The following is a 57,671-nucleotide window of genomic DNA, read 5'->3' as shown; positions in this document are numbered from 1 at the left end:
TACGGGTATGAATACGGCGATGGGCAAGATTGCGGATCTCCTGCAGACTGCAGAAACAAAAGAAACACCGCTTCAGCGGAGGTTGGAGCAGTTAGGCAAAATTTTGATCGTCACGGCTTTAATATTAACTGTAATTGTAGTCCTGACTGGTGTCATTCAAGGGCATGACCTCTATACGATGTTTTTGGCCGGGGTATCATTGGCTGTTGCAGCGATTCCCGAAGGCTTGCCAGCCATTGTGACCGTAGCCTTGTCTTTAGGCGTTCAGCGTATGATCAAACAAAAAGCGATTGTCCGCAAGCTTCCTGCTGTAGAAACGCTAGGCTGCGCAACGGTGATTTGCTCAGATAAGACAGGAACACTGACCCAAAACAAAATGACGGTGACGAAGGTTTGGAGTGGAGGGAAAACTTGGGATGTCAGCGGTACTGGTTATAAACCTGTCGGAGAGTTTTCTTTAGAGGGAGTTTCAGTTGCCCCGAGAAACCATAATGCATTGCTGCAAATAATTACATTCGGCATGCTCTGTAACAAAGCTGAGTTAAAGGAGAATGGTAAACAATATATTTTAGACGGTGATCCGACAGAAGGGGCGATGTTGGTCGCGGCAATGAAAGCAGGGTTGACCAGGGAACACCTGTCTAAGGGGTTTACGATAGTGAAGGAGTTTCCATTTGACTCGAGCCGCAAAATGATGAGTGTTATAGTGAAGGATGATAAGGATAATCATTTTGTAATTGCAAAAGGGGCCCCTGACGTATTGATCGCCCAGTCCGATACGATTCTTTGGGAAGGCAGGTCGGAAATATTAAATCGGGAGAGTAAGGAAAGGGTACAGCAGGATATGAATGAGCTTGCCTCACAGGCACTTCGAATGATTGCCGTTGGATATAAACCCCTTCCGAAAGGAACGATTTTGCTTCATGAAACCGAAGCTGAGCGCAATTTGACCTTCATGGGGCTGCAGGGCATGATCGATCCCCCGCGTCCGGAGGTGAAGCAGGCTGTTAAGGAATGCAGGGATGCCGGGATCAAAACTGTCATGATTACTGGCGACCATGTAATAACCGCAAAGGCAATAGCTAAAGAACTTGGTATTTTAAAAGGAAAAGACCGTGTACTTGAAGGACGGCAATTGGCGGACATGGATGTCGGGGAACTTGAGGAAGTTGTTGAAAGTGTTTCGGTATTTGCCCGCGTTTCCCCGGAACATAAGTTGAAAATCGTAAAAGCCTTGCAAAATAAAGGACATGTCGTTGCAATGACAGGGGATGGAGTCAATGATGCCCCTGCAATAAAATCAGCGGATATTGGTATATCCATGGGCATCACGGGTACTGATGTCGCGAAGGAAGCTTCTTCCTTGATATTGGTTGATGATAATTTTGCCACAATTAAATCGGCCATCAAAGAAGGCAGGAATATTTATGAAAACATCAGGAAGTTCATCCGTTATCTGCTTGCTTCCAATGTGGGGGAGATCTTGGTCATGTTTTTTGCGATGCTATGTGCATTGCCTTTACCTTTGATACCAATCCAGATCTTATTCGTGAACCTTGTGACTGACGGACTGCCCGCGATGGCGTTGGGTCTGGATGCCGCCGAAGAAGATGTAATGAAAAGAAATCCAAGAAATGCCAATGAAGGTGTTTTTGGAAGAGGGCTTGGCTGGAAGATCATTTCACGCGGTTTTCTGATCGGGGTTTCTACATTGATCGCATTTTATGTTGTATATCGTGCAAATCCCGAAAACCTTGCATATGCACAAACGATTGCGTTCGCTACCTTGGTATTGGCTCAGCTTATACATGTATTCGATTGCCGAAGTGAACGTTCGATCTTCTCGAGAAATCCATTCGGTAACCTTTATCTAGTGGGGGCGGTATTATCCTCCCTATTATTGATGGTAGCCGTCATGTATGTGCAGCCTTTACAAACAATCTTTCATACGGTACCGATTTCGGGAAGGGATTGGCTATTAGTAATAGGAATGGCATCCATTCCAACTTTTTTACTGGCTGGAACCTTTTTAGCAAGAAAAGCACAATGATATATGATATAATCTTTAAGGTGGTAGAGTCTTGCTCTATTGCCTTTTTATTTTTGTAGTATTTTATTTGTGAGCTAAAGTTTTCGTGCTGTAGCTAATATATAATGAATATTAAAGGCTAAATTACTACATTATGTTTGATAGGATGTGGAACCATGGTTACCAGTATGACGGGCTATGGAAGAGAAGAAGCGGAAAACGAACAGGTCAAGGTTTTTGCTGAAATTAAGACCGTGAACCATCGTTTTTGTGAATATACGATTCGAATGCCGCGCCAGCTTTTGGTTTTGGAAGAAAAGGTGAAGAAGAAGGCGAACCAATACATAAGAAGGGGACGGGTGGAAATCTTCATTACAGTTGAAGGTGAGAGCCTGGTTTCCAAAAAGGTGAAGATCGATTGGGATCTTGCTGATCAGTATGTGGGGTTGATGGAAGAAGTCAAGGGAAAATACAATCTGGAAAGTTCCATTACATTACAGGATATGCTGCAACTTGAATCGATTTTCATAACGGAGGAAGTACCTGCGGTTCCTGCCGATTTGGAATCCCTGTTATTGAAGGCTGTCACGGGGGCATTGGAAAATCTGAAAACAATGCGGAATCTGGAAGGTCAGGAACTGGCCTTGGACATGAAACGCCAGCTTGAAAAGTTTGGTGAGATTGTAGCAGGGGTCAAAATGCATGCACCTTCAGTCGTCGAAAAATATAAAGCCCGCTTGGAAATCAAACTGGCAGAGTTGACTGAAGGATTGATCGAAGATAGCCGCATTGTGACAGAAGCGGCCATTTTTGCAGATAAATGTGATATAAATGAAGAACTGACCAGACTCGATAGCCATGTACAGCAATTTTCAAGGACGCTTACCCATAGTGAACCAATTGGAAGGAAACTTGACTTCCTTGTCCAGGAAATGAATAGGGAAGTCAATACGATTGGATCAAAGGCAAATGATTCGGCCATTACCAAAGAAGTGGTGGAAATGAAAAGTCTGCTTGAAAAATTAAAAGAACAGGTTCAAAATATCGAGTAGTCGGTTTATGATGAACCTAACAGGGTGACAATAGGTATGAATGGGGGACAAAAATGTCAATTAAGCTCATTAATATTGGTTTTGGGAATATCGTTTCCGCAAACCGGATCGTATCCATCGTGAGCCCTGAATCGGCTCCGATCAAAAGGATCATCCAAGATGCCCGAGACCGCGGATCCTTAATAGATGCTACATATGGTAGAAGGACTAGGGCCGTTATAATTACAGACAGCGACCATGTTATCTTATCTGCCGTTCAACCGGAAACGGTTGCCGCACGGCTTCAAGATAGAGATGACAGCGTAGAAGAGGGGTAACTGAAACAATATGAGAGAAAAAGGTTTATTAATCGTTTTGTCCGGTCCATCCGGTGTTGGTAAAGGAACTGTAAGAAAGGCGATTTTTTCTCAGCCAGGAACGGCATTCGAATATTCGATTTCGATGACCACACGGCTGCCTCGCCATGGTGAAGTGGACGGAGTGGATTATTTCTTCAAAAAACGCGAGGAATTCGAAGCACTGATCGAGGAAGGCAAATTGCTGGAATATGCTGAGTTCGTCGGTAATTATTATGGAACACCCGTGGATTATGTCCGTGAAACAATCGATTCCGGAAAAGATGTATTTCTGGAAATTGAAGTTCAAGGAGCTAAACAGGTCCGGGAGAAATTCCCTGAAGGACTTTTCATTTTCCTTGCTCCTCCGAGTTTGACCGAACTCGAAAGCCGCATCGTTACTCGCGGAACCGAGACGGAGGAAGCAATAAAAGGACGGATGAAAGTGGCCAAGGAAGAAATAGAACTTATGGATCTGTATGATTATGTTGTTGAAAATGATCATGTGGATGCCGCATGTGCTAGAATTAATGCAATTGTAATAGCCGAGCATTGCCGTCGGGAAAGAGTTGCTGTTTTATATAAAAAAATGCTGGAGGCGGAATAAATTATGTTATATCCATCAATTGATTCTCTATTACTTAAAATCGATTCAAAATACTCACTTGTATCAGTGGCAGCTAAGCGTGCCAGGGAAATGCAAATTAAAGATAATTGCCTCATAACGAAACCGGTTTCCCATAAATCAGTAGGTCGTGCCCTTGAAGAGATTCATTCCGGTAAATTGACTTACGATAATTCTTACGAGGAAAACTAAAAGAACACATAGCTTGACCTATCGGGCCTGACACCCTAAAGCAAACAGGAGCGTTACATTTGGAAAGTGCTTCCTTCCTGCGGCCAAGGTGTCAGGCCTGTTTGTTTTGGTTTTAATAAAGTCCGGAAGTCATTGATGTAGCAGGCAGAGGTATGGAATGTTTAGGAAGATCCATATGTTATTGCGCATTTCAAATGAAATTTCTTCGGTTTTCCGTCATAATTAGAAGAAAATAGAATGTATAGTTAGGGGAAATTTGCATGCTTATCGATAAAAAAGTACTTCTTTGTGTCACCGGCGGGATTGCTGTATATAAGGCTGCTGCCCTGACAAGTAAATTAACTCAGGAAGGTGCACATGTTAAAGTGATCATGAGTGAATCGGCACGTGAATTCGTGACGCCGCTCACCTTTCAAGCACTTTCAAGAAATGATGTGTATACAGATACTTTTGATGAGAAGGATTCATCAGTCATTGCCCACATCGACTTGGCTGATTGGGCAGATATCATCCTGTTGGCTCCAGCTACAGCCAATGTCATCGGAAAGGTAGCCAATGGAATCGCGGATGATATGATTACGACCACACTTCTGGCAACGGAAGCGCCTGTCTGGGTTGCGCCGGCAATGAACGTGCACATGTACGCCCACCCAGCGGTTCAGAAAAATATGGAGACACTTCGTTCGTTTGGATATCAATTCATTGAACCGGGTGAAGGGTATTTGGCCTGCGGGTATGTAGGGAAAGGGCGATTGGAGGAACCGGAAACAATCGTGGAACATCTTAATCGATATTTCGATGAACGTAAATCACACCAACAGCCTCTTAGAGGAAAGAAATATTTGATAACGGCAGGACCGACTCGCGAAGCAATCGATCCCGTGCGTTACGTAACGAATCATTCCAGCGGCAAAATGGGCTATGCCCTAGCCGAAAAGGCAATTGGAATGGGCGCTGAGGTGACATTGATCACTGGCCCAGTGAACTTGTCACCGCCCTCCAAGGCCAAAGTGATACCAGTGGTATCAGCAGCAGATATGTATGATGCGGTATTCGATCAGTTCGATTCCAGTGACGTCGTAATCATGACCGCTGCAGTGGCTGACTATAAACCGAAGATTTATCATGATCAAAAGATGAAAAAGCAGCCAGGGGAAAATGTGATGGAATTTGAACGGACAAAGGATATCCTCATGGAACTCGGTGAAAATAAAACTCATCAGTTCTTGGTAGGCTTTGCGGCTGAAACGAACAATGTTGAAGAATACGCAAGAGGGAAATTAGCCAAAAAGAATGCAGATATGATCGTTGCCAATAATGTTACCGCCCCAGGGGCAGGATTTGGAACGGATACGAACATCGTGACTATTTACAATAAAGATGGAAGTGCGACCGAACTTCCAAAAATGAGTAAAGCGGATATAGCTAAAAGCATCCTGGCAGAAGTATCTCGCATGCAAAAGGAATGATGTCATATGGATATAGCATCCGTCATCGTGGATGTACCTGCTAAACAAACGGATCGAGAATTCGACTATCGCATACCTGAAAAGTGGAGCCAAGTCATCAAACCCGGAATGCGGGTCATCGTCCCGTTCGGTCCAAGAATGGTTCAGGGATTCGTCACAGGCTTAAAAGCTAAAAGCGACTTTGCGAAATTACGCAATATAAAAGAACCAATGGATTTGGAGCCCATCCTTAATGATGAATTGCTTCAGCTGGGTGACTGGTTGACCAAAGAGGCGATGTGTTTTAAAATTTCAGCGCTACAGGCCATGCTTCCGGCAGCGATGAAAGCAAAGTATGAAAAAGTGATCAAAGTCGTTGAAGATAAAAAGAATCAGCTGCCTCCATTCATTCAAAACCTTTTCGGGAAAAATGATTCAATATCTTGGAAAGACGTGATTGAAGGGGAGAACGCTTCACTTTTCCAAAAGGAAATGCAAAATGGCAATCTTGAGCTCGTATATAATGTGAAAAACCGACTTAATAAGAAGACAGTCCGTGTCATAAAATCTTTACTTTCCCCTGAGGAACTGAAAGAAATGGCATCAGCCATGTCAAGCAATGCAAAAAAACAACAGGAACTCCTTCAATACTTTATTGAACATCAAGAACCCATTCCGTTAAAAGAATTGCTTGAATTGATGAACACATCAAGCGGTACCGTCAAATCCCTAGTGTCAAAAGGGGCCTTGGCGGAAATAGATCAAGAAATATACCGTGATCCTTATGAAAACCGTGTTTTCGAAAAATCCACTCCCTTTACACTTACAGCTGAACAAACAACTGCGTTGAAGCCTATCCAAGAGAAAATACACCATGATGAACATGATGTTTTCCTTTTATATGGTGTAACCGGAAGCGGGAAGACGGAAGTGTATCTACAGGCTATTGCATCTGTCATTGAAAAAGGGAAGGAAGCCATCATGCTTGTACCTGAAATCTCCTTAACTCCACAGACGGTGAAGAGGTTTAAGGAAAGGTTTGGGGAGCAGGTAGCTGTCATGCATAGCGGTTTATCCGTAGGTGAAAAATATGATGAATGGCGGAAAATTCACCGTAAAGAAGTAAAAGTGGTGGTGGGCGCGCGCTCCGCCGTGTTTGCTCCTTTTGAAAACCTGGGGCTGGTCATCATTGATGAAGAGCATGAATCCAGCTATAAGCAAGAAGAAACGCCAAGGTACCACGCCAGGGACGTAGCCATTGAAAGAGCAAAATCATATAGGTGTCCGGTTATTCTTGGCAGCGCGACACCTACACTTGAATCTTTTGCACGAGCCAAGAAAAATGTCTATAAATTATTGACACTTAGCCAGAGGATGAATAAAAGTGCGTTGCCAGCAGTGGATATTGTAGATATGCGAGAAGAACTAAGAACCGGAAATCGTTCCATGTTTTCGGAGCTGCTCTTTACCAAGCTGAAAGACCGGCTTGAGAAGGGGGAGCAAACAGTTCTGATGCTAAATAAAAGGGGACATTCTTCCTTTGTGATGTGCCGAAGCTGCGGATTGGTCATCAACTGCCCTAATTGTGACATTTCACTCACATATCATCGCTTTAATGATATAATGAAATGCCATTATTGCGGTTTTGAAGAGGGAATGCCTTCCGCATGCCCTGAATGTGAAAGTGAACATATAAGGTTCTTCGGTACAGGCACTCAAAAGGTTGAAGAAGAGCTTGCGAAAATCCTCCCTGAAGCACGGGTCATACGGATGGATGTCGACACGACGAGTAAGAAGGGTTCACATGAGCGGTTGCTGAATGCCTTTGGTGAAGGGAAGGCCGATATATTGTTAGGCACCCAAATGATTGCCAAGGGCCTTGATTTTCCTAATATCACCCTTGTTGGAGTCCTTTCAGCTGATACGATGCTGCATCTGCCGGATTTCCGTTCTTCGGAAAAGACATTCCAGCTGCTGACACAGGTCAGCGGAAGGGCAGGACGTCATCAGCTTCCGGGAGAAGTGGTCATCCAAACCTATACACCTGAGCACTACAGCATCGAGCTTTCTGCCTTTCAGGATTATGATGCTTTTTATGAACGGGAGATGCATCTAAGGAGGCAAAGTCATTACCCTCCGTATTATTATGTTGTCCTTATTACCGTTTCACATGAAGATTTAATGAAGACAGTGAGTGTCACTGAGAAGATCACGAATTATCTAGGCTCACGATTGAATCGGGATTCTATCGTACTAGGTCCGGTTGCTTCCCCCATTAGTCGAATCAACAATAGATATCGCTACCAATGTCTGATAAAATACAAACGAGAGCCGGACCTGAATCAGCATTTACGCACACTTTTGGAGCATTACCAAAAAGAAACCGCTCAGAATCAGCTGCAGATTTCAATAGATTTAAATCCACAGATCATGATGTAATTGTTTAAGAGATGGATGATTACCGCGAGCTGTCACAGCTTGCGTTTTTATATAATGAAGTGCTGTTTTTCATATCTAGGAGGTTACCATTAATTTTGGCTATTTTACCGATTGTCTTGTTTCCTGAAAAAATTTTACAACAAAAATGCGATAAAGTAACAAGTTTTGATAAAAAGTTGGCAAAGCTGTTAAATAACATGTATGAAACGATGGTGGAGGCGGATGGCGTTGGACTTGCAGCACCTCAGGTTGGCGTGAAAAAGCAAGTGGCCGTCGTTGAAATAGAGGAAGGATCAGGTGCAATCGAACTGATTAATCCGGAAGTGCTGGAAATGGAAGGCGAACAGACAGGTGTTGAAGGATGCTTGAGCTTCCCAAGTTTATATGGCGAAGTAACGCGTCCATACCGTGTCAAAGTCCGGGCACAAGACCGAAAAGGATCTTTTTTCGAGATAGAAGCGGAAGATTTCCTTGCAAGGGCCCTTCAACACGAAATCGACCATCTGCAAGGAGTTTTATTTACAAGTAAGGTTTCCCGGTATATTTCGGAAGAAGAGTTAGAAAGGTATGGAGAAGAATGACGAAAATAATATTTATGGGTACACCGGACTTTTCAGTGCCGGTATTGAAAAGAATCATTGATGAAGGGTATGATGTGATCGCTGTTGTCACACAGCCCGATCGTCCAGTAGGCCGCAAAAAAGTGCTGACGCCGCCTCCAGTTAAGGTCGAAGCCGAAAAGCATGGGATTCCCGTTTATCAACCCGAAAAAATCCGTGAAAAAGAAGAACTTGAAAAGATCATCTCCTTGAATGCTGACTTGGTGGTGACGGCGGCTTTCGGACAAATCCTTCCGAATGAATTGCTGGATGCCCCTAAGTACGGATGTATTAATGTACATGCCTCCCTGCTTCCAGAACTGCGTGGTGGGGCGCCCATTCATTATTCCATTTTACAGGGGAAAGAAAAGACTGGGATAACCATCATGTATATGGCGGAAAAATTGGATGCCGGTGATATATTGACTCAGGCGGAAGTTGCTATCGAAGAACAAGATAATGTCGGAACGCTGCATGATAAATTAAGCAAGATAGGGTCGGATTTACTTGCAGAGACACTTCCGAAACTTATTAATGAGGAGTTACAGCCGATCAAGCAGGATGAGTTTAGAGCGTCTTTTGCACCTAACATCAAGCGGTCAGAGGAAAGAATCGACTGGTCGAAATCAGGAGAAGACATCTATAACCATGTACGCGGCCTGAATCCTTGGCCTGTTGCTTATACAACTTTAGAAGGGTCCATTTTGAAGATTTGGCAGGTAAAGAAACTGGAAGATGGCAATCAGGCTGCGCCGGGCACGGTCATTGATGTACAAAATGATGGTTTCATCGTTTCGACAGGCAATGAGACGGCAATACTGGTTACAGAACTGCAGCCTTCAGGAAAGAAAAAAATGCCGGCGAAAGATTACTTGCGCGGAGCCGGATCGTTCATTAAAGCAGGCATGAAGTTAGGAGAACAGAATGAAGCAAACTAAAAAGGGAGTACGTGAAATCGCTCTCGATATTTTGGAATCTGTAGAGAAAAACCAATCCTACAGTAACCTATTATTGAACAACTTGATTAAAAAGCACCAGTTATCCGTCGTGGACAGCGGTTTGCTTACAGAAATAAGTTACGGTACCATACAGCGTAAGATGACTTTGGATTATTATTTGAGCCCATATATTAAACAGCCTAAAAAAACGCAAAGCTGGGTCATTAATTTACTTAGGCTTTCCGTTTATCAAATGGTCTATTTAGATAAAGTGCCTGATCATGCAATCATTTTCGAGGCTGTCGAAATTTCCAAAAAACGCGGACACAAGGGTACATCTTCAATGGTCAATGGCGTCCTCCGTAACATCCAAAGGAATGGTGTTCCTTCTTTAGATGAAATTAAAGATGATCTGGAACGGCTTTCCATAGAAGTAAGTCATCCAATTTGGCTTGTAAAGCGTTGGGTAGAGCAATTTGGCTATGAAAAAACCAAGGAAATGTGTGAAATCAATTTAACTGCGCCATTACAGACGGGTCGGGTTAATTTAAAAAAGATTTCACGCCGTGAACTGATCAGCATATTAACGGAAGAAGGATATGATGTTGAAGCAAGTGAAGTCATTCCCGAAGCAATTGTCAGCTACAAAGGGAATCTTGCTCATTCGGAAAGCTATAAATTGGGTTATTTATCGATTCAGGACGAGAGTTCAATGCTTGTTGCCCATGCATTGGGTGCGAATGAAAATGATGCTGTACTCGATTGCTGTGCCGCACCTGGAGGGAAAACGACCCATATCGCAGAAGGCTTGACCACTGGACAAGTATATGCTCTCGACCTTCATGAGCATAAGGTCAAGCTCATTAAAGAGCAGGCGGAGCGCCTAAAGCTCAGAAACAATATTAAGACAATGGCCCTTGATAGCAGAAAAGTGCAAGAACACTTCAATAAGGAAGGTTTTGACAGGGTCCTGATCGATGCACCATGTTCCGGGTTGGGAGTCATGCGCCGGAAGCCTGATGTAAAGTACACTAAAACAAAAGATGATATAATGAAACTCTCAAGTATACAAAAACAATTATTGGAATCGGCTGCCCCGCTTGTTAAGCAAGGCGGACGGTTAGTATATAGTACCTGTACGGTGGATAAAGAAGAAAATGACAAAGTCGCTGCAGCATTTTTGGAAAGCCACCCGGATTTTGAAAGCGATGCAACCTTGTCCGCAAGAATGCCTGAAAGCGTTCAGCCATTCATCGAGGGTCATACGCTGCAAGTTTTTCCGCAATATTTTAGCAGTGACGGATTCTTTATTGCGAGTTTTAGAAAGAAGGTGCTGTAATGGCAGAAATCACTAAATCATCTAGAGTAAGAAAAGATACGACACCAGAAAAACCATCGATTTACTCATTGGAGCTACACCAAATTAAAGATTGGCTTGTTCAAAATGGAGAAAAGGCATTCCGGGCCGAGCAAGTATATGACTGGCTTTATAAAAAACGTGTCTCCAGTTTTGAAGATATGTCCAACCTTTCGAAATCATTACGGGATAAGCTGGAAGCGCAATTCACCTTCACAACTTTGAAAACTTTGATTCAGCAAACGTCCAATGACGGAACGATGAAGTTTTTATTTGAACTCCAAGATGGTTATTCGATAGAAACGGTGCTGATGCGCCATGAATACGGAAACTCCATTTGCGTGACAACACAGGTAGGATGTAGAATTGGCTGTACATTCTGTGCGTCGACATTAGGCGGTTTAAAGCGGAATCTTGAATCAGGGGAAATAGTTGCCCAAGTCGTAAAAGTTCAGCAAGCACTTGACGAATCGGAAGAACGTGTTAGTTCTGTAGTAATCATGGGTATAGGTGAACCGTTTGATAACTACGATAATATGATGTCATTCTTGAAGAATATAAACCATGAAAAGGGCTTGAACATCGGGGCCCGTCATATTACCGTTTCCACAAGTGGGATCATTCCTAAGATCTATAAGTTTGCCGAAGAAAGCATGCAAATAAACTTTGCTGTTTCCCTTCATGCACCGAATACGGAATTGAGAAGTAAATTGATGCCGATCAATAAGGCCTACAAACTTCCAGACTTGATCGAAGCAATCAAGTACTATACAGAAAAAACAGGTCGCCGTGTAAGTTTTGAATATGGTCTATTCGGTGGCGAGAATGATACAGTGGAGCACGCTGAAGAATTAGCAGCTTTAATAAAAGGGATAAAATGCCATGTCAACTTAATACCGGTTAACTATGTGCCTGAACGCAACTATGTACGAACACCTCGGGACCAAATTTTTGAGTTTGAAAAAACATTGAAGAAGCGCGGCATTAATGTAACGATCCGAAGGGAACAAGGCAGTGATATTGACGCAGCCTGCGGCCAGCTTCGGGCCAAGGAGCGCAAAGAAGAGACGAGGTGACCCTATGAGGGCAATATTTAGGACAGACCGTGGAAAAGTCCGCCAGCATAATGAAGATAATGGCGGAATCTTTAAGAACTCGGAAGGCGTACGCCTTGCCATCGTTGCAGATGGCATGGGCGGCCACCGCGCCGGGGATGTAGCCAGTGCAATGACGATAGACCTTCTGAAAAAGGGCTGGGAAGCATCAACCGGAATCGAAACGGCAAATGAGGCCGAGGATTGGCTGAAGCAGCAAATCTTTTCGGTCAATCAGTTGCTTTTTGAACATGCAGAAGCGAATACGGAATGTAAGGGCATGGGTACCACCATTGTTGCAGCCATTTGCACCGACAAGTTTGCTACGATTGCCAACATCGGGGACAGCCGGTGTTATTTGTATAATGAGAGCGGTTTTAAGCAGGTCACGGAAGATCATTCACTCGTTAACGAATTGGTCCGTTCCGGTCAGATTTCGAAGGAAGATGCCGAAAACCATCCACGGAAAAATGTTTTATTACGAGCCTTGGGGACAGAAATGCAAGTGGAAATGGACATTATGACGGTCATCTTCGAAGAAAATGATTTACTGTTGCTTTGCTCGGATGGATTGACGAATAAAGTGAGTGAACAGGAACTGGAAGAAACGGTAACCAATGGACAGTCACTTGAAGAAAAGGCGAATTCATTAATAGATAAGGCCAATCACTATGGTGGGGAAGATAATATCACACTTGTGCTTGTTCAATTTACTGAAGAAAGTGAAAGCAGGTGAATTGAATGTTGATTGGTAGAAGAATCAACGGCCGTTATAAGCTGCTCGAGATGGTAGGCGGCGGCGGTATGGCGAATGTTTACCTAGCAAGGGATATGATCTTAGATAGGGATGTCGCATTGAAAATCCTTCGCATGGATTTTAATAATGACGAAGAGTTCATCAAGCGCTTCAATCGGGAAGCCCAATCGGCAACCAGTTTGGCCCATCCCAATATCGTAAGCATTTATGATGTTGGTGAAGAAGATTCCATCTATTATATTGTAATGGAATACGTTGACGGATTTACACTTAAGCAATACATACAAAAATATTATCCAATTCCAGTTGATGAGGCCTTGGATATCATGAGGCAAATTACGGCAGCGATTTCCCATGCCCATCATAATGGGATCATTCATCGTGATATCAAGCCACAGAACATTTTGATTGATAAAGAAGGAACCGTCAAGATTACGGACTTCGGCATAGCATTGGCACTAAGTGCAACAAACATAACGCAGACCAACGCAGTCTTGGGCTCGGTTCATTATTTATCTCCTGAACAGGCCAGAGGCGGTATGGCCAATAAGAAGTCGGACATTTATTCACTTGGCATCGTCATGTTTGAATTGTTGACGGGAAGATTGCCATTTTCGGGTGAATCAGCCGTGTCGATTGCTCTTAAACATTTACAATCGGAAACTCCGTCGCCAAAACGCTGGAACTCTGAAATACCCCAGAGTGTGGAAAATATTATCTTGAAAGCGACAGCCAAAGATTCATATTACCGCTATGAGAGCGTAGACTCGATGGAAGATGATATACGGACGTCGCTTAATCCTGAGCGTTCAAATGAACTGCCTTTTGCCATTCCCGAAGACCATGATGCAACAAAAGCCATCCCCGTCATAACGGACGATCAGCTTTCCAGCGTCGATGAGACAATCATAAGGGGTCCTGAAAAAAACACTTTAGTTTATGTGGATGATGTGGAAACTGATTCTGAAGCTGAGAGTAAATCGAAAAAGAAACAGAAGAAACAAAAGAAACAGAAAAAACAAAAAAACAAGTCGGATCATAAAGGTAAAAAACGAAGAAACATGCCTGCAATCCTGGTGACCACCTTTTTAGTTCTCGCCCTGCTTGCTGTTTTATCTGTCACTGTTGTACCCCCCCTCCTTGTCTCGAAGGAAGTGACGATCCCAGACCTTAAAGGGGAAGAATTGGATGATGCCATTACTGAATTGCTTGAATTGGATTTGAAAGTTGGAGATACGATCGAGATTGAAGATGAAGAGGTTGAAGCTGGTCTTGTGATCAAAACCAACCCTAAGGAAGGTAAGACGGTCAAGGAAGGTGCAGTCATCGATATTTATCAAAGCATTGGTAAAGAGACGATTTCATTGTCAAGCTATGAAGGTCGAGACTACTCTGATGTTAAATCCCTGCTTGAGAAAATGGGATTCAAAAACATAAGCGTGACCGAAAAATATGATGACAGTGCAGCCGGCACGATCATTGAACAAACACCCTCGGGTGCCACTGAGGTCGTACCATCCGAAACGGAGCTTGAGCTAACGGTCAGTAAAGGGGCAGATCTCCTGAGCTTGAAGAACTTAACTGGATTCAATAAAGCTGGCCTGGATGATTATTCCAGTGAAAGTGGTATAAAGATCGATGTCGAAGAAGAAATCTATGATGATTCCGTAGCGGAGGGGCTTGTCATTTCCCAGTCACCGGAACCTGCTACGAAGGTGGAAAAGGGCAGTACTGTGAAAGTGGTCATTTCAAAAGGGAAAGAAGAAATTCCTCCCAAGAGTGTAACGGAGGAAATCAAAATCGAGTATGATCCTGTTGAGCCAGGCAAAACACAAAAAATACAAATTTTCATCGAGGATATCGACAATAGCATGACGGAGCCACAAGAAACATTCTATATATTGCATGAAGCGAAGAGAACGATCGAATTAATGGTTACCCCAGATAAGAAAGCAGGATATAAAGTCATGCGGGACAATCAGGTCATCATTGACGAATCCGTCTCATATCCAGAATAATTTTATTAATTAGGAGTGTGGTTATGCCCGAAGGAAAAATTATCAAAGCATTAAGTGGATTTTATTATGTCCTTGATGGTGAAGAGGTCTATCAATGCCGTGGAAGAGGCCTGTTCAGGAAGAATAAGGTAACCCCGCTCGTGGGTGATTATGTTGTTTTTGAAGCGGAAAATAAAACGGACGGGACCGTGACCGAAATAAAACCGCGAAAGAATGAATTGATACGTCCGCAAATCTCGAATGTAGACCAGGCAATCCTTGTCTTTTCGGCAGTAGAACCTGATTTCAGTCCGGCATTGCTTGATCGATTCCTCGTACTGATTGAAGATAACGAAATTGAACCGATTATCGTGGTGACGAAACTGGACTTGGTTACAGCTGAAAACCAAAAGAAATTGTCTCAGTATATCAAGGACTATCAGAAACTTGGCTATACTGTCCTGGAAACATCTTCTGTTACCGCTGGAGGAATTGAAGAACTAGTGCCGTATTTAGAAGGAAAAACCAGTGTATTTGCCGGGCAGTCAGGTGTTGGGAAATCGTCTTTGCTGAATGCAATCAATCCTGAATTGGCTTTAAAGACGGATGATATTTCTTCACACTTGGGACGTGGGAAGCATACCACCCGCCACGTTGAATTGATTCATATCGGCTCTGGACTTGTCGCGGATACTCCAGGGTTCAGTTCACTTGAATTCATGGAAATGGAAGCTGAAAGATTATCCTATTGCTTCCCGGAAATGCATAAGCATGGGGAAGACTGTAAATTCAGGGCCTGCCTGCACGATAAAGAACCAAAGTGTGCAGTGAAGGAAGCGGTTGATGCCGGGGAAATTCCACGTTATCGATATGAACATTATATGCAATTCCTAGAAGAAATCAGAGATAGAAAGCCGAGGTATTAAAATGGTTAAAATCGCACCATCCATTTTATCAGCTGACTTTGCAAAATTGGGAGAAGAAATTCTTGATGTGGAAAGGGGCGGAGCGGATTTAATCCATGTAGATGTCATGGATGGGCATTTCGTGCCGAATATAACGATAGGCTCACTAATTGTCGATGCTATCCGTCCCATAACAAAGCTCCCGCTTGATGTTCATTTAATGATCGAACAACCAGATCGTTATATCGAGGCCTTTGCGAAAGCAGGAGCCGATTATATAACTGTTCATGTAGAGGCATGCACACACTTGCATCGGACGATCCAATTGATTAAATCTTTTGGTGTAAAGGCAGGCGTGGTGCTTAATCCAGCCACTCCAGCTTCATTGATCCAACCTATAATCGAAGATATTGACATGGTATTGTTGATGACGGTCAATCCTGGTTTTGGCGGACAAAAGTTCATTAAATCCGTTCTTCCCAAAATTGCCGAAGTGAAGGCGATGGCGGAAATGTATAATCAAAATCTGGAAATAGAGATTGATGGTGGAGTAAATGAAGAAACGGCTAAACTATGTATTGAACAAGGGGCGACAATCCTTGTGGCTGGCTCGGCAATATATAATCAAGAAGATCGAAACGCAGCGATTCAAAAGATTCGGGGAAAGTGATATAAGCCGACACTATCATATTCGTATGATGGTGATCGGCTTTTTTTATCAATCAAACATAGGGATCTTTGATATGAATATGTAAAGAAAAGGATGATTTCGATGATTATTAGTATTATGGCTGGAGGTCCGGAATGTTTTTGGCCGGATCTGACATGGTATAAGGAGAAGACTGACCTTTGGGTCGGGGTTGACAGGGGAGTATGGTCTTTGCTTGAAAAAGGTATCGAACCTAGATTCGGTTTTGGGGATTTTGATTCAGTTTCGGAAGGTGAATACAGGAAAATTGAGCAAAGGCTGGAACAAATCAATCTATATTCTTCGGAAAAGGATGAAACGGATTTAGAGATCGCATTTAAATGGGCAATAGGGCAAAAGCCAAGTGAAATTCACATTCTGGGCGCAACAGGGGGAAGAATGGACCATTTTCTTGGGAATATCCAGCTGCTCCAAAAAGAAAGTGTCCTCCCTCATCATGGCGATATGGATATATACATAGTCGATCGGCAAAATATATTCACGGTAAAGACAGCAGGTTCATATGAGGTCACTGTTTTAAAAGATAAGAAATACTTGTCATTGCTCCCCGTAACGGCTGAAGTCACCGGCATTACACTTTCGGGTTTCAAATACCCGCTGGATGATGCAAGCTTGGAAATAGGTTCGACGCTTTGCATCAGCAATGAACTAATTTCCGAATCTGGGAATGTTTCATTTGAGAAAGGCATATTAATGGTGATAAGAAGCAGTGATTAAAATTCATGCTTAGAGCAGATTCGGATATAATTACGATCATCCTATATCCGCTTAAAAGCTTATGTTGTAATAGAAAAATTCCACTTCATCTTTAATTGTGGGATGCAAAGAGGAGGGGCATGATGAAATTTTATACGATTAAATTGCCAAAAGTTCTGGGCAGTTTGGTAAGGGCTATGCTCGGAGCGTTTAAAAAAGGCTGATACTTATCTCCATGACACCTCTCAAATTAAGGGAGGTGTTATTTTTTCGGTAAAAAGGGGCGGCCATCCATTAATGGGTGAAGGCTCCCTCCTTAATGCAGGAAAGACCTGATCAACGAATTGAAACCATCCCCATTAAATACTGGCCATTACAAGTAAAAAGGCATCCTAAGAGGATGCCGTAACATTATACGCGTTCTACTTTGCCCGATTTAAGAGCTCTTGCAGAAACGTATACACGTTTAGGTTTACCGTCAACTAAAATACGTACTTTTTGAAGGTTAGCGCCCCATGTACGCTTGCTAGCGTTCATTGCGTGAGAGCGGCTGTTACCAGAACGAGTTCTTCTTCCAGTGATTACACATTTACGTGCCATGTCAAATTCCCTCCTAACTACAACAAGCTTAAGTTTTTCGCAGTCGTCTTAAGTCTTTGTAAAATACTTTAATAATTTATCATACCTACCGTTAGAATGCAATACTTCAGTTAATTACTTTCAAGAAAAAAACCTTGACATACATACTTCAAAATTGAATTATATATAGTACCGTAAGACATTTACTTTTAAAACCATAGACATTATAGTAAAATGTCTTTAGTTGATTTGATTTTTGGGAGGGAAAAGAAAATGTCTATCGAATTACAAACGAAGTATGGACAAATTGATATCTCTAATGAGGTTATCGCTACTGTAGCAGGCGGCGCAGCCGTGGATTGCTACGGAATTATAGGAATGTCTTCCAAAAAACAATTTAAAGACGGCATTGCCGAAATTTTAAGAAAAGAAAACTTTACTAAAGGTGTAATTGTCCGACAAGAAGAGGAAGAAGTTCATATCGATATGTATATTATCGTAAGTTATGGAACGAAAATCTCGGAAGTTGCACATAATGTGCAATCAAAGGTAAAGTACACCCTGGACAAAACTGTAGGATTAGCTGTTGATTCCGTCAACATTTTTGTACAGGGAGTTCGTGTGACGAACCCTTAAGTATAGGAGGAAAGTTTTGTGTCAATTACAAGTTTGAACGGAAAGCGCTTTGCAGAAATGATCATTCAAGGTGCCAACCATTTAGCGGCTAATGCCCAAATGGTTGATGCGTTGAATGTTTTCCCTGTTCCAGATGGGGATACAGGAACGAATATGAATTTATCGATGACTTCGGGTGCGAAGGAAGTGCAAAATAACGTCCAGGAACACATCGGGAAAGTGGGTGCCTCACTTTCAAGAGGATTGCTAATGGGAGCACGCGGCAATTCGGGAGTTATCCTTTCGCAACTGTTCCGCGGTTTTGCTAAAGCGATTGAACATAAATCGGAAATCAATAGTGAAGAATTTGCCCAAGCTTTTGAAGCGGGGGTTCAGACAGCTTATAAAGCCGTTATGAAACCTGTTGAAGGAACCATTTTAACGGTTGCAAAAGATGCAGCCAAGCAAGCGGTTTCATCAGCAGCAAAGCATATAGACCTTATTCAGGTGATGGAAGAAATCGTTACGGAGGCCAATGCCTCATTAAAACGTACACCAGATCTACTTCCAGTCTTAAAAGAAGTGGGAGTCGTTGATAGCGGCGGGCAAGGGTTGGTATTCGTTTATGAAGGTTTCCTTGCTGAGCTGAAAGGTGAGGCACTTCCAGTCCGACCTGCAAATGGCCCAAGCATGGATGACATGATCAATGCCGAACATCACATGAATGTTCAAGGGCATATGAACACGGAAGATATCGTGTATGGCTACTGCACGGAATTCATGGTCCGATTGGAAAATGAAAAACTTGTCAATAAATCATTTGATGAAGAAAAATTCAGAAATGATTTAAGTGAATACGGAGATTCTTTATTAGTCATCTCAGATGATGAAGTCGTCAAGGTACATATTCACTCTGAACAGCCTGGCACGTGCCTGAATTATGGACAGCAATATGGTAGCTTAATAAAAATGAAAATCGATAATATGCGTGAACAGCATACTGCGATTGTAGGTGAGACGAAAACACCGCTTCAAACTAAACCGTCCACCAAAGAGAAGTACGCTGTAGTGTCAGTGGCGATGGGTGCTGGCATCAGCGAATTATTCAAAAGCATCGGCGCTAAGTCCGTCATCGAAGGCGGACAAACGATGAATCCTAGCACGGAAGATATCGTTAAAGCTGTCGAAGAGGCATATGCAGATCATGTGATCATCTTGCCTAACAATAAAAATATCATCATGGCGGCCAATCAGGCTGCAGATGTACTTGGGGATCATGTGACTGTCATCCCAACGAAAACAGTACCACAGGGAATGGCTGCATTGCTGGCTTTCAACCCTTCACTTGATGCTGAAGAGAATAAAAAAGCGATGATCGAAGCCCTTTCGCATGTGAAAACGGGCCAGATTACTTATGCTGTCCGGGATACCAACATTGACGGTCTTGCAATCGAGACCGGGGACTTCATGGGAATTGCTGAAGGCACCATCAAAGTGAAGGATAAAGACATGACCCAAGCGGCAAAAGATCTTCTTTCCGATATGATTGACGAAGATTCAGAAATCCTTACCATTTTATATGGAGAAGATGCCACTGCTGAAAATGTCGAAAGTCTTGTTGCGTTTTGTAATGAGAATTTCGAAGACGTTGAAGTTGAAGTGCATAATGGGAAACAACCTTTATATTCTTTCATTTTTTCAATTGAATAAGTAGAGATCAATGAAGATGAGGGAGACTTAATCGTCACAATGTTTGAGGGTCCTGAAAAAAATAAAAGGCAATAAACTGCATATGTCATTAGGCTATGCAGTTTTATTTTTTATGAAAAGAAGGATTACGGACAGCTTAATTGTAATTACAATGTATCACGCTTTATTATTAAACTGACTCCCAGTGTATAGAAGGAGGAGCAAGTCATGAAATTTAGAAGTGTATTCGATATAATTGGTCCTGTTATGATCGGCCCCTCTAGTTCCCATACAGCAGGAGCTGCAAGGATTGGCAGGGTTGCCAGGAATTTATTCGACCGGGAACCAAAATGGGCCCACATTTCTTTTTACGGATCATTTGCCAAAACCTATAAAGGCCATGGAACGGATGTAGCCATTGTAGGAGGCTTACTTGATTTTGATACATTTGATGAGAGAATCAAAGAATCGCTGGAAATAGCCCGTAAAAAAAAGATGAAAATTACTTTTCGGGAAGAAGAAGCCGTACCGGAGCATCCCAATACAGCAAAAATAACGGTTGGTGATGATGATGGTGAACTGGAACTTGTCGGAATATCGATAGGCGGGGGAAAAATCGAAATCGTCGAACTGAACGGGTTTAAATTGAGGCTCTCCGGGCACAACCCTGCCATACTCGTCGTTCATGATGATCGGTTCGGTGCCATCGCAAATGTTTCAAACATATTAGCCAAGCATCAAATCAATATTGGCCAGATGGAAGTCTCCCGAAAAGAAAAAGGGAAGATGGCCTTGATGACGATTGAAGTGGACCAAAACTTGGAGGATCACGTCATCGCTGAAATTACAGCACTCCCCGACATCACTCAAGTAGCGAGGATTGTGGATTAATAGGGCAATCGTTTCCACTTAGGAAGGAGAAGAAATCATGTTTCGTAATGTAGCGGAATTAGTAGAATTAGCTGAATCAAAGCAAAAAAAAATTTCAACGCTGATGATAGAACAGGAAATGGAAGTAACGGGAAAAAGCCGTGAAGAAATCATCCGCCAGATGGGAGTCAACCTGGATGTAATGGAACAGGCAGTTGAAAAAGGACTTCAAGGTGTCCGGTCCGTTTCCGGCTTGACGGGAGGGGACGCAGTCCTTCTTCAGACTTACATTAAATCAGGAAATTCCTTATCCGGTGAACTGCTGCTGGATGCGGTAAGCAAAGCGGTGGCAACAAACGAAGTGAACGCAGCCATGGGAACGATTTGTGCGACACCTACAGCCGGATCTGCCGGTGTTGTGCCTGGGACCCTTTTTGCTTTGCAAAATAAGTTAAAGCCGAATCGGGAACAGAAAATTGAGTTTCTATTTACAGCAGGGGCGTTTGGTTTTGTTGTAGCGAATAATGCTTCTATCTCAGGAGCCGCAGGAGGCTGTCAGGCTGAAGTCGGTTCTGCTTCGGGCATGGCGGCGGCAGCCATCGTTGAAATGGCAGGAGGGACACCTGCACAAAGTGCAGAAGCGATGGCAATCACATTAAAGAACATGCTTGGCCTTGTGTGTGACCCTGTTGCTGGGCTTGTGGAGGTGCCTTGTGTGAAGCGTAATGCCATGGGGGCAGCCAATGCTATGGTTGCCGCAGATATGGCGCTAGCGGGGATCACAAGCCGCATACCGTGTGATGAAGTGATTGATGCGATGTACAAAATCGGGCAAACGATGCCATCGGCTCTTAGGGAAACTGCACAAGGAGGTTTAGCGGCTACACCGACTGGACGGGAGTTGGAAGCCAAAATCTTTGGCTTGCCGCTGAATAAGAAGTGAGTCCCGCTTTACAGGAACCCATAACAGCAGTAAAGGGCATTGGGGCCGAAACGGCGGCAACTTTGGGGGAAATGGAGATCCATACCGTCGCGGATCTCCTTGAACACCTCCCATATCGCTATGAAGATTACCGATTGAGGGATTTAGAAACGGTCGAGCATGATGAGCGGGTTACCATAGAAGGCAAAGTTCATACGGTGCCTACATTAGGGTACTTCGGAAAGAAAAAATCCAGGCTTACGATTAAAGTGTTAACTGGGAGATATTTAATAAATGTGATTTTTTTTAACCAGCCATATCTGAAGCCGAAGCTTGCGATAGGCGAAACCGTAACGGTAACAGGAAAGTGGGATCGTCATCGCCAAACCATTACAGGCTCGGAATGCCACGTTGGCGATCGTAGCCGGGAGAAAGAGTTCGAACCGGTATACTCTGTGAAGGGCAGCATTACTGTCAAAGGGCTCCGCCGTTTTATCTCCAATGCATTTTCTGAATATGGGGCAATGATAGAAGAAAATCTGCCTCCGCAATTATTGTCCGCATACAAGCTGATGCCGCGTAACGACGCTCTTCGTACCATGCATTTCCCTCAATCGGCCAATGAGGTGAAAAAGGCTCGCCGCCGTTTTGTGTATGAAGAATTTTTATTGTTTCAACTTAAAATGCAGGCACTTCGTAAAGTGCAGCGGGAGCAGTCAAAAGGAATTGGCCAGGAGTTTGACATGGAGCAGCTGGAAGCCTTTGTTGGAACTCTCCCTTTTCCTTTGACGAACGCTCAGAATAGGGTCGTCGAGGAAATAATGAATGACATGAAATCTCCCTACAGGATGAATCGCCTGCTTCAAGGGGATGTCGGGTCTGGAAAAACGGTGGTTGCCGCGATATGCCTGAAGGCGACGATTACAGCAGGTTTCCAAGGTGCATTAATGGTCCCGACGGAAATCTTGGCTGAGCAGCATACTCAATCGCTAAAGGCGATGTTGGAACCAAGTGGAGTGAAGGTCGCATTGTTGACAAGTTCGGTAAAAGGCAAAAAGCGCAAGGAACTATTGCAAATGCTGGAATCCGGGGAGCTAGATCTTTTGATAGGAACACATGCATTGATTCAGGATGAAGTGAATTTTCGGAATCTCGGACTTGTCATAACGGATGAACAACATCGTTTCGGCGTGGAGCAGCGCAGGATCCTTCGTGAAAAGGGTACAAATCCAGATGTACTTTTCATGACGGCTACCCCGATTCCGCGAACGCTTGCAATTACAGTGTTTGGGGAAATGGACGTCTCGACGATCGATGAAATGCCTGCCGGGCGTAAAGCAATAGAAACCTATTGGGCAAAACACCAAATGCTTGATCGGATCTTAACATTCGTCGAAAAGGAACTAAAGAAAGGGAGACAGGCTTACGTTATCTGTCCATTGATTGAGGAGTCGGAGAAACTCGATTCTTTACAGAATGTTCTCGATGTTCATGCAATGCTGACTCAATACTTTGCGAACAGGTACAAAGTTGGTCTTATGCATGGCCGGCTGCCCGCGGATGAAAAAGACGAAGTGATGCAGCAGTTTAGTGCCAATGAAGCACAAATCCTTGTTTCCACGACGGTTGTCGAGGTTGGGGTGAATGTTCCAAATGCAACGGTAATGGTCATTTATGATGCGGAGCGCTTTGGGCTTTCACAGTTGCATCAGTTGCGCGGAAGGGTTGGACGGGGAAGCGATCAGTCCTTTTGCATCCTGCTGGCTGATCCGAAAACGGAAGTCGGCAAAGAACGGATGAAAATCATGACCGAGACAAACGATGGATTCGCCCTTTCCGAAAAAGATTTGGAACTACGCGGCCCCGGGGACTTCTTCGGTAAAAAACAAAGCGGCCTTCCCGAGTTCAAGGTAGCCGACATGGTCCATGATTACAGGACTTTGGAAGTGGCAAGGGAAGATGCTGCAAAATTGATTGCCTCCCAAAGCTTTTGGCATTCCCCTGAGTATGCACCGCTGCGGAACTATTTAGCGGGAACGGGAGTATTCACGGGAGAAAAGCTGGACTGAACTGAATCAAAAACCCAATAGCAGATTGTGAGATTTTACTCAATATCTTGCAATCTGTTTTTAAAATATATATACTACTATTAGTACCTAGTCATAATACTACGGATGGTGACCTTCAAATGCGAAGAAATAAGAAGGAACGCCAGCAATTATTAATCGAAACGATTAAACAGAATCCTTTTGTAACGGATGAGGAGCTGGCTGAAAAATATTCGGTGAGCGTCCAGACCATTAGGCTTGACCGTCTTGAATTATCGATACCGGAACTGCGTGAACGTATTAAAAGCGTGGCCGAGAAAAAATTCAGTGACGAAATCAGGGCATTGCCTTTGGATGAAATCATCGGGGAAGTAATTGATCTTAATTTAGATGACAATGCAATTTCGATTTTGGATATAAATAAGGAGCATGTCTTTAAGCGGAATGGAATTGCGAGGGGACATCACCTTTTTGCCCAAGCAAATTCATTGGCTGTAGCAGTCATAAATGATGAATTGGCATTAACTGCGAAAGCATCCATTTTATTTACTCGTTCTGTAAAGGAAAATGAAAGAGTGGTAGCTAAAGCTAGGGTTAAAAACGTGGACCACACCAACGATCGTTCCGTGGTGGAGGTTAGAAGCTACGTGGGTAATGAACTGGTTTTTAAAGGCGAGTTCGAAATGTATCGCTCTTAACTTGCTAGTAAAGGATGAAAGATAATGAAGATAACGATAGATGCAATGGGTGGCGATAATGCTCCCAAGGCACAGGTTTTGGGAGCGATGAAAGCTGTCGAGGCTTTTTCCGATGTGGAAATCACCTTGATAGGCAATGAATCGGAGATTAACCAATACTTAGCGAAACATGGCCGTATAAAGGTTATACATACTGATGAAAAAATATTAAGCACCGATGAACCTGTTCGTGCGGTTCGCCGCAAGAAAAGCGCCTCGATGGTCTTGGCTGCACAGCAAGTGGCTGACGGAGAATCGGATGCATGCATTTCTTCAGGCAATACAGGGGCGCTAATGGCTGCAGGCTTGTTTGTGGTCGGAAGGATAGAAGGCATTGAACGTCCGGCGTTGGCTCCAACCCTTCCGACAATCGATGGCAAAGGTTTTGTACTACTGGATGTAGGCGCGAACTCCGATGCGAAACCGGAGCATCTCCTTCAATTCGCCATAATGGGGTCTGTTTATGCTCAAAAAGTTCGGGGAATCGAAAAGCCCCGTGTCGGATTACTTAATATCGGAACAGAAGAAAAAAAAGGGAATGAACTGACTAAGCAAGCCTTTACGTTACTGCAGCAATCATCGGAGATATCCTTTATAGGCAATGTAGAGGCAAGGGACCTCCTAAGCGGGCCGGCAGATGTTGTCGTGACCGACGGCTTCACGGGAAATATGGTGTTAAAGACGCTTGAAGGTACTGCTATGGGTGTATTTAAAATGGTGAAAGCGGCCTTGATGAGCAACCTAAAGAGTAAGCTGGCCGCAGCAATGGTAAAGCCTGAACTAAAAGGCATAAAAAATAAAATGGATTACTCGGAGTATGGCGGTGCCGGCCTCTTCGGTTTGAAGGCCCCTGTCATTAAGGCTCATGGTTCTTCAGATGCGAATGCAGTCTATAATGCAATACGTCAGACTCGCGATATGGTTAGAAATGACGTCATATCGACAATTGCGGAGACGATAGAAAAACAATAATAAATCATAGAGGCAGGGGAGTAACATATGGGTAAAATTGCTTTTGTCTTTCCAGGACAAGGATCACAATCAATAGGAATGGGGCATGGCTTATTTCAGGAAAACGAGCGTGCTCAGCAAATTTTTCGATCAGCAGATGAAAAACTTGATTTCCCACTTTCCGAATTGATCTTTAATGGCACACAACAAGAATTAACGGTGACTTATAATGCACAGCCTGCTTTATTGACCACGAGTTATGCTTTTGTCAAGGAGCTGGAAGAAGCGGGGATCAAACCAGATTATACAGCCGGGCACAGCTTGGGTGAATATACGGCATTAGTGGCATCTGGCGCAATTTCTTTTGAAGATGCCGTATATACAGTGCGTAAACGTGGTGAATTCATGGAAGCTGCGGTACCGAATGGCCAAGGCTCAATGGCTGCGATATTGGGAATGGACCGTGAAGCTCTATCTGAAGTCACTTCTGAAATTACGGCCACTGGTGAATCCGTTCAATTGGCCAATATCAATTGTCCAGGGCAAATCGTCATTTCAGGCACCTCCGAAGGTGTTAAACTTGCAAGTGCAAAAGCCAAGGAAAATGGGGCTAAACGTGCTCTTCCTCTTGAAGTGAGTGGACCGTTCCATTCGGAATTAATGAAACCGGCAGCAGAAAAGTTACAGGGTGTCCTCGATGAAGTAAGCTTCAAACAGGCTGAAATTCCTGTCATTTCAAACGTAACGGCTAAGCCCATTACAGCACCTGCTGAAATTAAAGAAAAATTAATCGAACAGCTGTATTCACCGGTCCTTTGGGAAGACAGCGTGAAAAATCTGCTTGAATTGGGCGTGGATACGTTCATCGAGGTGGGCCCGGGGAAAGTATTGGGCGGATTGATAAAGAAAATCGATCGTTCCGTTCAAATTCATTCGGTTTCCGATATAGATACTCTAACTAAAACAATTGAAACATTGAAGGGGGTACAAGCATGATCCTCGAAGGTAAAAAAGCACTTGTAACGGGAGCTTCACGAGGTATTGGGAGGGAAGTTGCATTGGAACTTGCCCGTCAGGGAGCAGACGTTGCCATCAACTATTCCGGCAGTGAAGCTAAAGCGAATGAAGTGGTTGATGAAATCAAGGCATTGGGCCGTAAAGCATTTGCCATCCAATGCGATGTTGCAAATAGTGAATCGGTGACAAGCATGATCAAAGAGGTCATCGAACAGTTTGACAGAGTGGATATCCTGGTTAATAATGCAGGTATCACACGTGATAACCTATTGATGCGTATGAAAGAAGATGAATGGGATTCTGTGATCAATACGAATCTTAAAGGCGTGTTCCTATGCACAAAGGCGGTTACAAGGCAAATGATGAAGCAGCGCAGCGGCAGGATCATCAATATGGCATCGATCGTCGGCGTCAGTGGAAATGCAGGGCAGGCTAATTATGTAGCGGCTAAAGCTGGTGTGATCGGTTTGACTAAAACCACGGCAAAGGAACTTGCTTCAAGAGGCATTACGGTCAATGCGATTGCCCCAGGTTTCATCTCAACGGATATGACCGGGGAATTGCCTGAAGACGTCCAAAAAGCCATGCTGGACCAAATTCCGCTTGCACGGTTCGGTGACCCTAAAGATATTGCTGCAGTGGCGTCTTTCCTCGCTTCCGATGCCAGCAAATATATGACTGGGCAAACACTTCATGTAGATGGCGGAATGGTCATGTAAGTTTTCTTTGATTTTTTTCGAAATTAATTTATAATGTCTTGAGGGGAGGTGAACACATTGGCAGATGTATTAGAAAGAGTAACCAAAATCGTTGTAGATCGTTTGAACGTAGAAGAATCAGAGGTAAAACTTGAAGCTTCTTTCAAAGAAGATCTTGGTGCCGATTCCCTGGATGTAGTTGAACTAGTCATGGAATTCGAAGACGAGTTTGATATGGAAATTTCGGACGATGACGCTGAAAAAATCGCCACAGTAGGTGATGCTGTGAATTACATACAAAGCACTATGTAATGAATTGTCATTTGACTAAAAGCTCCGTTTTTTAACGGGGCTTTCTCTTATTGCTAAAGAAGTTTGATGCCGCGTCAGATAAGGGAATGAGCATGTACGCGGGTAAGCACCGCCTGCATGGCAGTGGTCTTTTGCCATTGGTTTTCTTTAAGCGGATAATAATGTATGATGGTACATAGGAAAGCTTGACAGGAATTCCTGCCAGGTTTCTTTTTATATATTGGAAAAATATGCTTTTTGAACCGTTGTGGAGGGTTTTGTGTGATGCGTAGGAACGGAAATAATCGTAAACCATCAATCAAGGATAATAAATTTAAACAGTTGCAAGAAAATCTGGGTTTTCATTTTAAAGATGAAAATTTATTGAAACAAGCTTTTACACATTCATCTTATGTGAATGAGCATCGCCGTAAGCCTTATGAAGATAATGAAAGGCTTGAATTTTTGGGAGACGCTGTACTTGAACTGACCATCTCTAAATACTTATATCAAAAATATCCGATGATGAGCGAAGGTGAACTTACCAAACTGAGGGCAGCCATTGTATGTGAGCCTTCACTTGTTGCTTTTGCCAATAGTCTTTCTTACGGGGAATATGTATTGCTCGGAAAAGGGGAAGAAATGACAGGCGGAAGAGAACGCCCTGCCATGCTTGCGGATGTATTCGAAGCCTATATTGGTGCTTTGTACCTTGATCAAGGATTAGAGCCAGTTGTTCAGTTTTTGACGAATGTCGTGTTTCCGAAGATAGACGAGGGTGCTTTTTCTCATGTGATGGATTATAAGAGCCAGCTTCAGGAGCTGATCCAGCGTGATGCCATCGGTGTCCTGCAATATAAGATCTTGCAGGAAAAAGGACCGGCTCATAATCGGGAGTTTGTTTCGACCGTCTCCTTGAATGGGGAAGAGCTGGGCTCTGGAATAGGAAAGTCCAAAAAAGAAGCGGAGCAGCATGCTGCCGAGCATGCATTGATCGTTTTAAAAGAAAAAAAATCAACAAGATAGTTGAACAGTAGAGGGGGAAAGGTCATGTTCCTCAAACGTTTGGACGTTGTAGGATTTAAATCTTTCGCAGAGAAAATTTCGATTGATTTTGTACCTGGTGTCACGGCAGTGGTTGGACCAAACGGAAGCGGTAAAAGTAATGTGACCGATGCAGTCCGATGGGTACTTGGAGAGCAGTCTGCGAAATCACTGCGTGGAGCAAAAATGGAAGATATCATCTTTTCGGGAAGTGACACGAGGAAAGCGTTGAATTTTGCGGAAGTATCATTGACCCTTGATAACGAGACCAATTCCCTGCCGATTGACTTTCATGAAGTCAGTGTGACAAGACGTGTATATCGATCGGGAGAAAGTGAATTTTTCATTAATAATCAAGGTTGCCGTCTGAAAGACATCATAGACCTTTTCATGGATTCTGGTCTTGGGAGAGAAGCGTTTTCCATCATCAGCCAAGGGAAAGTGGAAGAAATCCTTAGCAGTAAGTCTGAAGAAAGACGAGTGATTTTTGAAGAAGCAGCCGGTGTCCTGAAGTATAAAACGAGAAAACGAAAAGCGGAATCGAAGCTGACGGAAACACAGGATAACTTAAACCGTGTCCATGATATCCTCCATGAATTGGAGGGGCAGGTGGAGCCGTTAAAAATTCAGTCTTCCCTCGCCAAGGAATTTTTGGCGAAGAAAGACGAGCTTGAGCAAATAGAAGTGGCTTTAACCGTTTTTGAAATAGAAGAACTTTATGAAAAATGGGAAAAACTATCACAGGAACTTGAAAAACATAATGAAATGGAACAGCAAATGGCAGGACAGCTTCATGATAGGGAAGCGCATCTCAAAAAGCTAAGGGATAGTCTTGCGACGCTTGAGACATCGATCAATGGTCTTCAGGAAATTCTCCTGAATGCCAGCGAAGAACTTGAAAAGCTTGAAGGCCGTAAAGAAGTTTTGAAAGAACGGAAAAAGAATGCCGCCCAAAACAAGTCACAGCTGGAAAAAGCGATTGTGGAAGGTGAGGCTGCTGTCGAGCGTCTGTCTTTGCAAAAGGAAAGAGAAACGGAAATCCTGAATGCACTGAACTTGGAAGTGAAGGGGATTTCTGAAACCTTACATGAAAAACAAAAAAGCCTGGGCCTATTCAATAGTGATATCGAAGCGATGATCGAAGCGAAAAAGAGTGACTATATCGAGTGGTTGAACAAGCAGGCATCGGCTAAAAACGAAAAACAATACCTGCTCCAGCAGCTAACACAGCAGGAACATAAAAATGCTAAACTTGACATGGAAAATGAAAAGTTCTTAACCGAAAGAATGGATATCACTGCTAAAAAAGTGGAATATTCAAAGCTGATGGACAATATGACCAAGCAACTTGAAGAGCATGTCACTTATTTCCGAAATCAGCAGAATAAATTGAATGCGGCAAAAGATACGTATCAAAAACAAGAAACCACCCTTTATAAGGCCTATCAATTCCTTCAACAGGCAAAATCACGTAAGGAACTGCTTGAAGAAATGGAAGATGATTATGCAGGCTTCTTTCAGGGTGTAAAAGAGGTTTTGAAAGCGAAAGAAACCCTTCCAGGCATTGAAGGGGCAGTTGCGGAATTGATAAAGGTTCCAAAGGAATATGAAACGGCCATCGAAACGGCTCTGGGCGGAGCCATGCAGCATGTTGTCGTGGAACGCGAGGAGCATGCACGGGAAGCCATTTCCTTCTTGAAGAAAAATAGGTATGGGCGTGCGACGTTCTTGCCTTTATCAGTCATAAAGGCAAGAGAGATATCAGCTAACCAATTATCGATGCTGAAGAGCCATTCCGCTTTTGTAGGGACTGGTTCCTCATTGATCCAATATGATGATAGGCATGCAGCGATTGCTGAAAACCTATTGGGAACCGTGATCATCACCACTGATTTAAAAGGCGCAAATGACCTGGCGAAAATGATGCAGCACCGTTTCCGCTTCGTAACGCTTGAGGGGGATATCGTCAATCCAGGCGGTTCAATGACAGGCGGAGCCTTAAAGCAAAAAACGACCTCCCTGCTTTCAAGGAAAACGGAATTGGAAGAGCTCCAACAAAAACTTGCTGCCATGGAAGCTAAAACGAATCAGCTAGAAAAGCAAGTCAAACAGCTCAAAGTGGATGTGGGTCTTCAAGAGCAAACGCTTGAACAAACCAGAAAAACAGGAGAGAGACTTCGTTTACAAGAACAAACCCTTAAGGGTGAACTCCGTGAAGTGGAGCTGCAGGAAAGAAATGTGAATGAACGGCTGCATCTTTATGATTTGGATAAAAATTCATATTTAGAAGAACAGCAGCAAAAAACAGCAAGACTTGAAGAGCTGGAAGAACTTTTGGACTCATGTAAATCGGAAATTGAGGGGCTTGACAAGTTGATTTCCGAAATGACGGAACAAAAGCAATCCCAACAATCCTCAAAGGAGAACCTTGCTGAAGAAACGAATGAACTGAGGGTAATGCTTGCCTCCAAGCGTGGCCAGCTGCAAAACCAAAAAGAGAAGATGGAACGCATTGAATCGGATCTTTCAAAGGAAACAAGCAGGCTTGCCGAAAACAAAGATGATTTAGGCCTCCTTACCAATGAAATGACAGACAGTTCAAGCGGGGAAGAGTCACTGGAAGATATGGCTCAGCAGAAATTGCTTGACAAAAATGGGGCAATTGAAGGAATCACCATAAAAAAACAGGAAAAAAACGAGCTTCTAAAGGAAGTTGAATCGCTTGAATTGTCCTTGAAAGAAGAAAATCGACTTTATAGAGGCATTGTCGAAGTGATAAAGGATGAAGAAGTGAAATTAACTCGTCTGGATGTCGAACTGGAAAATCGTCTCGAGCACTTGAGAGAAGAATATACCCTTTCCTTTGAAGGTGCTAAAGAACAGTATCCATTGATGATGCCTGCAGAAGAAGCTCAAAAAAGGGTGAAGCTCATCAAGCTTGCAATCGAGGAACTGGGAACGGTGAATCTAGGTGCAATTGATGAATACGCACGTGTAGCTGAACGCTATGAATTCCTTCTAAGTCAAAAGGAAGACCTTCAACAGGCGAAGGATACATTATTCCAGGTCATCGATGAAATGGATGATGAAATGAAGCGGCGCTTTGCGGATACCTTCTATTCGATCCGTGAAGAATTCGAACAAGTCTTCAAAGCTTTATTTGGCGGAGGCAGAGCCGAGCTGAAACTGACAAATCCGGATGATTTACTAAATACAGGTGTGGATATCATTGCACAGCCTCCCGGGAAAAAACTGCAAAACTTGAGTCTCTTATCCGGGGGAGAACGAGCATTGACAGCCATCGCCCTTTTATTCTCCATTCTAAAAGTGCGTCCGGTGCCTTTCTGTATCCTTGATGAAGTCGAGGCAGCGCTTGATGAGGCGAATGTTGTCCGGTTCAGTCAATTTTTAAGGAAGTTCAGCAGGGAAACGCAGTTCATCGTGATTACTCACCGCAAAGGCACGATGGAAGAAGCAGATGTCCTATATGGCATTACGATGCAAGAGTCAGGCGTCTCCAAACTTGTTTCCGTCCGGATGGAAGAATCAGAAAACTTTATTGAAGTTTAAAATTCATGAATTAGAGGAAGTGGGACAATGAGTTTTTTCAAAAAGCTAAAAGAGAAATTTACGACCCAGGAAGAACAAGAAAAAGAAAAATCAGTCGAAGCAGAAGTATCCATAGGGGAAAAATTCAAGCAAGGTTTGACAAAGACGAGGAATTCCTTTACTGGAAGGGTTAATGAACTTGTTGCCCGTTATCGGAAAGTGGATGAGGACTTTTTTGAAGAACTTGAAGAAATCCTGATACAGGCAGATGTAGGCTTTGATACTGTGATGGAACTGATTGATCAATTGAAAAGGGAAGTCAAGCTTCGTAATATCTCTGATACGAGGGAAGTGCAGTCCGTTATTTCCGAAAAGCTAGTGGAAATCTACCAAGGTGATGATGAAGCGACTTCAAGCCTGAATATACAAGAAGAGGGTTTGACGGTCATTTTGTTTGTAGGGGTTAATGGGGTAGGTAAAACGACGACCATTGGTAAACTTGCCCATAAATTCAAAATGGAAGGTAAATCAGTCGTATTGGCTGCAGGGGATACCTTCCGTGCCGGTGCGATTGAACAGCTTGAGGTTTGGGGAGAGCGTGTCGGCGTCAGTGTAATCAAACAGGGTGAAGGCTCTGACCCTGCAGCGGTCATGTTCGACGCCATTCAGGCCGCCAAGGCACGAAAAGCGGATATCCTGATCTGTGATACTGCCGGTCGCTTACAGAATAAAGTGAACTTAATGAAGGAATTGGAAAAGGTGAAACGTGTAATTGAACGTGAAGTACCTGGTGCACCACATGAGGTGTTGCTTGCCCTTGACGCAACAACTGGACAAAATGCCCTCATTCAGGCAAAAACATTCAAGGAAGCGACCAATGTTTCCGGTATTGTTTTAACAAAGCTTGATGGCACCGCAAAAGGCGGAATTGTTTTGGCAATTCGCAATGAATTGGCCATACCCGTTAAATTTGTCGGGCTAGGTGAAAAAATGGACGATCTACAGGAATTCGATGCTGAGAAATATGTTTATGGCCTTTTTGCTGATATCATCGATAAAGAAGAGGTTTAAGAAAAATTGTAAGCCGGAAGAGATAATTCTCTTCTGGTTTTTCGTTCACTGTGCAAATTAGGGAAACAATTGCATAAAGGTCTAAAAAAGCGGAATAAAGAAAAAAATAATGCTTTGCAAACAAGTGGTAAGGAGTTTAACTTGACATCAAATAAACAAGGCTTTACAATATAAACTTGTAAAGGGTTTTCACTTAACAGCAGGGAGGCTTGCTAAGATGCTTGAAAAGACAACGCGGATTAATTATTTGTATGACTTTTACCAATCGTTGTTAACAGAGAAGCAGCAGAGCTATATGTCCCTCTACTATCTGGATGATTACTCTCTTGGCGAGATTGCCGATGAATACGAAGTCAGTAGGCAGGCAGTCTATGATAATATAAAAAGAACAGAAGCGATGCTTGAGGAATATGAAGCAAAGCTGTTGTTATTTCAAAAATTTCAAGAGCGTAACCAGTGGATTGCGAATATGAAGGGACTCATAGAAAAGGATTCCTTTTCAAAAGAGAAGCTGCTAGAAGCAATCACAACGCTTGAGAAGTTGGATTAGGAGGCGGCAATATGGCATTTGAAGGATTGGCCGACCGACTGCAGAGCACGATGCAAAAGATCCGTGGAAAAGGGAAAGTCAACGAAGCGGACGTTAAAGAAATGATGCGTGAAGTTCGATTGGCCCTGCTTGAAGCGGATGTTAACTTTAAAGTCGTGAAGGATTTTGTAAAACGTGTCAGTGAACGTTCGGTAGGTCAGGAAGTGCTGAAAAGCTTAACCCCCGGTCAACAGGTAATAAAGGTAGTCAAGGAAGAATTGACGGAGCTGATGGGCGGCGAACAAAGCAAGATTGCCGTTGCCTCGAAACCACCGACTGTCATCATGATGGTAGGTCTTCAAGGTGCAGGTAAAACGACGACCACCGGAAAGCTTGCCAATCTTCTAAGGAAAAAATACAACCGCAAGCCATTGCTCGTTGCGGCTGATATTTACCGTCCGGCGGCGATTAAGCAGCTTGAAACACTTGGCAAACAATTAAGCATGCCTGTTTTCTCCCTTGGGGACCAGGTCAGTCCTGTTGAAATTGCTAAACAGGCAATTGAAAAAGCTAAGGAAGAACATCATGATTATGTGTTGATTGATACCGCAGGTCGCCTTCATGTTGATGAAAACTTGATGGGCGAACTGAAGGATATCAAAGAGTTGACAAAACCAGATGAAATCTTCCTGGTTGTCGATGCGATGACCGGTCAGGATGCGGTCAATGTAGCCCAAAGTTTCAATGAACAGCTGGGCCTGACAGGAGCCGTATTAACGAAACTTGATGGGGATACACGTGGTGGTGCGGCACTTTCAATTCGTTCAGTCACCAACACGCCTATTAAATTCGTCGGTATGGGTGAAAAATTGGATGCACTTGAAGCGTTCCATCCAGAACGGATGGCGTCAAGGATCCTCGGCATGGGTGATGTGTTGACCCTTATCGAAAAAGCACAGGCCAATGTTGATGAAGAAAAAGCGAAAGAATTAGAGAAAAAGATGCGTACAGCCACTTTTACCTTTGATGATTTCCTTGATCAGCTCGGTCAGGTGCGGAATATGGGACCGCTTGATGATATTCTGAAAATGATTCCAGGTGCGAATAAAATGAAAGGGATGGACAACCTTCAGATCGATGAAAAACAAATCGGTCATGTTGAAGCTATCATCCGATCAATGACAACGCATGAAAAGGAACATCCGGAAACCATGAATGCATCCCGCAAGAAACGGATTGCCAAAGGAAGCGGCAGATCGATTCAAGAAGTGAACCGTCTACTGAAGCAATTCGAAGAAATGAAAAAGATGATGAAACAGGTTACGAACATGCAAAAAGGAAAGAAAAAGGGATTTAAATTCCCGTTCATGTAAGGTTTATTTCAGCTCGGAACTAAGGTGAAATACGGGTCGAAGCCATGTATTTCAACACTTTTTTTACCTGTTAAGAAAAAAACCTTTACAAACATGCAAGACATTTGATATTATACTATCTTGTGTGAAACTATTCGGAGGTGCTTATTTAAAATGGCAGTAAAAATTCGCTTAAAACGTATGGGAGCTAAAAAATCTCCTTTCTATCGTATTGTAGTTGCAGATTCTCGTTCACCACGTGACGGACGTTACATTGAAGTGGTAGGAACTTATAACCCGGTGGCTCAACCAGCAAAAGTTGATATCAACGAAGAGCTTGCTCTTAAATGGTTACAAGATGGAGCTAAACCATCTGATACAGTTCGTAACTTATTCTCAACACAAGGCATCATGGAAAAATTCCATGTTGCAAAAAACAGCAAGTAATCGACGGTAGTTGATGAAAGCACTGATTGAAACGATTGTTTCAGCACTTGTGGATTATCCGGAAGAGGTCATCGTGACCTCCAAGGAAGAATCCGACCGGATTGTTTATATCCTCTCCGTTCATAAAGAGGATATGGGCAAGGTGATCGGTAAACAAGGGCGTGTTGCTAAGGCGATTCGGACTGTGGTATATGCAGCAGGATCTTCACAGCAGAAGAAAATCTATTTGGAGATTTCCGAATAAGGAGGGTTAATTCCCCTCCTTTTTTTGTACTTCAAGAAAGCTTAGATCCCAATTGATCAAATTCGGGCTTTAAACTTTACGCCTTTTAAGACGCATCTTTTACCGATTTACGTTATACTTAAGAGAATGACCCCCATTTCAAAAAGATTACCCCATCATACATATTTTTAGAAGGAAATACGAAATCATAGATAATAGGAGGTGCTGGAATGAAAATTCTCCAAAATGTAATCGTTAACCAAGTATTAACGGAATCCAGCAAGAATCAGCTCCTCGAGAAATACAAGTCAAAACGCCTTCAGCTTCAAAAAGAGAGTGAACAGCTTCGCTTTGAACTGAAAAAACTTGAAAAAACAAGAACTCTCCAACCTGCTAGTCTCCGTGCTCATTTCGAAAAAGAAATAAACCAGAGGCAAGAAAAAATTAAACTGCTTGAATTTCAAATGGAGCAGTTGGAGATCCTTCCCGCCGGAAGTGAATTGAAGGAACGGGAAGTTCAAAGTATCATTGATGTGGAAATTGGGGCAGATTGGGACGAAATCATGGCAACGAAGACCATTGTCATTAAAGATGGAATCGTCTCGGAAATTCGTTAGAGGTGAAAGAATGGAAAAATGGTTTAATGTAGGTAAAATTGTCAACACACATGGTCTTTTAGGAGAAGTCCGTGTTATTTCTTCAACAGACTTTCCGGAAAAACGATACAAAGTGGGAAATACTCTGTATTTGTTCAGGGACACTGAGAAAAAACCTTTGCCGCTTGTCATCAGGTCGCATCGCACCCATAAAAACTTTAACCTATTGACGTTCGAGAACTATTATAACGTCGGACAAGTCGAGGCTTTTAAAAACGGGGTCCTGAAAGTCAAGGAAGCACAGCTTGGTAAATTGGACGAAGGTGAGTTCTACTTCCATGAAATCATCGGCTGTTCGGTATTTACGGATGAAGGCATTGAAGTTGGGGAAATCATTGAGGTTCTTACGCCTGGTGCAAATGATGTTTGGGTCATTAAGAAAGCTGGCAGTAAGGACATTTTGATTCCGTATATTGAACAAATTGTTAAAGAAGTGAATATTTCCGCTAAAAAGGTCATCATTACACCGATGGAAGGACTTTTAGACTGATGAAAATCGATGTGCTTTCGCTTTTTCCAGAAATGTTCGAAGGGGTATTTGGTTCGTCAATCTTAAAAAAGGCTGCGGAAAAGCAGGCTGTCAGCTATAAGGTGACCAATTTCCGAGATTATGCAGATAATAAGCATTCGACGGTTGATGATTATCCGTATGGCGGCGGTGCCGGAATGGTATTGAAGGCACAACCGATCTTTGATGCCGTGGAAGCTCTTAAAGGGCAAGCTGAGCTAACCCCAAGGGTAGTCCTGCTTTGCCCCCAGGGAGAGCGTTACACGCAGAAAAAAGCCGAAGAGTTAGCTGAAGAGGAACATCTCATTTTCATTTGCGGGCATTATGAAGGGTATGATGAGCGGATCCGGGAGCATGTCGTCACTGATGAAATATCGATAGGCGACTTTGTGCTTACAGGCGGGGAATTGGGCGCAATGGTCATTATTGACAGCGTTGTGCGCTTGCTGCCTGGCGTTCTTGGAAATGTTGACTCCCCGATTCTTGATTCCTATTCTTCTGGTTTGTTAGAGCATCCACATTATACTAGACCTGCAGATTTCCGGGGGATGAAAGTTCCCGATCCGCTTATATCCGGGAATCATAAAAAAATCGATGAATGGCGGATGAAGGAATCCCTGCGCAGAACTTGGATTCGGCGTCCGGATTTGCTCGATAGTTATGAACTATCGGAAGTTGAAGAAAAATTATTGTCCGAGATTAAAAAAGAAGACTGATCTCTATTGCATCGACGTTTATAGTATGATAGGATATACCTTGTGACTTGGGCGAAATGCTCAGTCTTATAACGATGTTCCGCTGCAAACAATAAGTATTTGCAAGAGCGTCCAGGAGGAGTTGAAATCGATGCAAAATCTTATTAACGAAATCACAAAAGAACAACTTCGCTCAGATCTTCCATCATTCAGACCTGGTGACACAGTACGTGTACACGTAAAGGTTATTGAAGGAACTCGCGAACGTATCCAGTTGTTTGAAGGCGTTGTAATCAAACGTCGTGGCGGCGGAGTTAGTGAAACTTTCACAGTACGTAAGATCTCTTACGGCGTTGGAGTAGAACGTGCTTTCCCTGTTCACACACCAAAAATTGCGAAACTAGAAGTTATCCGTCACGGTAAAGTACGTCGTGCGAAACTTTATTACCTACGCGAACTTCGTGGTAAAAAAGCACGTATTAAAGAAATTCGTCGTTAATTCTTCGAATATCTTCATGCGGGTTTACCATGATCCACATAAGGTGAATAACCAAACAGTATCATGCAAAAAGGGAGCTTGTTTATCAGGCTCCCTTTTTGCACTTTAAGAAACGATGAATACACTTACGGTGAAAACTATATAGAATCCTGCTCGCTATAGCGTCCGCAACATGTTAAAATAATTGTTGATATGCTTCAAAAAGGGTGTGTAAGGATGGCGAAAAAGAAAAATGAATTGTGGGAATGGACAAAGGCGGTCATAATCGCGGTTATAGCGGCGACGCTGATTCGTTATTTCCTTCTGGCTCCTATTGTTGTGGACGGTAATTCCATGATGCCGACATTAAAGGATACGGACCGCATGATCGTTAATAAAATTTCCTATTCGATCGGTGAACCGAAAAGATTCGACATTATCGTTTTCGAAGCTCCAGAAGGCAAGGATTACATAAAGCGGGTCATTGGATTGCCTGGGGAAAAAGTCGAATATAAAAATGATACTCTTTACGTGAATGGAAAAGCTTATGATGAGCCATACTTGGATGAATATAAAGAACAATTGATTGATGGCGGGGACTTGACGGAACCTTTTACATTAAGTGATGTCATAGAACAAGAAACGGTGCCTGAAGGCCACCTATTTGTCCTGGGGGATAATCGCCGTTTTAGTAAGGATAGCCGCCATTTTGGCGTAGGTGTCGTTCCTTACGATAAAGTGTTAGGAAAAACTAAATTAGTTTATTGGCCGATCGAAGACTTTCGATTGGCGGAATAGTAGGAAGGTGCATTCCATTGACAATACAGTGGTTCCCTGGCCATATGGCCAAAGCAAGACGGGAAGTAACAGAGAAATTAAAACTGATCGACATCATCTTTGAACTTGTGGATGCCCGTATACCGGCATCTTCACGAAATCCGATGATCGATGAAATCATTCAGCATAAACCGAGGGTCATCCTTTTGAATAAAGCTGATATGGCCGATCCGGTAAAAACGAATATGTGGCTTGAACATTATAAATCGCAGGGGAAAACGGCGATTGCCATTAACTCACAGGCTGGAAACGGTTTAAACCAGATTACAGCTGCTTCCAAAAAACTTTTAAAAGAGAAGTATGAGCGGATGGAATCAAGAGGAATAAAGCCGAGAGCGATCCGTGCCATGATAGTCGGCATTCCGAACGTGGGGAAATCGACTTTAATCAATCGGCTTGCCAAAAAGAACATTGCCAAAACAGGGAATACGCCTGGCGTCACGAAAGCGCAGCAATGGATAAAAGTTGGCAAGGAATTGGAATTGCTCGACACGCCGGGGATTCTCTGGCCGAAATTCGAGGATCAAGAAGTAGGCTTGAAGCTTGCGTTGACAGGTGCGATCAAAGATACGATTTTAAACTTGCATGAAGTCTCATTATACGGCCTTCGCTTTTTGGAAAAAGAATATCCGGATAGATTGAAATCCCGTTATAATCTGGATGTAATTCCGCAGGAAACACTCGAATTGTTCGATGCGGTCGGAAAGTTCAGGGGCTGTTTAGCATCTGGAGGGTTCATCGATTATGACAAGACCGCAGAGTTGGTCGTACGTGAAATCCGTTCAGAAAAGATGGGTCCGCTTACGTTTGAGGTCCCTTTGGATTATGAAGAGAATGATATCCCGAATAACATTAACAATGACCTGATTGTTGAAGACAATCAGTGAAAAGGATTGATACGGAGCTGGAGTATTGGATGTCGAAAAGGCTTACTCTTTTTGATGTCTCTTTTCCGCTCCGTATTTTTGTTTGAACTGTAGAAAGGGAGCAAGGCTGCCGATAATTAATATGATGGGTGATAAAGATGATAACCGAAATGAGCATTAAGGAAATCTCCTCAAAGTTAAAGACAATAAGAGAGCCTGAAGATTTATTTTTACAGAAATGCCGGGAGGACGGACGAAAGGGAGTAACCGACTTAGTAAGCAAATGGCAAAGAGCTTATGAAAAAGAACAACAGGTAAGGGATGCTTTCACGGAAATGACGGAGTTTGAGCGTCAATTGAGAAAACAGGGGTTTTCCATTCTGGCTGGTATCGATGAAGTGGGAAGAGGACCTCTGGCAGGACCAGTTGTGACCAGTGCAGTCATCTTGCCTGAATCTTTTTATTTGCCTGGGCTTAATGATTCCAAAAAGATTCCAGAGGCAAAAAGGGAACTGTTTTATGAAATGATTTTTAAGGAAGCACTATCCATAGGTGTAGGTGTTGTACATAGCGAAGTAATTGATGAAATCAATATATATCAAGCTACGAAAAAGGCAATGGTGGCCGCATTGAACGATCTGTCGGAACTTCCTGATCATTTGTTGATCGATGCAATGGAACTGGATGTGCCGATTCCGCAGCTTTCGCTCATAAAGGGGGACGCAAGAAGCATTAGCATCTCTGCGGCCTCCATAATAGCGAAAGTGACCCGTGATAGAATGATGAAGGAATATGGTGAGAAATATCCGGAATATGGTTTTGAAAAGCACATGGGTTACGGGACAAGCCAACATTTAGAAGCGCTCGACACGCACGGGCTTACACCTTGGCATAGAAGAAGTTTTGCACCAGTTAAGGAAATAGCTGCAAGAACGAAGGATTAAGGGGGGGTGAGTGGTGCAATCCATAACAATCGGTCAACCGTTATCTTCACCTATTGAAATAAAAGGAATTGTTAGTTGGAAAAACGGGCAAATCCTTTTCGGGAAGGTGAATAAAGTTTTTCCTAACCAAACGGCCGAGGTACAGATTGGCCACCAAAAAATGATTGCCACTCTCGATATCCCGCTGCGGACAGGAGAAAGGCATTGGTTTCAAGTGCAGCACCCAATTGAGGGGCGGCTCGTGTTAAAAGCTTTAAATTCCCCCGATTTGAACGATTCCGGCATAAAGGGAACGGCTGCAAAATTAATCGCTCATCTCGGCATAACGCCCGAACCGTCCGCATTGAAGCTTGCCGAATATCTCCTGACAAATCGCCTCCCGATAACCAAGGATACTTTTCAGCCCGCCATGCAATGGTTAAAAGCTGCTGATGCTGCAGAAGCCGGTCTGCCTGTAATAAAAACGATGTTCATTCAGCAACTGCCTTTTGTAAAAGATGTATTTGATGCTTTATTTACACAGTCCAAAAGTGAACCTTTCCATAAACTTCTCAGTTGCTTCAGGCAAAAGCTGGAGGATGGTGAAGCAGAAACGAGGACTGCCGGCAAGCTGATGGAAGTATTGGACTCCTTACACGTTGCTAAACAGAACCAGTTTCAACAAATCGGTTTGCAAAAACTAGTTACCACTTGGCTGGATTCCGATTCAACACCAGAAATGAAATCCGGTGCATTTTCCCTTCTCCAAAAGACGGGTTTCATTCCAAAGGGAATGACGGAATCTGTCTTTCTGGAGAATTTAATTGATGGATCTGAGGCTAGGTCAGGTATTGCTAAGAATTCAGCGGTTGATAAATTACATCAAGGATTGCAGCTGCTTTCCGAGGCAAAAAGCGGAGCATTTGCAAAAGTTGAAGAGATCGATACTGCTATTAATCCCATATTGAACGGTTATGAACATGAGGGGGCAAAACTGCCACATGATATCCACTCGATGCCGAGAAAAAACATTACTGCAGAAAAACTTTCCTCTCATGCCTTTCATTTACTCCAGAGTTCTTTTACCGAAGAAAAGGCACTAGGAGGAAAAATGGAAGTGAATGACCTTATAGGCTACTTGAATAAGGACACAGATCAAATAGCTGAGTCGAAGGGTAAGGCGGCTGAATTATTGTTCCAGTCGCTTAATAGGCTTCCTGAGGCCCAATACGCTAGGAATAATGAGAAGCTAGTCCTTTCACTTATATTGGAAGCTGAGTTTCAAACAATCGATTTCACCGATGGACCTTCTGTTGCACATCAGCTGAAAGAAATGACCAAGATCCTTGGTCTTCAGCTGGAACATGCACTCATTAACCTTTCTGGAGAAGATATGGCGGATTTCCCGAAGGATTTGGAGACACTTAAACCGCTGCTGCTTAAATTGCTGAATGAACAAATTCCGGCATCTATGAAGGAGATGGCGGAGCAAATCCTAAATCGGATTACTGCGCAACAGATCCTTTCACAGGAAAATGGACCGATTCAGAATTTACTTCTTACAGTTCCACTCAATCTGGGATCTGCTCAAACGGATCTGACTTTACAATGGAGCGGAAGAAAAACAAAAGATGGCAAAATTGACCCGGATTACTGCCGTGTCCTATTTTATTTAGAATTGGAACGCCTTAAAGAGACGGTCATCGACATGCAGGTTCAAAACCGAATCATCAAAGTGACGGTCATAAATGGGAATGGTGCGGTCCTTGAAGAGGCAGCCGGTCAATATCTTGACATCCTGAGAGAGAATCTCGAAAAAATGGATTACAGATTGTCAGGGGTTTCCTTTGTATATCCCGTGAATGAAAAAGAGCGGGACCAAGGGGGGAAACCGATTCCTTTTTCAGAAACCGGTTCGTATAGTGGAGTGGATATTCGAATATGATGAATGATAAACGAAAAGAAGCGATTGCCTTAAAGTATGATCAAAAGACATCTAAAGCGCCCGTCATATTGGCGAAGGGAAAAGGTAAAACCGCTGATATTATTCTGGAAAAGGCGATGAAACTGGATATACCAATCCAAAGGGACGAATCGCTTGCTGCACTTTTAGGTCAATTGGATATAAATCAAACGATTCCAGAAGAATTGTATGGAGCTGTTGCAGAGGTATTCGCATTCATTTATAAAGTTGACAAGGACATGAATCGGTAGTTTCCTAAATTATCCAGATGATATCGCTAAATGGATTACTGTTGGTTTATGTAGAATATTAGGGAAATCACTGATGAATTTTCATTATATTAAAAAAATACTAATGTATTTGCAAAAGGACAAGGCCATGGCTTTGTCCTTTTGCTTTTCCTTTGAATCAACTCAAGGGTAATAGTAATTTATCAATGAATCGACCTCTGGGTTAATATAGTGAAAAGGCTTTCATGAAGGCATTTTTAGAAGATTTATAACGGTAATGACTTTTTTGAAAATAGATTTACAGATCCAAAATATATGAATTTAATAAGGAAAAAACACAACGGAGAAGAAGGTTTTCTCCATTTTAAACCTGGATATAGAAGTATATTATAATAATATTTTAAAAATTATGTGAAAGAAAATTATGCACGAAGGAGAATTTTGTTGTAATATGGTAGAGAAAACACGCATTAAATTTCAAAGTTGTTTTTTAGTAGATAAGGAGGATGGGAAATGAATATCCATGAGTATCAGGGGAAAGAGATATTGCGACAATACGGGGTATCCGTTCCAAATGGCCGGGTTGCCTTTACTGTTGAAGAAGCAGTGGAAGCAGCGAAGGAGTTAGGTACGGAAGTTGTTGTCGTCAAAGCTCAAATTCATGCGGGTGGCCGCGGGAAAGCCGGCGGAGTCAAGGTAGCGAAGAATCTTGATGAAGCGCGTACATATGCAGAAGAGATTCTTGGCAAGACATTGGTGACCCATCAAACAGGTCCTGCAGGCAAGGAAGTTAAGCGTTTACTTATCGAAGAAGGCTGCGACATTACAAAAGAATATTATATCGGGCTGGTCCTTGACCGTGCTACGGACAGTGTCGTATTGATGGCTTCTGAAGAAGGCGGAACTGAAATTGAGGAAGTGGCTGAAAAGACACCAGAGAAAATTTTCAAAGAAGTAATCGATCCGGTTGTCGGCCTGACTGGTTTCCAGGCACGGAGGATTGCATTCAATATCAATATTCCGGCTTCACTTATAAATAAAGCTTCCAAACTGATGGTTAACTTATATACAGCTTTCGTTGATAAAGATTGCTCAATCGCAGAAATCAACCCATTAGTGGTAACTGGCGACGGCGATGTAATGGCGCTTGATGCTAAATTGAACTTTGATGATAATGCGATTTACCGCCATAAAGACATCGCGGAGTACCGTGATTTGGATGAAGAGGATGCGAAAGAGATTGAAGCATCAAAACATGGCCTTAGTTACATATCGCTTGACGGAAATATCGGATGCATGGTTAATGGTGCCGGTCTTGCTATGGCGACGATGGACATCATTAAACATTATATGGGAGATCCGGCTAACTTCCTTGACGTTGGTGGCGGCGCCACTGAGGAAAAAGTGAAAGAGGCTTTCAAAATCATCCTTTCCGATCAAAATGTTAAAGGCATCTTCGTTAATATCTTCGGAGGAATCATGAAATGTGACATCATCGCTACAGGCGTCGTGGCTGCTGCTAAAGAGCTTGGCCTGGATGTCCCTCTTGTTGTTCGTCTTGAAGGAACGAATGTGGACCTTGGCAAAAAGATTCTAAAAGAGTCAGGTTTAAATATTACGTCTGCTGAATCAATGGCAGATGGAGCACAAAAAATAGTATCACTTGTAGGATAATAGGCAGGGGGGAACATAATGAGCGTTTATATTAATAAAGATACGAAAGTGATCGTTCAGGGAATCACTGGTGCAACAGCATTATTTCATACAAAACAAATGTTGGAATACGGCACGAAAATCGTTGGAGGAGTCACTCCGGGTAAAGGTGGAACAGAAGTGGAAGGGGTACCTGTATACAATACAGTTTCCGAAGCTGTCACTGAAACCGGAGCGAATGCATCTGTTATCTATGTACCGGCTCCATTTGCTGCCGATGCAATTCTAGAAGCAGTGGACGCAGAACTTGATCTTGTCATTTGTATCACGGAACATATTCCTGTCTTGGATATGGTCAAGGTTAAGCGCTACATGGAAGGCAAAAAAACTCGCTTGATCGGACCGAACTGCCCAGGTGTCATTACTCCTGAAGAGTGTAAGATTGGTATCATGCCAGGGTATATCCACAAAAAAGGCCATGTAGGTGTAGTTTCACGTTCTGGAACTTTGACGTATGAAGCCGTTCACCAATTATCGCAAGCAGGCATTGGGCAATCTTCGGCTGTCGGTATCGGTGGAGATCCGGTTAACGGAACGGATTTCATTGATGTTTTGAAAGCGTTCAACGAAGATCCGGAAACACATGCTGTAATCATGATCGGGGAAATCGGTGGAACGGCAGAGGAAGAAGCAGCAATCTGGGTGAAGGAAAATATGACTAAGCCAGTTGTTGGTTTCATTGGTGGCCGTACGGCTCCAGCCGGTAAACGCATGGGTCATGCTGGTGCCATTATCTCAGGAGGAAAAGGGACTGCTGACGAGAAAATCCGCGTTATGAACGAATGTGGAATTAAAGTTGCCGAAACTCCATCCGTAATGGGTGAAACATTGATCTCCGTCTTGAAAGAAAAAGATATTTACGAACCTTGTAAAACACATTGATTCAAGCTGGGCCGACCTTTTTTGGGTCGGCCTTTTTTCCCCTCCAATTTCCTCGGGAGACTCCAAGTACATAACTATTAACCTACTTAAAAAAATATCCGATTAGGGGCGTTTCCAATTGAATAAAAAAGAAAAGTTAATCCATCTCCATCATTGCCGCGGAGCAGGATGGAAAACAATCCAAATAATCATGTCCAATGACCCATCATTATCTTCCCTGTTCACGACGAATCACGCTGAATGGGCAAAAATGCTCCCTATCCCTTCAAATAAGCTCAACCTCTTTCTCAAAGATTTACATTCACTCAATACCATCGATAAACTTAAAATATACAAAGATAGTCAAATTCATTGTTTGACGATCTTCGATGATGAATACCCTTTTTTGCTGAAGCAAATATTCGATCCTCCGTGGGTTCTTTATTTTAAAGGCGATAAGAGGCTTTTAACAAGGAAGAATACGCTAGGTGTTGTTGGAACACGTAAGCCAACCTCGTATGGTCTGGAGGCCTTAAAAACGATTCTATTACCGCTTGTAAAGAAAAAGTTCGTGATCATAAGTGGAGTGGCGGCTGGAATCGATGCAGAGTCACATAAGATCACATTAAGCGAATGCGGAGATACGATTGGGATTTTAGGAGGGGGGCTTATGCAAATATATCCAAAATCCAATGTACCCCTTGCTGAAGAAATCATCAAAAAAGGCTTGCTTATATCTGAGACTCCACCGGAAATGAGGGCGGAACCTTGGATGTTTCCGCTTCGGAATCGAATCATCAGTGGATTATCACAAGGAGTATTCGTGGTCGAGGCAAAAGAAAGAAGCGGATCCCTTATTACGGCACAAGCTGCTTTGGAACACGGCAGGGATGTGTTTGCGCTTCCTGGTAATGTTACGAGCCCTGAATCGCTGGGGACCAATCAATTGATTTCTGATGGTGCCAAACTTGTTTTGAGTGCAAGGCAGATCGAGGAAGAGTTTTGAACAATATAATATAGAAGATAGACGGAGAATCAAAAGGGAAAATAAAGAAAAAAAGGTGGTTTTTTAAAAGGATGGGTTGAATTATTAGACAAAAAGGTTGAAAATATTGTAAAACTGTTATAAGTTTTGCAAATGGCACCTCTTGTCAAAATACCTATAAATAAATGAATCAGCCTGCTTTGAAAAGTAAAGAGGTGTTGACAAATGAATTTTGAATGATTAATAATAGTGAAGATTTATATTACCTCTTTGAGGAGGATTTATTGGATGTCAGAATACTTAGTGATTGTGGAATCGCCGGCAAAGGCGAAAACAATAGAACGTTACTTGGGAAAAAAATATAAAGTAAAGGCTTCCATGGGGCATGTACGCGATTTGCCTAAAAGTCAAATGGGTGTCGATGTTGAACATGAATATGAACCTAAATATATAACTATCCGCGGCAAAGGCCCGGTTTTAAAAGAATTGAAAACCGCTGCAAAAAAAGCGAAAAAAATATATCTCGCGGCTGACCCCGACAGGGAAGGGGAAGCCATTGCCTGGCACTTGGCTCACAGTCTTGATGTTGACGTTAACTCAGATTGCCGCGTGGTTTTCAATGAGATCACGAAAGAGGCTATCAAAGAATCATTTAAATCACCGAGGCCAATAAATATGAAATTGGTTGATGCCCAGCAGGCAAGAAGGGTATTGGATCGTTTGGTCGGATACAATATAAGTCCGCTTTTGTGGAAAAAGGTGAAAAAAGGATTAAGCGCGGGACGGGTCCAATCGGTTGCTGTACGGATGATCATTGACCGGGAGAAGGAGATCAAAGATTTTATCCCTGAAGAGTATTGGACAATCAAGGCTGATTTTGTAAAAGGAAAAGAACAATTTGAAGGTTCCTTCTTCAGCATTGGCGGTGAGAAGAAGGAGTTGAATAACGAAGAGGACGTCAAAAAAGTGCTCGCTTCTTTAAATGGCGGCGAATTTACGATAGGAGCTGTAGCTAAAAAAGAAAGAAGGCGCAATCCAGCCGCTCCTTTTACGACTTCTTCCTTGCAACAGGAAGCGGCACGTAAATTGAATTTCCGTGCAAAGAAAACCATGATGCTTGCTCAGCAGCTTTATGAAGGAATCGAGCTTGGCAAGGAAGGCACAGTCGGGTTAATCACTTATATGAGAACCGATTCGACCCGGATTTCCGATGTTGCGAAAGAGGAAGTCCATACCTTCATCCAAAATAATTATGGTAAAGAGTATGTTCAGGTTGAACAGCGCAAAGAGAAAAAACAGACCAATGCCCAGGACGCCCATGAAGCGGTCAGGCCAACAAGCACATTACGTGAACCGGGTGTAGTCAAGGAGTTCTTATCCAGAGATCAATTCCGTCTTTATAAATTGATTTGGGAACGATTCGTTTCTAGTCAAATGTCTTCGGCGGTCATGGATACGATGAGCATCGACCTGCATAACGGGGATGTCATCTTCAGGGCAAATGGTTCAAAAATTAAATTCCCGGGTTTCATGAAGGTATATGTTGAAGGGTCCGATGACTCGGTGGAAGAAAAGGAAAATGCACTTCCGGATGTGAAAACAGGGGATCAATTCTTTTCAAAAGATATCGAGCCGAAGCAGCATTTCACACAGCCTCCGCCCCGATATACTGAAGCCCGTCTTGTCAAAACCCTAGAGGAACTGGGAATAGGCCGTCCTTCTACATATGCTCCTACCTTGGATACGATTCAAAAACGGGGCTATGTTACCTTGGATAATAAACGGTTCATCCCGACAGAGCTTGGTGAGATCGTTCTTGAATTGATACGCGAATTCTTCCCGGATATTCTTGATGCAGAGTTCACTGCCAAGATGGAACAGGAATTCGACAGCGTCGAGGAAGGCAGTATCGAATGGATAAAGGTCATCGATGAATTTTATAAGGAATTTGCAGTTCATTTGGCTAAAGCCGAAGTCGAGATGGAGAAAATTGAAATCAAAGATGAACCTGCAGGTGAAGATTGCGTGGAATGCGGACATGGGATGGTCTTTAAGATGGGGCGTTATGGAAAGTTCATGGCATGCAGTAATTTCCCGGATTGCCGTAACACAAAGCCAATCGTTAAAGAAATCGGTGTTAAATGTCCAAAATGTAAAGAAGGAAACATCATTGAAAGGAAAAGTAAAAAACGCCGCATATTTTACGGGTGTGATACCTATCCTGGATGTGACTTCATATCTTGGGATAAACCGCTGCCGCGGAGTTGTCCAAAATGTGAAGGTACACTTGTTGAGAAAAAACTCAAAAAAGGCGTCCAGGTACAGTGCATGGATTGTGATTTCAAAGAATTGCCCCAAGCATAGAAAAGACCGTGAAATCGTTTACTGTTCTAAATATAAATTGACTCGGCATCTGCCGAGTTTCTTTATGTTCAGGAAAGTATGATATCATGATAGTATGTGGACTTACTTCCAAGAAGAAAATGGATAAAGCTTGAAACTTTTTTATTTAAGCCATGTGATGTAAAATTCAGTGGACAAGTACATTCTTTTAAAGATATAATTCCTATTTGTGTCCGCTATCCTTTTTAGAAGAAATGGATTGCAGGAAGAATGCCGCTATCTGGCATATTCTTTAAATTATCTTTAGCAGGAATGAGTATTTCGGGTATAAATACATAGATATCGTTAAAAATGAAACTTTTATGAAAGCAGTTTTAATGATAAATGATCCTGTCTTATCATATCTATACATGGAGGTTCGAAAAATGAAAGAAACAAAAGTAAGTGTAATCGGTGCTGGGCTTGCTGGAAGTGAAGCGGCGTGGCAGTTAGCAAAAAGAGGAATTAAAGTCGATCTATATGAAATGCGCCCTGTAAAACAAACGCCAGCCCATCATACCGATAAATTCGCTGAACTTGTTTGTTCCAATTCACTTCGGGCAAATACGTTAACAAATGCAGTTGGTGTATTAAAAGAAGAAATGCGTATTCTGGATTCGGTCATCATGTCCGCAGCAGATGCTTGTGCTGTGCCGGCTGGCGGTGCTTTAGCTGTTGATCGTCATGAATTTGCCGGTCTTGTTACGGAAAGGGTCAAAAATCATCCAAATGTAACGGTCATCAATGAAGAAGTGACGGAAATTCCAGAAGGTCCTACCGTCATTGCAACCGGTCCGCTTACAAGTCAGTCACTATCTGACAGCTTAAAGCAAATCATGGATGAAGAATACTTGTACTTCTATGATGCTGCCGCACCAATTCTTGAAAAAGACAGCATCAACATGGATAAAGTATATTTGAAATCCCGCTATGATAAAGGTGAAGCAGCTTATCTGAACTGTCCGATGACGGAAGAAGAGTTTGACCGCTTTTATGAAGCCTTGATTGCTGCTGAAACAGTTCCACTTAAAGAATTCGAAAAAGAAATCTTTTTTGAAGGCTGCATGCCCATTGAAGTAATGGCCTCACGCGGGAAGAAAACGATGTTATTTGGTCCATTGAAGCCAGTTGGCTTAGAAGATCCAAAAACGGGAAAACGTCCTTTTGCTGTAGTTCAATTGCGTCAAGATGATGCGGCAGGAACACTTTATAATATTGTTGGTTTTCAGACACATTTGAAATGGGGGCCGCAAAAAGAAGTATTGCAGCTCATACCTGGATTGGAAAATGCGGAAATTGTCCGTTATGGAGTTATGCATCGAAACACTTTCATAAACTCACCTAATGTTTTGAAGCCTACGTACCAATTCAAGAATCGGGATGATTTATTCTTTGCCGGTCAGATGACTGGCGTCGAAGGATATGTAGAATCGGCTGCATCGGGCTTGGTTGCTGGTATCAATGCTGCTAGGATCGTCCAAGGATTGGATCCTATCATTTTCCCTGCAGAGACGACGATGGGCAGCATGGCAAGGTACATAACTTCGACGAATGGTAAGAGCTTCCAGCCGATGAATGCCAACTTTGGATTGCTTCCAGACCTTGAAGTGAGAATCAAATCCAAAAAAGAGCGGAATGAAACGCATGCTAAACGCGCTTTAGACACAATTCAGAACTTTGTGAAAAATTTGTAAAATATTTGCCTGCTGTTTTAAAGTATGATACTATTTATTAGCCTTTGCGAGGTGTTTCCATGATTAATCAAAAAAAGGCATTATCATCCTTCATCGAATATTTACAAATTGAAAAGAACAGTTCACATTACACCATTGAAAATTACAAACGTGATATTCACGAATTTTTTCTGTTCCTTAATGAACAGGGCATTGAGGACATCACGTCCGTTGAATATCTTGATGTCCGGTTATATTTAACGAATTTATATGAGAAAAAACTTTCTAAGCGCACTGTAGCAAGAAAAACTTCTTGTTTGCGGAGCCTTTATAAATTTTTACTACGTGAAGGTGATGTGAAGGATAATCCTTTTTCCCTTGCTTCTTTACCTAAAAAGGATCAAAGACTGCCACGTTTTCTCTATGAGAAGGAAATGGATCAGTTGTTTTCTTCTTTAAAGAAAGATTCACCGATAGGAATAAGGAACAATGCCTTACTGGAATTATTGTATGCTACAGGCATTCGCGTAAGTGAATGTTGTGATATTAAACTGCAGGATATCGATCTTTCCTTAGGGACGGTACTGATCCATGGAAAAGGAAAAAAGGATCGCTACGTTCCGGTTGGTAGATATGCACAGGAAGCGATAGATTTATACATACGTACAGCCAGGATGGAATTGACTTCGTCTGACGCCAAGGCGCATGTTTATTTATTTGTTAATTTTCGTGGAGACCCTCTGACACCTAGGGGAGTTCGCTATATATTGAATGAATTGATTAAAAAGTCAGCCGCAGATGGAAGTCTTCATCCCCATATGCTAAGGCATTCGTTTGCTACACACCTATTGAATAATGGGGCGGACATTCGCACGGTTCAGGAATTGCTTGGTCATTCAAAAATTTCATCAACGCAAGTGTATACGCATGTTACAAAAGACCAATTGAAAAAAGTCTACAATGCATCACATCCGCGGCCTTAAATGTTGAAAGGGGACACTTTATGACAACGATATTTGCAGTGCATCATAAAGGTGAATGTGCCATGTCCGGTGATGGGCAGGTTACTTTAGGAAATTCAGTAGTGATGAAGCATACAGCGAGGAAAGTAAGAAAAATCTTTAATGGTAATGTCCTTGCAGGTTTTGCAGGTTCCGTTGCAGATGCTTTCACTTTATTTGAGATGTTCGAAGCTAAACTTGAAGAGTATAATGGCAATCTTCAGCGCGCTGCCGTTGAAATGGCAAAGCAATGGAGAAGTGACAATGTATTGAGAAAGCTTGAAGCCATGCTAGTCGTGATGGATAAGAACCATTTACTGCTCGTTTCTGGCACCGGGGAAGTAATTGAACCGGATGACGGGATTCTCGCCATAGGATCTGGAGGGAATTATGCATTGGCTGCCGGCAGGGCATTAATGCGGTTTTCCAGCGACCACTTATCGGCAAAGGAAATCGCTCAATCATCTTTACAAATTGCAGCGGAAATTTGTGTATTTACAAATACGAATATAATCGTGGAAGAGTTGTAAGGAGGAGCGCAAATGTCAAAAAAAGCTAATTTAACACCGAGGCAAATCGTTGAAAAACTGGATCAGTATATCGTAGGGCAGCGTGAGGCAAAACGGGCAGTGGCAGTGGCTCTTCGGAATCGCTACCGACGTTCCCTTCTCTCGGATCAACTTCGTGACGAAGTCGTTCCGAAGAATATATTAATGATTGGACCGACAGGTGTTGGGAAAACAGAAATAGCTCGGAGAATGGCTAAATTGGTAGGTGCTCCTTTTGTAAAAGTTGAAGCAACGAAATTTACGGAAGTCGGGTATGTCGGCCGGGATGTAGAGTCCATGGTCCGTGACTTGGTGGAGACTTCCGTCCGCCTCGTGAAGGAAGAAAAGATGGCCAGTGTAAAGGAACGGGCAGAAGAAAATGCAAATCGCCGTTTAATAGAGCTATTAGTGCCATCCACTAAAAAACAGAGTAATTTCAAGAATCCTCTTGAAGTCTTTTTTGGAGGCAATAACAATCAAGACGAACAGGACCCGGAAGAAAATTCCGAAGATTTAAGTTTGCAGGAAAAAAGAAAAATCGTCGCTGAAAAGCTGGCTAATGGTGAGTTGGAAAGTGAAATGATAACGGTCGAAGTGGAAGAACAGGCTGCTTCGATGTTTGATATGCTCCAAGGTTCGGGAATGGAACAAATGGGGATGAACATGCAGGACGCTTTAGGAAGCTTGATGCCGAAAAAAAGCAAGAAGCGCAAATTGAAAGTAAGTGAAGCGAGAACCGTTTTAACAAATGAAGAAGCGGCAAAATTGATTGATATGGATGAGGTCACTTCCGATGCAGTATACGGGGCTGAGCAAAATGGGATTATCTTTATTGATGAAATAGACAAAATTGCAAGTAAGCAATCTGGAAGTTCATCAGCGGATGTATCAAGAGAGGGTGTCCAAAGGGATATCCTGCCAATTGTTGAAGGTTCGACAGTAGTGACTAAATATGGGTCAGTTAAAACGGATCATGTCCTATTTATTGCTGCAGGGGCCTTTCATATGGCTAAGCCATCCGACCTTATCCCTGAATTACAAGGTAGATTCCCGATTCGTGTTGAATTGAACAAACTGACTGTAGACGACTTTGTACGGATTCTTCATGAACCGGATAACGCCTTGTTAAAACAATATGTTGCTTTATTAGAAACTGAAGGTATAGAAATTGAATTTTCTGACGATGCTGTTCGTAAGATAGCTGAAGTGGCCTTCGAAGTAAATCAAAACACTGACAATATTGGTGCAAGAAGACTTCATACCATTTTGGAACGGTTGCTTGAAGACTTATCGTTTGAAGCTCCGGAAATAACGATGGAGAAGATTACAATTACCCCCCAATATGTCGAAGGTAAGCTTGGTTCTATCGCCCGGAACAAAGATTTAAGCCAGTTTATCCTTTAATTAAGAAACAATTTGGCAATGATTTGCCTACGCAATGAACATAAAATTACGGAAATACAACTTCATAGTTATTGTGAACCATGGTATTTTTAGGAGGAACAAATCAAATGAACTTATTAGCAAAAACAAGAAAAATCAATGCAATGCTCCAAAAAGCAGCAGGTAAAGCAGTTAACTTCAAGGAAATGGCTGAAAGTTTAAGTGAAGTTATCGAAGCGAATGTATTCGTCGTCAGCCGCCGCGGGAAATTACTTGGCATAGCGGTGAGCCAGCAAATTGAAAACGAACGCATGTACAAAATGTTGGAAGATAAACAATTCCCTGAAGAGTACACAAAAAACCTTTTCAATATTCCTGAAACCTCTTCGAACCTTGATATCGAAAGCGAATATACTGCTTTCCCAGTCGAAAATAAAGAGCTTTTCGCAACTGGATTAACAACGATCGTACCGATTATGGGTGGGGGAGAACGTTTAGGAACATTAGTACTTGCCCGATTACAAGAAAAATTTCACGATGATGATTTAATTTTGGCTGAATATGGTGCGACTGTAGTCGGCATGGAAATCCTGCGTGAAAAATCAGAAGAGATAGAAGAAGAAGCTCGTAGTAAAGCTGTCGTTCAAATGGCGATATCCTCGTTATCTTACAGTGAATTGGAAGCAATTGAGCACATCTTTGAGGAGCTTAAAGGTAATGAAGGTCTGCTTGTAGCATCCAAAATTGCAGACCGTGTCGGCATCACGCGTTCCGTTATCGTAAATGCACTAAGGAAACTGGAAAGTGCAGGAGTCATTGAATCACGCTCTCTTGGAATGAAAGGTACTTATATCAAAGTATTGAACGATAAATTCCTACTTGAATTAGAGAAGCTTAAAAATAATTAACATACTAAAAAGGCAGTCCTTAAAAAGGGCTGCCTTTTTTTGTGATATTTGGATCTGTTGCTGTTCTGGGACTAACAGGCAAACGCAGGTGAATGGCAGGTGTAGAAAGGAAAAAAGGTAATAAGGATTAAATGGAAATGTGAATATAGGCATGTTTTCTATTAGAAGCAGTAAAGATAGTTGAATATTTCTTGAAAGGGTAATTATATTATTATAACTGTCGATATGATGGAAATGAATGATGATGTACTTTTAGATTTTAAAAATACTATGGATAACGGGGTACAGTCAGTTGGGGATTTTGTCGAATGGATCGGTACGTTAAAAAAACCGCTTTTTTTCAAAAAAAGAAAAAATGCAGTAATCATTTATTTTTAAGAATCCTTTATTTAAAAGGGTTAAATCAACTAAAATGAAAAAAAAAATTTAAAGTAAAATCGAAAAATAGTTCAAAAGTATCAGGTATATAGATTTGTTTTTCGATATGATATATAAGCTAATAGAAGTAAAATTTGGTTAATATGTAGAATATCATAATAAAATGTAATATAACGTCATATTAACCCTGTAATTTTACTAATAAAAACGACAAATTTGAGCGATTTATGACAATTTTCGACGATAATAGGTCTAAAGTCTATGTATTGTTTATGGACATAGTTATAATGTTTCTTTAAAATTAAAACGTAAATGCGCTGGGTTAATTTATTGATAAAGTAATTATTTGTTAATTATAGAAAGAGGTGATCGATGTGGAATTATTTTCGAATACTTTTCAATCGCTTGAAAATGCCCTTGATTATTCTAATGTCAAACAAAAAGTCATTTCACAGAACATAGCCAATTCGGATACGCCTAATTATAAAGCTAAAGAAGTCGACAAAACACAATCCTTTAAGGGAGAACTGGAATCTTCCCTGGAGTCATATCGTACCGATGAACGACATTTCACCTTCAAATCAGAGGGGAGTAATGCTTCTAACATCGTGACGCAGAAAAATGTCCGATATAACAATAATGGCAATAGCGTGGACGTTGATAAGGAAATGACTGATCTTGCTGCCAACCAGATTTATTATAATGCAGTAACCGACAGGCTTTCAGGTAAGTTTCAATCATTGCAGAATGTAATTAGAGGAGGTAAGTGATGGGAGTCTTCCAAAGTATAAACATGACCGGATCTAGCCTGACGAGTCAAAGGGTAAGGATGGATGTAATCTCAGCTAATATGGCTAATGCCGATACTGCCAGGGCGGAATATGACGCCGAATCAAAAACATGGAAGCCATATACAAGAAAATCAGTTGTGCTGCAAAGTAAGGAAAACGGTTTTTCGAGTTTCTTAAACGCGGCATCAGGAAAAACGAGCGAGGTAGGGAATGGAGTGAAGGTGACTGGAATAGTAAAAGATAAAACACCTTTTGAACTGGATTACAATCCTGAACATCCTGATGCCAATGAAGATGGTTATGTTGAAATGCCAAATGTCGACCCACTTCGGGAAATGGTTGATTTAATGAGTGTCACACGCTCATACGAAGCAAATGTGACAGTTTTAAATGCATCAAAGGGAATGATGATGAAAGCTTTGGAAATCGGGAAATGAAAGTTTGAAAGGGGATTGTTGATATGGAGGGGATTTCTCTTTCAGCAGTGAACAATGCAAGTAATGTTCTGAAAAAAGAGCAAAACAATACTAATACACCATACGAATCGCAGCAAGATTTTGCGTCGGTATTAAAAGAATCAATGAATAAAGTTAACGAAACACAAGTGGCATCTGATGATCTTACAACCAAATTGGTTAATGGGGAGAATGTTGAGCTTCATTCGGTGATGATAGCTTCACAAAAAGCCAGTGTTACCATGCAGGCTACATTAGAGGTTCGGAATAAGGTTGTGGAAGCCTACCAGGAAATGATGAGAATGAGTATATAGCATTCATTTTTTTACCTCATTATATAGAGAAAAATGACCAGGGGGAAAAGAAGTCCCCCAATCATAAATTCATAGACTGACCGGGGGATTTAAATGAATGAAGTACTAGTGAACTATAAAAACAAAATAACTGCTTACTGGACGAGCCGCAGTAAAAAACAAAAATTCATGATGATTGGTTCAGCGGCATTAATTATCATCATCATTACGGCAGTTTCAATTTTAACCACGCGTACGACGCTGGTGCCCTTATATTCCAACTTAACTCCTTCGGAAACGGGGAGCATTAAAGAAAATTTAGACAGTCAAGGGATTATGAATGAAGTTTCTGAAAATGGGACGACCATAAAAGTTCCAGAAGAAAAACTGGATTCACTTAAAGTGGAACTGGCAGCTGAAGGAATTCCGGAATCAGGCAGTATCGACTATTCCTTTTTTAGTCAAAGTGCCGGTATCGGAATGACTGAAAATGAATTCAATGTCATTAAACTGGACTCGATGCAAACGGAATTGGCAAGTTTAATAAAAAAGATTGATGGAGTAGAAGATGCCAGTGTTATGATCACCCTTCCTGATAAAGGAGTTTTTGTCAGTGATTCAGCTGGGGAAGCGTCAGCATCCATTGTATTGAATACGAACCCCGGTTATAAATTTGAAGAAAGTCAAATCAATTCCCTTTATCATCTGGTCTCAAAAAGTGTTCCGAATCTCCCTACAGATAATATCGTCATTATGAACCAAGAGTTTGAGTACTTCGATTATGAAAATGAAAATTCTTCTTTCGCATCCGCATTTGCTACCCAAAACGAAATAAAAAAAGAAATAGAACGCGATATTCAAAGACAGGTACAAAATATGCTTGGAACGATAATGGGGAGAGACAAGGTGGTTGTTTCAGTCACGACAGACATTGATTTCACTCAAGAAAATCGGGAAGAGAATTTAGTGGAACCGGTCGATGAAGAAAATATGGCTGGAATTGAGATTTCTGCGCAAAGGATCAATGAATCGTATAGCGGGGACGCAGCAGGTGCAGGAGGCGTTCCGCAAAGTGAGGATTCCTCAGATTCATTGGGATCGAGTTACATTGAAGGCACAAACGGATCCGGTGAGTATGAAAAAGTGGATGAAACGATAAATAGTGAAGTGAATCGAATCAAGAAAGAAATAGTCGAAAGCCCATATAAAGTCAAAGATTTAGGTATTCAGGTCATGGTCGAACCGCCCACTGCTGACGATCCAAATTCTTTATCTCAACAGAGTATGGATGATATTACACAAATCCTTGGTACGATAATCCGCACGACAATCGAGAAAAA

Annotated in this window: 57 protein-coding genes (2 of these 57 running past the window's edge); 56 read left to right on the top strand and 1 reads right to left on the bottom strand. The window is 42.4% G+C overall.

Going from position 1 to position 57,671, the window contains the following annotated elements; translation table 11 throughout:
* The 17 genes from ACSR9O_RS00830 to spoVM all read left to right on the top strand — a co-directional run.
* Nucleotides 1-2,050 carry the 3' portion of a calcium-translocating P-type ATPase, SERCA-type gene (locus tag ACSR9O_RS00830; RefSeq protein WP_230177692.1) on the top strand. 629 nt of this gene lie to the left of the window's left edge, so 2,050 of the gene's 2,679 nt are visible here — the last part of the coding sequence; its start codon lies beyond the left edge, outside the window; its stop codon occupies nucleotides 2,048-2,050.
* A gap of 155 nt (nucleotides 2,051-2,205) precedes the next feature.
* On the top strand, nucleotides 2,206-3,081 hold the full coding sequence (locus ACSR9O_RS00825; RefSeq protein WP_101224606.1) for a YicC/YloC family endoribonuclease: 876 nt from the start codon (nucleotides 2,206-2,208) through the stop codon (nucleotides 3,079-3,081).
* Between the two features lie 53 nt (nucleotides 3,082-3,134).
* Nucleotides 3,135-3,398, top strand: coding sequence for an extracellular matrix/biofilm regulator RemA (remA, locus tag ACSR9O_RS00820; RefSeq protein ID WP_034313813.1), 264 nt, complete (start codon nucleotides 3,135-3,137; stop codon nucleotides 3,396-3,398).
* A gap of 10 nt (nucleotides 3,399-3,408) precedes the next feature.
* Entirely contained in the window at nucleotides 3,409-4,023 is a 615-nt protein-coding gene (gene gmk / locus ACSR9O_RS00815; RefSeq protein ID WP_034313809.1) for a guanylate kinase, read from the top strand.
* A 3-nt stretch (nucleotides 4,024-4,026) separates the two neighbouring features.
* The gene (rpoZ, locus tag ACSR9O_RS00810; RefSeq protein ID WP_101224607.1) at nucleotides 4,027-4,233 is read left to right on the top strand and encodes a DNA-directed RNA polymerase subunit omega; all 207 of its coding nucleotides are present in this window, start codon (nucleotides 4,027-4,029) and stop codon (nucleotides 4,231-4,233) included.
* A gap of 260 nt (nucleotides 4,234-4,493) precedes the next feature.
* The gene (coaBC, locus tag ACSR9O_RS00805) at nucleotides 4,494-5,702 is read left to right on the top strand and encodes a bifunctional phosphopantothenoylcysteine decarboxylase/phosphopantothenate--cysteine ligase CoaBC (RefSeq protein ID WP_491723793.1); all 1,209 of its coding nucleotides are present in this window, start codon (nucleotides 4,494-4,496) and stop codon (nucleotides 5,700-5,702) included.
* Nucleotides 5,703-5,708: 6 nt separating this feature from the next.
* Complete coding sequence (gene priA, locus ACSR9O_RS00800; protein WP_230177538.1) at nucleotides 5,709-8,120, top strand: primosomal protein N'; 2,412 nt, start codon at nucleotides 5,709-5,711, stop codon at nucleotides 8,118-8,120.
* A gap of 95 nt (nucleotides 8,121-8,215) precedes the next feature.
* Nucleotides 8,216-8,701 carry a peptide deformylase gene (gene def, locus ACSR9O_RS00795; protein WP_101224610.1) on the top strand — a complete coding sequence of 162 codons (486 nt, stop codon included), beginning with the start codon at nucleotides 8,216-8,218 and terminating at the stop codon, nucleotides 8,699-8,701.
* Nucleotides 8,698-9,657 carry a methionyl-tRNA formyltransferase gene (gene fmt / locus ACSR9O_RS00790; RefSeq protein ID WP_491723792.1) on the top strand — a complete coding sequence of 320 codons (960 nt, stop codon included), beginning with the start codon at nucleotides 8,698-8,700 and terminating at the stop codon, nucleotides 9,655-9,657. Before def ends, fmt begins: the two co-directional genes overlap by 4 nt.
* Nucleotides 9,644-10,996, top strand: coding sequence for a 16S rRNA (cytosine(967)-C(5))-methyltransferase RsmB (gene rsmB / locus ACSR9O_RS00785; protein ID WP_101224612.1), 1,353 nt, complete (start codon nucleotides 9,644-9,646; stop codon nucleotides 10,994-10,996). Before fmt ends, rsmB begins: the two co-directional genes overlap by 14 nt.
* Nucleotides 10,996-12,090, top strand: coding sequence for a dual-specificity RNA methyltransferase RlmN (gene rlmN, locus ACSR9O_RS00780; RefSeq protein WP_230177536.1), 1,095 nt, complete (start codon nucleotides 10,996-10,998; stop codon nucleotides 12,088-12,090). The genes rsmB and rlmN overlap by 1 nt, the downstream gene beginning before the upstream one ends.
* 4 nt (nucleotides 12,091-12,094) lie before the next feature.
* Complete coding sequence (locus tag ACSR9O_RS00775) at nucleotides 12,095-12,844, top strand: Stp1/IreP family PP2C-type Ser/Thr phosphatase (protein WP_101224614.1); 750 nt, start codon at nucleotides 12,095-12,097, stop codon at nucleotides 12,842-12,844.
* A 5-nt stretch (nucleotides 12,845-12,849) separates the two neighbouring features.
* Nucleotides 12,850-14,883, top strand: coding sequence for a Stk1 family PASTA domain-containing Ser/Thr kinase (gene pknB, locus ACSR9O_RS00770; RefSeq protein WP_230177535.1), 2,034 nt, complete (start codon nucleotides 12,850-12,852; stop codon nucleotides 14,881-14,883).
* Nucleotides 14,884-14,906: 23 nt separating this feature from the next.
* Nucleotides 14,907-15,788 (top strand): ribosome small subunit-dependent GTPase A, encoded by an 882-nt coding sequence (gene rsgA, locus ACSR9O_RS00765; RefSeq protein WP_230177534.1) that lies wholly within the window; start codon nucleotides 14,907-14,909, stop codon nucleotides 15,786-15,788.
* A 1-nt stretch (nucleotide 15,789) separates the two neighbouring features.
* Complete coding sequence (rpe, locus tag ACSR9O_RS00760) at nucleotides 15,790-16,437, top strand: ribulose-phosphate 3-epimerase (protein WP_101224617.1); 648 nt, start codon at nucleotides 15,790-15,792, stop codon at nucleotides 16,435-16,437.
* A 102-nt stretch (nucleotides 16,438-16,539) separates the two neighbouring features.
* On the top strand, nucleotides 16,540-17,193 hold the full coding sequence (locus ACSR9O_RS00755; protein ID WP_230177532.1) for a thiamine diphosphokinase: 654 nt from the start codon (nucleotides 16,540-16,542) through the stop codon (nucleotides 17,191-17,193).
* 122 nt (nucleotides 17,194-17,315) lie between these two features.
* Nucleotides 17,316-17,396: a stage V sporulation protein SpoVM gene (gene spoVM, locus ACSR9O_RS00750; protein ID WP_034313769.1), complete on the top strand. Its 81-nt coding sequence runs from the start codon at nucleotides 17,316-17,318 to the stop codon at nucleotides 17,394-17,396.
* Nucleotides 17,397-17,583: 187 nt separating this feature from the next.
* Here spoVM and rpmB read toward each other — a convergent pair whose 3' ends face one another.
* Nucleotides 17,584-17,772: a 50S ribosomal protein L28 gene (gene rpmB / locus ACSR9O_RS00745; RefSeq protein ID WP_034313767.1), complete on the bottom strand. Its 189-nt coding sequence runs from the start codon at nucleotides 17,770-17,772 to the stop codon at nucleotides 17,584-17,586.
* A gap of 252 nt (nucleotides 17,773-18,024) precedes the next feature.
* On the opposite strand from rpmB, the gene ACSR9O_RS00740 reads away from it, so the two are divergent.
* The 39 genes from ACSR9O_RS00740 to fliF all read left to right on the top strand — a co-directional run.
* Complete coding sequence (locus tag ACSR9O_RS00740) at nucleotides 18,025-18,387, top strand: Asp23/Gls24 family envelope stress response protein (protein WP_034313762.1); 363 nt, start codon at nucleotides 18,025-18,027, stop codon at nucleotides 18,385-18,387.
* An 18-nt stretch (nucleotides 18,388-18,405) separates the two neighbouring features.
* Nucleotides 18,406-20,076, top strand: a complete 1,671-nt coding sequence (locus ACSR9O_RS00735; protein WP_230177530.1) for a DAK2 domain-containing protein — start codon at nucleotides 18,406-18,408, stop codon at nucleotides 20,074-20,076.
* Between the two features lie 207 nt (nucleotides 20,077-20,283).
* On the top strand, nucleotides 20,284-20,946 hold the full coding sequence (sdaAB, locus tag ACSR9O_RS00730) for an L-serine ammonia-lyase, iron-sulfur-dependent subunit beta (RefSeq protein WP_101224620.1): 663 nt from the start codon (nucleotides 20,284-20,286) through the stop codon (nucleotides 20,944-20,946).
* Between the two features lie 37 nt (nucleotides 20,947-20,983).
* Complete coding sequence (gene sdaAA / locus ACSR9O_RS00725) at nucleotides 20,984-21,868, top strand: L-serine ammonia-lyase, iron-sulfur-dependent, subunit alpha (RefSeq protein WP_101224621.1); 885 nt, start codon at nucleotides 20,984-20,986, stop codon at nucleotides 21,866-21,868.
* A complete protein-coding gene (recG, locus tag ACSR9O_RS00720) occupies nucleotides 21,865-23,916 on the top strand; it encodes an ATP-dependent DNA helicase RecG (RefSeq protein ID WP_101224622.1) in 2,052 nt (683 codons plus the stop codon). The genes sdaAA and recG overlap by 4 nt, the downstream gene beginning before the upstream one ends.
* A 119-nt stretch (nucleotides 23,917-24,035) precedes the next feature.
* Nucleotides 24,036-24,593 (top strand): transcription factor FapR, encoded by a 558-nt coding sequence (gene fapR, locus ACSR9O_RS00715; protein WP_034313744.1) that lies wholly within the window; start codon nucleotides 24,036-24,038, stop codon nucleotides 24,591-24,593.
* Nucleotides 24,594-24,617: 24 nt separating this feature from the next.
* Entirely contained in the window at nucleotides 24,618-25,604 is a 987-nt protein-coding gene (gene plsX / locus ACSR9O_RS00710; RefSeq protein ID WP_230177528.1) for a phosphate acyltransferase PlsX, read from the top strand.
* A gap of 27 nt (nucleotides 25,605-25,631) precedes the next feature.
* Nucleotides 25,632-26,579: an ACP S-malonyltransferase gene (gene fabD, locus ACSR9O_RS00705; RefSeq protein ID WP_101224624.1), complete on the top strand. Its 948-nt coding sequence runs from the start codon at nucleotides 25,632-25,634 to the stop codon at nucleotides 26,577-26,579.
* Entirely contained in the window at nucleotides 26,576-27,319 is a 744-nt protein-coding gene (gene fabG, locus ACSR9O_RS00700; protein ID WP_101224625.1) for a 3-oxoacyl-[acyl-carrier-protein] reductase, read from the top strand. Before fabD ends, fabG begins: the two co-directional genes overlap by 4 nt.
* A gap of 57 nt (nucleotides 27,320-27,376) precedes the next feature.
* Entirely contained in the window at nucleotides 27,377-27,610 is a 234-nt protein-coding gene (locus ACSR9O_RS00695) for an acyl carrier protein (RefSeq protein WP_034313729.1), read from the top strand.
* A 264-nt stretch (nucleotides 27,611-27,874) separates the two neighbouring features.
* Complete coding sequence (rnc, locus tag ACSR9O_RS00690; protein WP_101224626.1) at nucleotides 27,875-28,615, top strand: ribonuclease III; 741 nt, start codon at nucleotides 27,875-27,877, stop codon at nucleotides 28,613-28,615.
* Between the two features lie 24 nt (nucleotides 28,616-28,639).
* A complete protein-coding gene (gene smc, locus ACSR9O_RS00685) occupies nucleotides 28,640-32,203 on the top strand; it encodes a chromosome segregation protein SMC (protein WP_230177526.1) in 3,564 nt (1,187 codons plus the stop codon).
* 27 nt (nucleotides 32,204-32,230) lie between these two features.
* Entirely contained in the window at nucleotides 32,231-33,253 is a 1,023-nt protein-coding gene (ftsY, locus tag ACSR9O_RS00680) for a signal recognition particle-docking protein FtsY (protein WP_230177524.1), read from the top strand.
* A gap of 217 nt (nucleotides 33,254-33,470) precedes the next feature.
* A complete protein-coding gene (locus ACSR9O_RS00675; protein WP_101224629.1) occupies nucleotides 33,471-33,803 on the top strand; it encodes a putative DNA-binding protein in 333 nt (110 codons plus the stop codon).
* A gap of 11 nt (nucleotides 33,804-33,814) precedes the next feature.
* Entirely contained in the window at nucleotides 33,815-35,155 is a 1,341-nt protein-coding gene (gene ffh, locus ACSR9O_RS00670) for a signal recognition particle protein (RefSeq protein ID WP_101224630.1), read from the top strand.
* Nucleotides 35,156-35,308: 153 nt separating this feature from the next.
* Complete coding sequence (gene rpsP, locus ACSR9O_RS00665) at nucleotides 35,309-35,581, top strand: 30S ribosomal protein S16 (protein WP_057913437.1); 273 nt, start codon at nucleotides 35,309-35,311, stop codon at nucleotides 35,579-35,581.
* A gap of 13 nt (nucleotides 35,582-35,594) precedes the next feature.
* Complete coding sequence (locus tag ACSR9O_RS00660) at nucleotides 35,595-35,825, top strand: KH domain-containing protein (RefSeq protein ID WP_048684915.1); 231 nt, start codon at nucleotides 35,595-35,597, stop codon at nucleotides 35,823-35,825.
* A gap of 209 nt (nucleotides 35,826-36,034) precedes the next feature.
* Nucleotides 36,035-36,421 carry a YlqD family protein gene (locus ACSR9O_RS00655; protein WP_034313711.1) on the top strand — a complete coding sequence of 129 codons (387 nt, stop codon included), beginning with the start codon at nucleotides 36,035-36,037 and terminating at the stop codon, nucleotides 36,419-36,421.
* 10 nt (nucleotides 36,422-36,431) lie between these two features.
* On the top strand, nucleotides 36,432-36,950 hold the full coding sequence (gene rimM / locus ACSR9O_RS00650) for a ribosome maturation factor RimM (RefSeq protein WP_101224631.1): 519 nt from the start codon (nucleotides 36,432-36,434) through the stop codon (nucleotides 36,948-36,950).
* Nucleotides 36,950-37,684, top strand: a complete 735-nt coding sequence (gene trmD, locus ACSR9O_RS00645) for a tRNA (guanosine(37)-N1)-methyltransferase TrmD (RefSeq protein ID WP_101224632.1) — start codon at nucleotides 36,950-36,952, stop codon at nucleotides 37,682-37,684. The genes rimM and trmD overlap by 1 nt, the downstream gene beginning before the upstream one ends.
* 130 nt (nucleotides 37,685-37,814) lie before the next feature.
* Nucleotides 37,815-38,162, top strand: coding sequence for a 50S ribosomal protein L19 (gene rplS, locus ACSR9O_RS00640; protein ID WP_034313702.1), 348 nt, complete (start codon nucleotides 37,815-37,817; stop codon nucleotides 38,160-38,162).
* Between the two features lie 216 nt (nucleotides 38,163-38,378).
* Nucleotides 38,379-38,939 carry a signal peptidase I gene (lepB, locus tag ACSR9O_RS00635; RefSeq protein ID WP_101224633.1) on the top strand — a complete coding sequence of 187 codons (561 nt, stop codon included), beginning with the start codon at nucleotides 38,379-38,381 and terminating at the stop codon, nucleotides 38,937-38,939.
* A gap of 17 nt (nucleotides 38,940-38,956) precedes the next feature.
* Complete coding sequence (gene ylqF, locus ACSR9O_RS00630) at nucleotides 38,957-39,865, top strand: ribosome biogenesis GTPase YlqF (protein ID WP_101224634.1); 909 nt, start codon at nucleotides 38,957-38,959, stop codon at nucleotides 39,863-39,865.
* A gap of 140 nt (nucleotides 39,866-40,005) precedes the next feature.
* A complete protein-coding gene (rnhB, locus tag ACSR9O_RS00625) occupies nucleotides 40,006-40,788 on the top strand; it encodes a ribonuclease HII (RefSeq protein ID WP_230177691.1) in 783 nt (260 codons plus the stop codon).
* 13 nt (nucleotides 40,789-40,801) lie between these two features.
* Nucleotides 40,802-42,712 (top strand): TP0910 N-terminal domain-containing protein, encoded by a 1,911-nt coding sequence (locus ACSR9O_RS00620; protein ID WP_491723791.1) that lies wholly within the window; start codon nucleotides 40,802-40,804, stop codon nucleotides 42,710-42,712.
* Nucleotides 42,709-42,981, top strand: a complete 273-nt coding sequence (locus ACSR9O_RS00615) for an EscU/YscU/HrcU family type III secretion system export apparatus switch protein (protein ID WP_397314480.1) — start codon at nucleotides 42,709-42,711, stop codon at nucleotides 42,979-42,981. The genes ACSR9O_RS00620 and ACSR9O_RS00615 overlap by 4 nt, the downstream gene beginning before the upstream one ends.
* Nucleotides 42,982-43,473: 492 nt before the next feature.
* Nucleotides 43,474-44,634: an ADP-forming succinate--CoA ligase subunit beta gene (gene sucC / locus ACSR9O_RS00610; RefSeq protein ID WP_230177519.1), complete on the top strand. Its 1,161-nt coding sequence runs from the start codon at nucleotides 43,474-43,476 to the stop codon at nucleotides 44,632-44,634.
* Between the two features lie 18 nt (nucleotides 44,635-44,652).
* Complete coding sequence (sucD, locus tag ACSR9O_RS00605) at nucleotides 44,653-45,555, top strand: succinate--CoA ligase subunit alpha (protein ID WP_101224637.1); 903 nt, start codon at nucleotides 44,653-44,655, stop codon at nucleotides 45,553-45,555.
* Between the two features lie 118 nt (nucleotides 45,556-45,673).
* Nucleotides 45,674-46,540: a DNA-processing protein DprA gene (dprA, locus tag ACSR9O_RS00600; protein ID WP_230177517.1), complete on the top strand. Its 867-nt coding sequence runs from the start codon at nucleotides 45,674-45,676 to the stop codon at nucleotides 46,538-46,540.
* Between the two features lie 267 nt (nucleotides 46,541-46,807).
* Entirely contained in the window at nucleotides 46,808-48,883 is a 2,076-nt protein-coding gene (gene topA, locus ACSR9O_RS00595; RefSeq protein ID WP_230177515.1) for a type I DNA topoisomerase, read from the top strand.
* 404 nt (nucleotides 48,884-49,287) lie between these two features.
* Complete coding sequence (trmFO, locus tag ACSR9O_RS00590) at nucleotides 49,288-50,595, top strand: FADH(2)-oxidizing methylenetetrahydrofolate--tRNA-(uracil(54)-C(5))-methyltransferase TrmFO (RefSeq protein ID WP_101224639.1); 1,308 nt, start codon at nucleotides 49,288-49,290, stop codon at nucleotides 50,593-50,595.
* Between the two features lie 59 nt (nucleotides 50,596-50,654).
* Nucleotides 50,655-51,557 (top strand): tyrosine recombinase XerC, encoded by a 903-nt coding sequence (gene xerC, locus ACSR9O_RS00585; RefSeq protein ID WP_048684877.1) that lies wholly within the window; start codon nucleotides 50,655-50,657, stop codon nucleotides 51,555-51,557.
* Nucleotides 51,558-51,577: 20 nt separating this feature from the next.
* The gene (gene hslV, locus ACSR9O_RS00580) at nucleotides 51,578-52,105 is read left to right on the top strand and encodes an HslVU peptidase proteolytic subunit (protein WP_048684874.1); all 528 of its coding nucleotides are present in this window, start codon (nucleotides 51,578-51,580) and stop codon (nucleotides 52,103-52,105) included.
* Nucleotides 52,106-52,117: 12 nt separating this feature from the next.
* Nucleotides 52,118-53,527, top strand: a complete 1,410-nt coding sequence (gene hslU, locus ACSR9O_RS00575; RefSeq protein ID WP_048684871.1) for an ATP-dependent protease ATPase subunit HslU — start codon at nucleotides 52,118-52,120, stop codon at nucleotides 53,525-53,527.
* 107 nt (nucleotides 53,528-53,634) lie between these two features.
* The gene (gene codY, locus ACSR9O_RS00570) at nucleotides 53,635-54,414 is read left to right on the top strand and encodes a GTP-sensing pleiotropic transcriptional regulator CodY (protein WP_057278408.1); all 780 of its coding nucleotides are present in this window, start codon (nucleotides 53,635-53,637) and stop codon (nucleotides 54,412-54,414) included.
* Nucleotides 54,415-55,166: 752 nt separating this feature from the next.
* On the top strand, nucleotides 55,167-55,562 hold the full coding sequence (gene flgB / locus ACSR9O_RS00565; protein WP_230177511.1) for a flagellar basal body rod protein FlgB: 396 nt from the start codon (nucleotides 55,167-55,169) through the stop codon (nucleotides 55,560-55,562).
* Nucleotides 55,562-56,020 carry a flagellar basal body rod protein FlgC gene (gene flgC / locus ACSR9O_RS00560; protein WP_230177509.1) on the top strand — a complete coding sequence of 153 codons (459 nt, stop codon included), beginning with the start codon at nucleotides 55,562-55,564 and terminating at the stop codon, nucleotides 56,018-56,020. The genes flgB and flgC overlap by 1 nt, the downstream gene beginning before the upstream one ends.
* Nucleotides 56,021-56,043: 23 nt before the next feature.
* Nucleotides 56,044-56,352 (top strand): flagellar hook-basal body complex protein FliE, encoded by a 309-nt coding sequence (gene fliE, locus ACSR9O_RS00555; protein ID WP_230177508.1) that lies wholly within the window; start codon nucleotides 56,044-56,046, stop codon nucleotides 56,350-56,352.
* A gap of 93 nt (nucleotides 56,353-56,445) precedes the next feature.
* A protein-coding gene (gene fliF / locus ACSR9O_RS00550; RefSeq protein ID WP_230177507.1) for a flagellar basal-body MS-ring/collar protein FliF crosses the window boundary here: on the top strand, nucleotides 56,446-57,671 show its 5' portion. 373 nt of this gene lie beyond the right edge of the window; the window shows 1,226 of its 1,599 coding nt (coding positions 1-1,226); the start codon lies at nucleotides 56,446-56,448; its stop codon lies beyond the right edge, outside the window.

Source organism: Peribacillus sp. B65, assembly GCF_058513295.1.
The sequence above is the reverse complement of the archived record's forward strand: the minus strand, read 5'-3'. Positions and strand labels throughout refer to the sequence as shown.

Bases quoted from the DNA above. Each gene is read 5' to 3' on its own strand.
- rpsP (WP_057913437.1), top strand. From the start codon at position 35,309: ATGGCAGTAAAAATTCGCTTAAAACGTATGGGAGCTAAAAAATCTCCT.
- fapR (WP_034313744.1), top strand. From the start codon at position 24,036: ATGCGAAGAAATAAGAAGGAACGCCAGCAATTATTAATCGAAACGATT.
- ACSR9O_RS00615 (WP_397314480.1), top strand. From the start codon at position 42,709: ATGATGAATGATAAACGAAAAGAAGCGATTGCCTTAAAGTATGATCAA.
- ACSR9O_RS00755 (WP_230177532.1), top strand. From the start codon at position 16,540: ATGATTATTAGTATTATGGCTGGAGGTCCGGAATGTTTTTGGCCGGAT.
- ACSR9O_RS00740 (WP_034313762.1), top strand. From the start codon at position 18,025: ATGTCTATCGAATTACAAACGAAGTATGGACAAATTGATATCTCTAAT.
- ACSR9O_RS00825 (WP_101224606.1), top strand. From the start codon at position 2,206: ATGGTTACCAGTATGACGGGCTATGGAAGAGAAGAAGCGGAAAACGAA.
- trmFO (WP_101224639.1), top strand. From the start codon at position 49,288: ATGAAAGAAACAAAAGTAAGTGTAATCGGTGCTGGGCTTGCTGGAAGT.
- codY (WP_057278408.1), top strand. From the start codon at position 53,635: ATGAACTTATTAGCAAAAACAAGAAAAATCAATGCAATGCTCCAAAAA.
- ACSR9O_RS00775 (WP_101224614.1), top strand. From the start codon at position 12,095: ATGAGGGCAATATTTAGGACAGACCGTGGAAAAGTCCGCCAGCATAAT.
- rsmB (WP_101224612.1), top strand. From the start codon at position 9,644: ATGAAGCAAACTAAAAAGGGAGTACGTGAAATCGCTCTCGATATTTTG.
- pknB (WP_230177535.1), top strand. From the start codon at position 12,850: ATGTTGATTGGTAGAAGAATCAACGGCCGTTATAAGCTGCTCGAGATG.
- rimM (WP_101224631.1), top strand. From the start codon at position 36,432: ATGGAAAAATGGTTTAATGTAGGTAAAATTGTCAACACACATGGTCTT.
- rpe (WP_101224617.1), top strand. From the start codon at position 15,790: ATGGTTAAAATCGCACCATCCATTTTATCAGCTGACTTTGCAAAATTG.
- rplS (WP_034313702.1), top strand. From the start codon at position 37,815: ATGCAAAATCTTATTAACGAAATCACAAAAGAACAACTTCGCTCAGAT.
- rnc (WP_101224626.1), top strand. From the start codon at position 27,875: ATGCGTAGGAACGGAAATAATCGTAAACCATCAATCAAGGATAATAAA.
- fliE (WP_230177508.1), top strand. From the start codon at position 56,044: ATGGAGGGGATTTCTCTTTCAGCAGTGAACAATGCAAGTAATGTTCTG.
- fmt (WP_491723792.1), top strand. From the start codon at position 8,698: ATGACGAAAATAATATTTATGGGTACACCGGACTTTTCAGTGCCGGTA.
- fabG (WP_101224625.1), top strand. From the start codon at position 26,576: ATGATCCTCGAAGGTAAAAAAGCACTTGTAACGGGAGCTTCACGAGGT.
- lepB (WP_101224633.1), top strand. From the start codon at position 38,379: ATGGCGAAAAAGAAAAATGAATTGTGGGAATGGACAAAGGCGGTCATA.
- remA (WP_034313813.1), top strand. From the start codon at position 3,135: ATGTCAATTAAGCTCATTAATATTGGTTTTGGGAATATCGTTTCCGCA.
- gmk (WP_034313809.1), top strand. From the start codon at position 3,409: ATGAGAGAAAAAGGTTTATTAATCGTTTTGTCCGGTCCATCCGGTGTT.
- flgC (WP_230177509.1), top strand. From the start codon at position 55,562: ATGGGAGTCTTCCAAAGTATAAACATGACCGGATCTAGCCTGACGAGT.
- hslV (WP_048684874.1), top strand. From the start codon at position 51,578: ATGACAACGATATTTGCAGTGCATCATAAAGGTGAATGTGCCATGTCC.
- rpoZ (WP_101224607.1), top strand. From the start codon at position 4,027: ATGTTATATCCATCAATTGATTCTCTATTACTTAAAATCGATTCAAAA.
- topA (WP_230177515.1), top strand. From the start codon at position 46,808: ATGTCAGAATACTTAGTGATTGTGGAATCGCCGGCAAAGGCGAAAACA.
- sucD (WP_101224637.1), top strand. From the start codon at position 44,653: ATGAGCGTTTATATTAATAAAGATACGAAAGTGATCGTTCAGGGAATC.
- ACSR9O_RS00660 (WP_048684915.1), top strand. From the start codon at position 35,595: ATGAAAGCACTGATTGAAACGATTGTTTCAGCACTTGTGGATTATCCG.
- ACSR9O_RS00675 (WP_101224629.1), top strand. From the start codon at position 33,471: ATGCTTGAAAAGACAACGCGGATTAATTATTTGTATGACTTTTACCAA.
- plsX (WP_230177528.1), top strand. From the start codon at position 24,618: ATGAAGATAACGATAGATGCAATGGGTGGCGATAATGCTCCCAAGGCA.
- ffh (WP_101224630.1), top strand. From the start codon at position 33,815: ATGGCATTTGAAGGATTGGCCGACCGACTGCAGAGCACGATGCAAAAG.
- sdaAB (WP_101224620.1), top strand. From the start codon at position 20,284: ATGAAATTTAGAAGTGTATTCGATATAATTGGTCCTGTTATGATCGGC.
- rlmN (WP_230177536.1), top strand. From the start codon at position 10,996: ATGGCAGAAATCACTAAATCATCTAGAGTAAGAAAAGATACGACACCA.
- xerC (WP_048684877.1), top strand. From the start codon at position 50,655: ATGATTAATCAAAAAAAGGCATTATCATCCTTCATCGAATATTTACAA.
- smc (WP_230177526.1), top strand. From the start codon at position 28,640: ATGTTCCTCAAACGTTTGGACGTTGTAGGATTTAAATCTTTCGCAGAG.
- ftsY (WP_230177524.1), top strand. From the start codon at position 32,231: ATGAGTTTTTTCAAAAAGCTAAAAGAGAAATTTACGACCCAGGAAGAA.
- trmD (WP_101224632.1), top strand. From the start codon at position 36,950: ATGAAAATCGATGTGCTTTCGCTTTTTCCAGAAATGTTCGAAGGGGTA.
- sucC (WP_230177519.1), top strand. From the start codon at position 43,474: ATGAATATCCATGAGTATCAGGGGAAAGAGATATTGCGACAATACGGG.
- fabD (WP_101224624.1), top strand. From the start codon at position 25,632: ATGGGTAAAATTGCTTTTGTCTTTCCAGGACAAGGATCACAATCAATA.
- hslU (WP_048684871.1), top strand. From the start codon at position 52,118: ATGTCAAAAAAAGCTAATTTAACACCGAGGCAAATCGTTGAAAAACTG.
- rpmB (WP_034313767.1), bottom strand. From the start codon at position 17,772: ATGGCACGTAAATGTGTAATCACTGGAAGAAGAACTCGTTCTGGTAAC.
- sdaAA (WP_101224621.1), top strand. From the start codon at position 20,984: ATGTTTCGTAATGTAGCGGAATTAGTAGAATTAGCTGAATCAAAGCAA.
- coaBC (WP_491723793.1), top strand. From the start codon at position 4,494: ATGCTTATCGATAAAAAAGTACTTCTTTGTGTCACCGGCGGGATTGCT.
- rsgA (WP_230177534.1), top strand. From the start codon at position 14,907: ATGCCCGAAGGAAAAATTATCAAAGCATTAAGTGGATTTTATTATGTC.
- spoVM (WP_034313769.1), top strand. From the start codon at position 17,316: ATGAAATTTTATACGATTAAATTGCCAAAAGTTCTGGGCAGTTTGGTA.
- priA (WP_230177538.1), top strand. From the start codon at position 5,709: ATGGATATAGCATCCGTCATCGTGGATGTACCTGCTAAACAAACGGAT.
- ACSR9O_RS00655 (WP_034313711.1), top strand. From the start codon at position 36,035: ATGAAAATTCTCCAAAATGTAATCGTTAACCAAGTATTAACGGAATCC.